The organism is Mesorhizobium sp. WSM4846 (genome assembly GCF_055811415.1).
The window spans coordinates 1-57,519 of the sequence record NZ_JBVVPZ010000036.1 but is presented as its reverse complement, the minus strand read 5'-3'; the positions used below and the strand labels follow the sequence as shown (position 1 = coordinate 57,519).

At 59.6% G+C, this 57,519-nt stretch carries 50 protein-coding genes and 5 pseudogenes (1 of these 55 only partly in view); 16 read left to right on the top strand and 39 right to left on the bottom strand.

Translation table 11 applies throughout. The features are described 5' to 3' along the window. From AC0L15_RS24965 to AC0L15_RS24955, 3 genes are all read left to right on the top strand, one after another. Window positions 1–428, top strand: partial view of a YybH family protein gene (locus tag AC0L15_RS24965; RefSeq protein WP_473497445.1) — the 3' portion only. 31 nt of this gene lie to the left of the window's left edge; the window shows 428 of its 459 coding nt (coding positions 32–459); the start codon falls outside the window, past its left edge; the stop codon is at window positions 426–428. Window positions 429–616: 188 nt separating this feature from the next. Beyond that, complete coding sequence (locus AC0L15_RS24960; RefSeq protein ID WP_473497443.1) at window positions 617–1,483, top strand: thermonuclease family protein; 867 nt, start codon at window positions 617–619, stop codon at window positions 1,481–1,483. A 539-nt stretch (window positions 1,484–2,022) separates the two neighbouring features. Further along, on the top strand, window positions 2,023–2,289 hold the full coding sequence (locus AC0L15_RS24955) for a DUF3892 domain-containing protein (RefSeq protein WP_473497441.1): 267 nt from the start codon (window positions 2,023–2,025) through the stop codon (window positions 2,287–2,289). A gap of 382 nt (window positions 2,290–2,671) precedes the next feature. Here the strand turns inward: AC0L15_RS24955 and AC0L15_RS24950 are convergent, their stop codons facing one another. Next, entirely contained in the window at window positions 2,672–2,881 is a 210-nt protein-coding gene (locus AC0L15_RS24950; RefSeq protein ID WP_473497439.1) for a hypothetical protein, read from the bottom strand. An 855-nt stretch (window positions 2,882–3,736) separates the two neighbouring features. Between AC0L15_RS24950 and AC0L15_RS24945 the strand changes: the two genes are divergently transcribed. The 3 genes and pseudogenes from AC0L15_RS24945 to AC0L15_RS24935 form a co-directional block, all read left to right on the top strand. Continuing rightward, entirely contained in the window at window positions 3,737–3,964 is a 228-nt protein-coding gene (locus AC0L15_RS24945) for a DNA methyltransferase (RefSeq protein ID WP_473497437.1), read from the top strand. Between the two features lie 559 nt (window positions 3,965–4,523). Beyond that, window positions 4,524–4,691, top strand: a complete 168-nt coding sequence (locus tag AC0L15_RS24940) for a recombinase family protein (protein ID WP_473497435.1) — start codon at window positions 4,524–4,526, stop codon at window positions 4,689–4,691. Between the two features lie 131 nt (window positions 4,692–4,822). Continuing rightward, window positions 4,823–5,116, top strand: a pseudogene (locus AC0L15_RS24935) (hypothetical protein); the annotation flags it as partial. Between the two features lie 368 nt (window positions 5,117–5,484). On the opposite strand, the gene AC0L15_RS24930 reads toward AC0L15_RS24935, so the two are convergent. The 13 genes from AC0L15_RS24930 to AC0L15_RS24870 form a co-directional block, all read right to left on the bottom strand. Beyond that, a complete protein-coding gene (locus AC0L15_RS24930) occupies window positions 5,485–7,758 on the bottom strand; it encodes a cytochrome c3 family protein (RefSeq protein WP_473497433.1) in 2,274 nt (757 codons plus the stop codon). Continuing rightward, on the bottom strand, window positions 7,751–8,278 hold the full coding sequence (locus AC0L15_RS24925) for a DUF2721 domain-containing protein (RefSeq protein WP_473497431.1): 528 nt from the start codon (window positions 8,276–8,278) through the stop codon (window positions 7,751–7,753). Before AC0L15_RS24925 ends, AC0L15_RS24930 begins: the two co-directional genes overlap by 8 nt. Continuing rightward, window positions 8,265–8,924: a hypothetical protein gene (locus AC0L15_RS24920; protein WP_473497429.1), complete on the bottom strand. Its 660-nt coding sequence runs from the start codon at window positions 8,922–8,924 to the stop codon at window positions 8,265–8,267. The genes AC0L15_RS24925 and AC0L15_RS24920 overlap by 14 nt, the downstream gene beginning before the upstream one ends. Next, complete coding sequence (locus AC0L15_RS24915) at window positions 8,903–9,130, bottom strand: hypothetical protein (RefSeq protein ID WP_473497427.1); 228 nt, start codon at window positions 9,128–9,130, stop codon at window positions 8,903–8,905. Before AC0L15_RS24915 ends, AC0L15_RS24920 begins: the two co-directional genes overlap by 22 nt. Before the next feature lie 235 nt (window positions 9,131–9,365). Continuing rightward, complete coding sequence (locus tag AC0L15_RS24910) at window positions 9,366–10,088, bottom strand: hypothetical protein (RefSeq protein ID WP_473497426.1); 723 nt, start codon at window positions 10,086–10,088, stop codon at window positions 9,366–9,368. A 54-nt stretch (window positions 10,089–10,142) separates the two neighbouring features. Then, window positions 10,143–11,150, bottom strand: a complete 1,008-nt coding sequence (locus AC0L15_RS24905; RefSeq protein WP_473497424.1) for an HAD family hydrolase — start codon at window positions 11,148–11,150, stop codon at window positions 10,143–10,145. 78 nt (window positions 11,151–11,228) lie between these two features. Further along, window positions 11,229–12,899, bottom strand: a complete 1,671-nt coding sequence (locus AC0L15_RS24900; protein ID WP_473497422.1) for an arylsulfatase — start codon at window positions 12,897–12,899, stop codon at window positions 11,229–11,231. A gap of 112 nt (window positions 12,900–13,011) precedes the next feature. Beyond that, complete coding sequence (locus tag AC0L15_RS24895; protein ID WP_473497420.1) at window positions 13,012–14,640, bottom strand: arylsulfatase; 1,629 nt, start codon at window positions 14,638–14,640, stop codon at window positions 13,012–13,014. Window positions 14,641–15,170: 530 nt separating this feature from the next. Beyond that, window positions 15,171–15,884 (bottom strand): LssY C-terminal domain-containing protein, encoded by a 714-nt coding sequence (locus AC0L15_RS24890; protein ID WP_473497419.1) that lies wholly within the window; start codon window positions 15,882–15,884, stop codon window positions 15,171–15,173. A gap of 354 nt (window positions 15,885–16,238) precedes the next feature. Then, window positions 16,239–16,838 carry an outer membrane beta-barrel protein gene (locus AC0L15_RS24885; protein WP_473497417.1) on the bottom strand — a complete coding sequence of 200 codons (600 nt, stop codon included), beginning with the start codon at window positions 16,836–16,838 and terminating at the stop codon, window positions 16,239–16,241. A gap of 1,120 nt (window positions 16,839–17,958) precedes the next feature. Further along, window positions 17,959–19,470 carry a DUF1254 domain-containing protein gene (locus AC0L15_RS24880; RefSeq protein WP_473497415.1) on the bottom strand — a complete coding sequence of 504 codons (1,512 nt, stop codon included), beginning with the start codon at window positions 19,468–19,470 and terminating at the stop codon, window positions 17,959–17,961. Between the two features lie 67 nt (window positions 19,471–19,537). Beyond that, on the bottom strand, window positions 19,538–20,968 hold the full coding sequence (locus tag AC0L15_RS24875) for a DUF1254 domain-containing protein (RefSeq protein WP_473497413.1): 1,431 nt from the start codon (window positions 20,966–20,968) through the stop codon (window positions 19,538–19,540). An 80-nt stretch (window positions 20,969–21,048) separates the two neighbouring features. Beyond that, window positions 21,049–21,870, bottom strand: a complete 822-nt coding sequence (locus AC0L15_RS24870) for a transporter (RefSeq protein WP_287322171.1) — start codon at window positions 21,868–21,870, stop codon at window positions 21,049–21,051. Window positions 21,871–22,528: 658 nt separating this feature from the next. On the opposite strand from AC0L15_RS24870, the gene AC0L15_RS24865 reads away from it, so the two are divergent. From AC0L15_RS24865 to AC0L15_RS24850, 4 genes and pseudogenes are all read left to right on the top strand, one after another. Continuing rightward, entirely contained in the window at window positions 22,529–22,801 is a 273-nt protein-coding gene (locus tag AC0L15_RS24865) for a hypothetical protein (RefSeq protein ID WP_287322170.1), read from the top strand. 26 nt (window positions 22,802–22,827) lie between these two features. After that, window positions 22,828–23,235 carry a hypothetical protein gene (locus AC0L15_RS24860; protein ID WP_473497411.1) on the top strand — a complete coding sequence of 136 codons (408 nt, stop codon included), beginning with the start codon at window positions 22,828–22,830 and terminating at the stop codon, window positions 23,233–23,235. Between the two features lie 612 nt (window positions 23,236–23,847). Beyond that, window positions 23,848–24,261 (top strand): annotated as a pseudogene (locus AC0L15_RS24855) (adenylate/guanylate cyclase domain-containing protein); the annotation flags it as partial. 162 nt (window positions 24,262–24,423) lie between these two features. Continuing rightward, entirely contained in the window at window positions 24,424–25,668 is a 1,245-nt protein-coding gene (locus AC0L15_RS24850) for a tetratricopeptide repeat protein (protein ID WP_473497457.1), read from the top strand. Window positions 25,669–26,021: 353 nt separating this feature from the next. Here AC0L15_RS24850 and AC0L15_RS24845 read toward each other — a convergent pair whose 3' ends face one another. The 3 genes and pseudogenes from AC0L15_RS24845 to AC0L15_RS24835 form a co-directional block, all read right to left on the bottom strand. Further along, window positions 26,022–27,032 (bottom strand): ABC transporter substrate-binding protein, encoded by a 1,011-nt coding sequence (locus AC0L15_RS24845; protein ID WP_473497409.1) that lies wholly within the window; start codon window positions 27,030–27,032, stop codon window positions 26,022–26,024. A 377-nt stretch (window positions 27,033–27,409) separates the two neighbouring features. Beyond that, window positions 27,410–28,005: pseudogene (locus tag AC0L15_RS24840) on the bottom strand (tyrosine-type recombinase/integrase). 598 nt (window positions 28,006–28,603) lie between these two features. Then, entirely contained in the window at window positions 28,604–32,011 is a 3,408-nt protein-coding gene (locus AC0L15_RS24835; protein ID WP_473497407.1) for an AAA family ATPase, read from the bottom strand. Between the two features lie 440 nt (window positions 32,012–32,451). Between AC0L15_RS24835 and AC0L15_RS24830 the strand changes: the two genes are divergently transcribed. Continuing rightward, on the top strand, window positions 32,452–32,796 hold the full coding sequence (locus tag AC0L15_RS24830) for a cupin domain-containing protein (protein ID WP_473497405.1): 345 nt from the start codon (window positions 32,452–32,454) through the stop codon (window positions 32,794–32,796). A gap of 564 nt (window positions 32,797–33,360) precedes the next feature. On the opposite strand, the gene xth is transcribed toward AC0L15_RS24830, so the two are convergent. Further along, window positions 33,361–34,137 (bottom strand): exodeoxyribonuclease III, encoded by a 777-nt coding sequence (xth, locus tag AC0L15_RS24825; protein WP_287322167.1) that lies wholly within the window; start codon window positions 34,135–34,137, stop codon window positions 33,361–33,363. A gap of 18 nt (window positions 34,138–34,155) precedes the next feature. Then, window positions 34,156–34,335 (bottom strand): DUF3606 domain-containing protein, encoded by a 180-nt coding sequence (locus AC0L15_RS24820; protein ID WP_287322166.1) that lies wholly within the window; start codon window positions 34,333–34,335, stop codon window positions 34,156–34,158. A 131-nt stretch (window positions 34,336–34,466) separates the two neighbouring features. Here AC0L15_RS24820 and ligD point away from each other — a divergent pair, with 131 nt between their 5' ends. Continuing rightward, window positions 34,467–36,404, top strand: coding sequence for a DNA ligase D (gene ligD, locus AC0L15_RS24815; RefSeq protein ID WP_473497403.1), 1,938 nt, complete (start codon window positions 34,467–34,469; stop codon window positions 36,402–36,404). A gap of 56 nt (window positions 36,405–36,460) precedes the next feature. Here the strand turns inward: ligD and AC0L15_RS24810 are convergent, their stop codons facing one another. The 4 genes from AC0L15_RS24810 to AC0L15_RS24795 all read right to left on the bottom strand — a co-directional run bounded on the left by AC0L15_RS24810 (window position 36,461) and on the right by AC0L15_RS24795 (window position 39,929). Continuing rightward, entirely contained in the window at window positions 36,461–36,898 is a 438-nt protein-coding gene (locus AC0L15_RS24810) for a VOC family protein (RefSeq protein ID WP_473497401.1), read from the bottom strand. A gap of 54 nt (window positions 36,899–36,952) precedes the next feature. Next, entirely contained in the window at window positions 36,953–37,195 is a 243-nt protein-coding gene (locus AC0L15_RS24805) for a DinB/UmuC family translesion DNA polymerase (protein ID WP_473497399.1), read from the bottom strand. Between the two features lie 172 nt (window positions 37,196–37,367). Further along, a complete protein-coding gene (locus AC0L15_RS24800) occupies window positions 37,368–37,673 on the bottom strand; it encodes a hypothetical protein (RefSeq protein ID WP_473497398.1) in 306 nt (101 codons plus the stop codon). Between the two features lie 1,317 nt (window positions 37,674–38,990). After that, a complete protein-coding gene (locus tag AC0L15_RS24795) occupies window positions 38,991–39,929 on the bottom strand; it encodes a DUF6615 family protein (RefSeq protein ID WP_473497396.1) in 939 nt (312 codons plus the stop codon). A gap of 624 nt (window positions 39,930–40,553) precedes the next feature. Between AC0L15_RS24795 and AC0L15_RS24790 the strand changes: the two are divergent. Continuing rightward, window positions 40,554–41,677: pseudogene (locus tag AC0L15_RS24790) on the top strand (metallophosphoesterase). Between the two features lie 109 nt (window positions 41,678–41,786). On the opposite strand, the gene AC0L15_RS24785 reads toward AC0L15_RS24790, so the two are convergent. The 4 genes from AC0L15_RS24785 to AC0L15_RS24770 form a co-directional block, all read right to left on the bottom strand. Further along, window positions 41,787–44,438, bottom strand: a complete 2,652-nt coding sequence (locus AC0L15_RS24785; protein WP_473497394.1) for an adenylate/guanylate cyclase domain-containing protein — start codon at window positions 44,436–44,438, stop codon at window positions 41,787–41,789. Beyond that, complete coding sequence (locus AC0L15_RS24780) at window positions 44,423–45,607, bottom strand: TfuA-like protein (protein WP_287225847.1); 1,185 nt, start codon at window positions 45,605–45,607, stop codon at window positions 44,423–44,425. Before AC0L15_RS24780 ends, AC0L15_RS24785 begins: the two co-directional genes overlap by 16 nt. Further along, entirely contained in the window at window positions 45,607–46,725 is a 1,119-nt protein-coding gene (locus tag AC0L15_RS24775) for a YcaO-like family protein (RefSeq protein WP_287137047.1), read from the bottom strand. The genes AC0L15_RS24780 and AC0L15_RS24775 overlap by 1 nt, the downstream gene beginning before the upstream one ends. Window positions 46,726–46,864: 139 nt before the next feature. Then, the gene (locus AC0L15_RS24770; RefSeq protein ID WP_031255812.1) at window positions 46,865–47,074 is read right to left on the bottom strand and encodes a hypothetical protein; all 210 of its coding nucleotides are present in this window, start codon (window positions 47,072–47,074) and stop codon (window positions 46,865–46,867) included. A gap of 359 nt (window positions 47,075–47,433) precedes the next feature. Between AC0L15_RS24770 and AC0L15_RS24765 the strand changes: the two genes are divergently transcribed. Further along, a complete protein-coding gene (locus tag AC0L15_RS24765; protein WP_287249739.1) occupies window positions 47,434–48,123 on the top strand; it encodes an iron-containing redox enzyme family protein in 690 nt (229 codons plus the stop codon). A 70-nt stretch (window positions 48,124–48,193) separates the two neighbouring features. Here the strand turns inward: AC0L15_RS24765 and AC0L15_RS24760 are convergent, their stop codons facing one another. From AC0L15_RS24760 to AC0L15_RS24740, 5 genes are all read right to left on the bottom strand, one after another. Next, entirely contained in the window at window positions 48,194–48,820 is a 627-nt protein-coding gene (locus AC0L15_RS24760; protein ID WP_473497391.1) for a ferredoxin reductase domain-containing protein, read from the bottom strand. A gap of 275 nt (window positions 48,821–49,095) precedes the next feature. Next, window positions 49,096–49,422: a hypothetical protein gene (locus AC0L15_RS24755; protein WP_287322158.1), complete on the bottom strand. Its 327-nt coding sequence runs from the start codon at window positions 49,420–49,422 to the stop codon at window positions 49,096–49,098. 198 nt (window positions 49,423–49,620) lie between these two features. Then, the gene (locus AC0L15_RS24750; RefSeq protein WP_473497390.1) at window positions 49,621–50,523 is read right to left on the bottom strand and encodes a recombinase family protein; all 903 of its coding nucleotides are present in this window, start codon (window positions 50,521–50,523) and stop codon (window positions 49,621–49,623) included. Between the two features lie 49 nt (window positions 50,524–50,572). Further along, window positions 50,573–50,881 carry a DUF2924 domain-containing protein gene (locus tag AC0L15_RS24745; RefSeq protein WP_473497389.1) on the bottom strand — a complete coding sequence of 103 codons (309 nt, stop codon included), beginning with the start codon at window positions 50,879–50,881 and terminating at the stop codon, window positions 50,573–50,575. A gap of 344 nt (window positions 50,882–51,225) precedes the next feature. Then, entirely contained in the window at window positions 51,226–51,630 is a 405-nt protein-coding gene (locus tag AC0L15_RS24740; RefSeq protein WP_473497387.1) for a hypothetical protein, read from the bottom strand. A gap of 1,208 nt (window positions 51,631–52,838) precedes the next feature. Between AC0L15_RS24740 and AC0L15_RS24735 the strand changes: the two genes are divergently transcribed. Beyond that, the gene (locus AC0L15_RS24735) at window positions 52,839–53,363 is read left to right on the top strand and encodes a helix-turn-helix transcriptional regulator (RefSeq protein ID WP_473497385.1); all 525 of its coding nucleotides are present in this window, start codon (window positions 52,839–52,841) and stop codon (window positions 53,361–53,363) included. 359 nt (window positions 53,364–53,722) lie between these two features. Here the strand turns inward: AC0L15_RS24735 and AC0L15_RS24730 are convergent, their stop codons facing one another. Continuing rightward, the gene (locus AC0L15_RS24730; RefSeq protein WP_473497383.1) at window positions 53,723–53,902 is read right to left on the bottom strand and encodes a hypothetical protein; all 180 of its coding nucleotides are present in this window, start codon (window positions 53,900–53,902) and stop codon (window positions 53,723–53,725) included. 109 nt (window positions 53,903–54,011) lie between these two features. Here AC0L15_RS24730 and AC0L15_RS24725 point away from each other — a divergent pair, with 109 nt between their 5' ends. Then, complete coding sequence (locus AC0L15_RS24725; protein ID WP_473497381.1) at window positions 54,012–54,173, top strand: hypothetical protein; 162 nt, start codon at window positions 54,012–54,014, stop codon at window positions 54,171–54,173. Between the two features lie 267 nt (window positions 54,174–54,440). On the opposite strand, the gene AC0L15_RS24720 is transcribed toward AC0L15_RS24725, so the two are convergent. The 6 genes and pseudogenes from AC0L15_RS24720 to AC0L15_RS24695 all read right to left on the bottom strand — a co-directional run. Beyond that, on the bottom strand, window positions 54,441–55,583 hold the full coding sequence (locus AC0L15_RS24720) for an AAA family ATPase (protein ID WP_473497379.1): 1,143 nt from the start codon (window positions 55,581–55,583) through the stop codon (window positions 54,441–54,443). Then, window positions 55,583–56,416, bottom strand: a complete 834-nt coding sequence (locus AC0L15_RS24715; RefSeq protein WP_473497377.1) for a DUF7146 domain-containing protein — start codon at window positions 56,414–56,416, stop codon at window positions 55,583–55,585. The genes AC0L15_RS24720 and AC0L15_RS24715 overlap by 1 nt, the downstream gene beginning before the upstream one ends. Next, window positions 56,397–56,657, bottom strand: a complete 261-nt coding sequence (locus tag AC0L15_RS24710) for a hypothetical protein (RefSeq protein WP_473497375.1) — start codon at window positions 56,655–56,657, stop codon at window positions 56,397–56,399. Before AC0L15_RS24710 ends, AC0L15_RS24715 begins: the two co-directional genes overlap by 20 nt. Further along, window positions 56,654–56,833: a hypothetical protein gene (locus AC0L15_RS24705; protein WP_473497373.1), complete on the bottom strand. Its 180-nt coding sequence runs from the start codon at window positions 56,831–56,833 to the stop codon at window positions 56,654–56,656. The genes AC0L15_RS24710 and AC0L15_RS24705 overlap by 4 nt, the downstream gene beginning before the upstream one ends. Further along, window positions 56,830–57,048, bottom strand: coding sequence for a helix-turn-helix transcriptional regulator (locus tag AC0L15_RS24700; protein ID WP_473497372.1), 219 nt, complete (start codon window positions 57,046–57,048; stop codon window positions 56,830–56,832). Before AC0L15_RS24700 ends, AC0L15_RS24705 begins: the two co-directional genes overlap by 4 nt. Window positions 57,049–57,279: 231 nt before the next feature. Next, window positions 57,280–57,519, bottom strand: a pseudogene (locus tag AC0L15_RS24695) (tyrosine-type recombinase/integrase); the annotation flags it as partial.

Below are 57,519 nucleotides of genomic sequence, written 5' to 3'. Positions count from 1 at the left end.
TCGCACTAGTTATCGGCGGTGGCGAACCTGCCGGTGCCCAGACAGCCCAATCAAGCATAGAAGCGAACAATGCGGACTTTGTTGCGAAGTTTGCCGCCAAGGATACGACAGGCCTGGCTCAACACTATACCGAAGACGCGGTAGCGTTTCCTCCCAATGAAGAGCGGATCGCCGGCCGCGAAAGCGTTCAGAAGATGTGGCAGAGCTGGATCGATGCAGGATTGACCGATCTGACCCTGAAAGCGGCGCAGGTCGAGGAGAGTGGCACTCTCGCGTATGAGGAGGGCACCTACTCTGTCAAGATTCCCGGCAGTGACGGCAAGATCAGTGAGGAAATCGGCAAATACATTGTCGTTTGGAAAAAGGGCGCCGACGGCGAATGGCGAATGCATCGGGATATTTGGAATACGAACCCTGCCAAGAAGTAGAGTTCCCCAATCAGCGCGGCGATTTGAGCCCCGCCAGCGCGCGTTCCGGCTGGCCGCGGTCCTACTAGCGGAGAAGATGCGCCTTGCGCGTCCTGGCGTCCGTGGCCCCATGCCACCGCGTCCATTCGGCCGGCTATATCTGGACTCTCGCCTGCTTTGGACGCATTCTCTCCTAGGGGAGAGAGGGCGTGGGCAAAGACCACCGTTATCAGGGCGCCAATCGGTCTGACCGCTGGCGAAGGCGCGCCGGCAGAAGAACGCCGTCACGGCGGCTGCCGCGACCCCTCTTGGGGCTGATCTTCCTCGGCGCCGGCACGCTTGCCGCCGCAGTCACCCAATTCGCGATCCAGAGCACCGCCGGCCAACAAAGCACCGCAGGCCTCCAGAGCACGATAACAAATTGGACAGAACCGCTGCCTGGGCCGATGCAGGGCCAGGCATCTGTCATCGACGGCGACACCGTCGAGATTGCCGGTCAGCGTGTCCGCTTCAATGGCATCGACGCACCCGAGAGCCGTCAGCACTGCGACGACGCCAAGGGCTTTGACTACCCATGCGGGCGCCGCGCCGCGCAAGCCTTAGACAAGTTCCTGGCAGCATCGCGTCCACTGCGGTGTAGCTTTGTCGACCGTGATCGGTACGGGCGTCTTGTCGGGAACTGCGATCGCGCCGACGGCCGAAGCGTTCAGAAATGGCTAGTTGAACAAGGCCTCGCATTGGACTGGCCTCGCTATTCGAACGGGGCATTCGCCGCCGAGCAAGTCTCAGCCAAGGCCGCGCATCGCGGAGTTTGGCAGGGCCGCTTCGATCAGCCATGGGACTGGCGGGATGCAAACGCCGACAAGGTCGAAACCGTGAGCGAGCAAACGACCGGCTTCGGCCTTCTTGGTGGCTGCAATATCAAGGGCAACATCTCAGCCGCCGGCAAGCGCATCTACCACACGCCTGGACAGAAGTTCTATGCCGATACGAAGATTGCCGAGGCAAAGGGCGAACGGTGGTTCTGCAGTGAGGCCGATGCGCGAGCGGCCGGCTGGCGAAAGGCGAAAAGATGAAAGGAAAGGCCACAACCGCTACAGATATGGCCGAAGCGGTAGGCATCGAACCCAAGGCATTTCGGCGAGCCCTCAGGGCTGAGCATTTCGATTGGCACAGCCGATATTCTGCCTGGGAGGTGGACGTCAAAAGCCCGCAGCATCTAGCGATGCAAAAGGTGCTAGTGGCTCTTCTGACCAACAAGTCTCCGAACTGATAAAATTGCCGCAAGGGATGCGGTGCGCCAATATGCCAGCAATGCTGACATAATTGCTTCACAGATTGTTGTTGTGAAGAAAAAAGGCTATCTGTTTACTTGCTAATCAAGTTCCGCATAGAAAAGAGGCAGGCGATGAGTCGTCGCCTGCCTCTGTCTTTAAGCGTACTCGCGGTAAATGTGGCGCCGAGTGGACGAACAAGACCGCGAGTCCGCTCCCTAGCAGGTCGGTAACTAGCGTCCTGAGGCTTTATTTGCAAGCCACAGGAGCTACGACCATGGATAAACATCCTCCCAAGGTGCCAGATGCGAATGCTCCACTTCGCTCGAAAGGAACATTCTATGTCAGACGTTCAGGTGACTTGTATCAATAAACTGCCTCGGCAGAACACCCATGAAGGTATTACCCACCTCGGGAATTCGACCGGGAAATGGACTAGAGCTCAAGTCATCCAATGGATAGAAGAAAAGACAAATACCTTCTACACATCGGTCGGCGGCAAGCGCGCCAATATCGGTGTGGTCATAGGGCAGAACGGTAAGTACGTCCGCACCTACGCCGACGGCCAGTGGAGTGACAATTTGCTCGCACTCCCCGAGTGCACGTGAGTTAGCTGACATCGGTCGTCGCCGGCTTAATTGCTGGCGGCGGCCCTTTTCATCGGACGTTCCGCTTCGCAAAATTGGCGCGGCAACCGACATGCGAAAGGACAAATGATGGCCGTTCGGACTATCGGCATTGATGAATTAGATGGGTTCCAGCTTGACGAATCTGGCCAGCTATATTGGCGTGGCCAGGCCGTTGTACTGCGACAGCGCATTACCTTAGGAACATGGGAGTTGGCCGTTGCCGCAGTTGCGTCTGCTGCAGCTGCAGTTGGTGCGATATTCCCAATAGGCGTCCATTTCCATTGGTACTGAACTACCTAAACCACCCCTCCACCGGATCATCATCGTCCACAGACCAATCCACGAGAATGATGGTTTGAGCCTATAAGCCGCCCTGTTGCAGGCATGTCACCTGTACTTGGTCACGGAATTCGCCAATAGCGCGGTCCTGCATCTCTTCGGTGCCGTACCGCGACTGGTTCCACGCCTCGATTGCCATTGCCCGGAGGGTCTTGCGCATTATCTCCACATCGCTCTTTGCCGCGATATCGAGAACCTTTTGAAGTGGAATCCCGTGCTGGCGGGCTTTCATTGTTTCCTCTGCGAACCTACCCATCATCTCGCAGGCCCTCATCTAGGGTCGATGGATGCACAGATGTCGTGATTGCAGTGAGGGCGATGATAAAGGCTACCAGTCTTGGCATGCTGACTTCTTCAGGAGGGTTGTGGAGTTCAGTTGATTTTGCGTGGGTACATTTGCATCCTTTTGAGTATCTTTCGATCCCAAACGTTGACCCGACCCCCATATTTTCAATTGGAAAAATGTGCGCATTGGGGCCGGACCGGTCAGTGGTCTAAACGGCGCTAGGTCTTTCGATACCCCCTGGGGGGCCTGGGGGGTGGCTTCAGGTTGCCGACCGTGGAGATGCGGACCGGTCGCCAAAGACGCTAACATCGCTATTACAGATTTTTGTACTCGCGCAGCGCGCGCGTGAGGCTTAGCGCGTATATGACCGCAACTGCGCAGCTAGTCTGCCCAAGCCGTCGTCTTTAGCAGCAGGCACAGCCTCAGCATCCACCAATCCGCGTAATGCGCTCTGCATCTTCGCGTAGGCGCCGTCCATAAACACCGCGGAGCCGACTCTTTCACCACAGCAACGCGCGCCGTCTTGCGCAAAGTCCCGCAACCCACCCGGCTTGGCGCGAGCGGCTTGGTGAGAGTGCCAACTTGGCTACCGGAGCCGTGCTCAACGATGACCGTGCCGACTGGCGTGAAGCCTGGGCTCTGTTTCGGCCATGTCGCCTATCTCTGGCATGGCGCCCTGCACGCCACCACAGTCGCGGCAAGTCTCGAGGCCAGCGGCTTTGCCGTGCGCGCCCAGATCATCTGGGACAAGACGCGGCTGGTCATCGGCCGCGGCGATTATCACTGGCAGCACGAGCCGGCTTGGTTGCCGTCAGAAAGGGCAAGAAAGGCCACTGGGCGGGAGATCGCAAGCAGACAACCGTCTGGGCCATTCCTCACAGGAAGTCCGACACGGGCCACGGCACGCAAAAGCCCGTTGAATGCATGCGCCGACCCATCGAGAACAATTCCTCGCCAGGCCAGGCAGTCTATGAGCCGTTCTGCGGCTCTGGAACCACCATCATCGCTGCCGAGATGACCGGCCGCTGATGTCACGCGATCGAACTGAACGCAGCCTATGTCGACGTCGCGGTGCTGCGCTGGCAGGCGTTTACCGGCAGCATGGCGATCCTGGAGGGCGATGGCCGCAGCTATGCCGAGGTAAAGCTTGAGCGGATCGGGACCAGGCCATGACCACCAAGACAGCCATCCTGCAGGCCATACGCCACAAATGTCTGGACTGCTGCGTCTATCAACCCGCCGAGGTTCGGGAGTGTCCCGTCAGCACGTGCGGTTTGTGGCTGTTCAGGTTCGGGATGGACCCCGACCCCAGCCGCACCCGCGGCTTCGCCAAATCCCCCGTGTACACGGACCCTTCGGGGCAAGACATGCCTATCTCGAAGGCGAGGCAGCACATTGGAAACGGAGAGAGCTGAGATGGCCCGCCCAGCCACCAGCCCGATGACTTCCACCGCCGCCAGGTTGAGGCGCTGGCCGGCTACGGTGTTCCGGAAGCGGACATTGCCGGCATGGTCGGTATCGATGCGAAGACTCTGCGCAAGCACTATAGACACGAACGATCCGGGAAGCTGACAGATTTGCCCAGACCGTGCTGCCCATCATCGCCTCCATCCAACGGTCCGGCATCACCAGCCTGCGTGGCCTGGCAATCGCTCTAAATAACCGCGGCGTTCGAACAGCGCGCAATGGCCAATGGCAGGTCTCTAACGTGCGTAACATTTTGGGGCGGCAAGCTTCTGCGAACTTGCTTTTATAGGCGGGAATTTGCTGACCAGCATTCTCGCGAGTGAACCATTAGGCCCGGCGGGAAGTTTCTCTGCGAATCGAACACCATTGACGGCACGACCGTGGAGGAATCGAAGCATCAGCCTGCGCTGCAGAAACAAGATGGCGAACTTTCCTTATGACCGGATGACTGTCGAACGATTTCGGGAGGAATTCCCGCGAGCGAGGTGGAGCGACGAGCGCAGGAGTTGGTTTGTACCAGGCAAGACGGCAGCCCGCCGGATCGACCGTTGGCTGGCGCGCGAGGCCGAATTGCAGGCGATCCACGGCGACAGCATGGGGCGCGACGCCTTCGCTTTCGATCCGATCTCCAGTCCCTATCTCGAGATTGCCAACGACCTGCGCATTCGGACACCCTATTCGAAGACCGTCCTTCGGGAACTACACGAAGTTCCCATCGACGCACTGGCGCGATCGGCGGGCGATGAAGATTTTGCCGCCAACCATGCCCGGATCTCTGAATCATCGAGCTGCTTTATGAGCGCCTGAATCTTCTCGAGGGCACCGTGTCCGCGGGCGGCTGAGCCGTCTGTGCCATCGAGGCGGCAAGCGGGGTCCCTAGCAAGGCGCACGCCACGAGTAGCATATGAAACAAGCGAGCCAGCATAGTGTTTCTCATCGATGCCTCGCACCGTAGCCGGACCGTCGAAATTGCCGCCCACGATCAAAATGTCACACGCTTTCCGACCTTTGCCTGATGCATCAAGAGATGCAATCGCGATAGACTGCCGCCATTGTAGCTGTTCAATGCGCAAAGCCCGCACCTACTTCCCGGTTTGAGCTGTGTCCCGCAACTGCCTGACCAGTTCTGCAATCTGCGGATCGTCCGGCCGCAAGAGGGTAAGAGCTTCGGCATGTTTGAGTGTTTCTTGATAGCGGCGAAGTTTAAGGCCGATCTGAATGGCCGCGCTGAGGAGGCCTGCGTCGGCAACCCCGCCTGCGACGGCTTCATCCAACGACGCGAATGCATCATCCGGGCGGCCAGCCGAGTCGAGCGCTATCGCAAGCGTTGTCCTGTATTGGGCATTGGCAGGGGCGAGCCGCACGGATCTCTCAAACTCTTTGATGGCGCCTGCGAGGTCTTGCGCGCGAACCAGCGCGAGGGCGTGACCATAGCGAAGCAGCGGGTCGCCTGGCGAAATCTTGATCGCCTCGGTATAGGTGTTTTCCGACTTCTCGTTCTGTCCAGTCGCTCGATAAAGTTCGGCCAGGTTGGCGTGCGCTCCGCCAAGGCTGCCGTCGAGCGAGATGGCGCGGCGAAGAGCAGCTTCGGCTTCATCCGCTTGACGCTGACCCATTAAGAAGAGGCCGTAGGCGTTCTGTGCTTCAGCGATGTCCGCATTGGCTTGCACATAGGCGCGCAAATCCTCCAGCGCGACGTCGAAACTGCGGCGCTGATCACCGAGCAGATCGGCCGTCGGCGCATTGCCGAGAGCCGTCACCGCGGCTACCCGGACAGCGCGCGTCTCGTCGGCAAGCAGATTTCCGACGGCATTCAGCCGCAGTTCAGGCGGCAGGTTGTCGGCAGCCTGTGCCGCCCCGAGCCGGACGAGCGGATCGGGGCTTGCTGCCGCGGCAGCCACATCTGCAAAAACGGCATCGCCGCCCAGGCGCCCCATCTCGACGATGGCGCTGCCTTTGACGATGCCTGCCTGTTCCCGGTCGGCGACGAGCGCACGCAAAGCTTCGATCGCTGCCGGATCGTTTTGGGCAGCACCTGCGAAGCCATGGGCTATCGTCGGGCGCTCGCGCCAGGCCGTGCCGTACCATTTGTCCATCGTTTCCGCTGCCCAAGCATTCGTCAAGGTTGCATGGCAGGTCGTGCAGGCGTTCGGAGTGCCATAGGAGATCGACAAATCGGGCCGTGGAATGACGAATGAATGGTCGCGCCGCGGGTCGACCTTCATATAGGTGCGCTCGGGCATATGGCAGTTCGCACAGAGGGCGCCCGCGGAGCCTGTTGGGTGATGTGTATGCGCGGGCGTTTCAAAATCTCCGCTCGGGTCGAAGGTTGCAAATCGCTCCGGCTTTGTCTCGGCATGGCATTGGGTACAGACGGCGTTGCCTTCTGCTTTGAGAGTTGCCTCGTGTTGCCTGTGACAGTCGAGGCACACGACCCCGGCTCTAGCCATCTTGCTCTGCTGGAACGAGCCGTACTCGAACACCTCGTCGAGGATTTGGCCATCTGGGAAGTATAGGTCCTGGCGGAGCAAGCTCGGCGAGAAATGATCGAGAAAAGCCTTTCCTGGCTCGTGACCGCCGAGAAGCTTCGTCCGTCGGGAGTGACAGCCCAGGCACACATCATGGTCGACCGGGGCGAGGCCGAAATTGGCGAGCGATTGAGAAGTATCGGCCTCGGCCCATTCCACATGTTTCGCGCCGCCACCGTGGCATGACTGGCAGCCTATGCTCGTCGCAACATACGTCGACTTGTACTCGCCCGTCTCCGGCCAAAAGTTCGCCTGCGGATCGGTGGAGTGACAGTCGATGCAGGTCCGGTTCCAGCGGTAGAAGGGTCCGGTCCAGTGGTAAGTCGTGCCGGGTTTCGCCGACTTGCCCGTGCCGAGCCAAAACCATTCCCCTCTGTTCGTGTCCCAGGCAATATCGAGCGCTTGCAGCCTGCCGCCGCCTATATCGAGGAGATACTGTTGCAACGGTTCGTAGGCGAAAGTGTATTTGACTTCGAACTCGGCCTGCTTGCCAACTGGTCCCTCGGTCCGGACGAAGTACCGCCCTCCACGCTTGAAGAACGTCGTCAGTCTGCCGTCATGCTCGAAGCTGGCATCGTCGAAATTTGCGCGCACGGTGCTGTCGTCTGCGACAGCCGTCGCCTTGGCGTGGTTCGATTTGGCGAAGGCGGCCGCCTGGTCGGCGTGGCAGGAGGCGCATCTTTTTTCATCGACGAACCCATTGTGGATGGAGATTTGCGGATCGATGGGAGGACTTGTTTCGACCGCCGAAGCGTGGCCAGAGATGGAAAACGTTGCGAAAAACGCCAGCGCCAACTGCAACAGAGCGCCCTTCCAAGCCTCAGCCATGATGATCGTGCTCGCTCAGGGCGATCCTGATGTCCTGGAGGAAGCGCAGCAGGGAGCCTATTAGCAGGACCAAGGCCACAACAAACAATATGCCCGCGCCAGGTTCGTGACGATAGCCCACTAGGCTTGCCACGAATCCGAATAGCAGCAGAACGGCGATGGCGATGCCGCTGGTGACGACGAGATGCAGCGATTGATTGAGAAGGATCTCCCGGCGCTTCAACCTTGAGACGTCCGCCTTGAGCCAGCCGCGTGCCACGTCATCGTCGGCGATCTGGTTCAGATTGCGTAACCGGTCGGTAACGCGCGTCATCCGGGCAATCAGGATGGACACCAACGCGGCAATCGCGGTTAGCAGGAATGACGGCGCCACCGCGTGCGAGATCATGGTCGAAAGCTGGTCCGCGTTAATCTGAGACATCTGCCACTTCTTTCCTGATACCGGAACCTGCCGTAGCCCCCACATCCGCGCGGGTCGCGGCGAGCCAAGCCGCCAGTTCACGCTGTTAGGGAACAGCATTCACGGCTCGCGCGGCGACGATAGCCAGGGTCAGCAAGGAAATGGCGCTTTCGAGCATAGTTAGCATTTTGGCCCGCCGGCTTAGCGGCAGGACATCTGTAGGGCTGAAGGCGGTCGCCGTGTTGTAGGCCAGAGAGAGGTAGTCAAAGAAGAATGGCCGCCAACCCGGTGAAGCAACGTCCGGCGTCGCCGCTTGCGGAAAGAGCCAGTCAGGCAGGTTGTCCCCACTCTTCCGCGCAGCGGGGCCGCCGCTATCAATCTGCCAATAAAGCAACGCGAAGGCTAGGACATTGGTAACCCAGATGGCGAGCGAGGACGACAACAGCGTGACCGCGCGCGTTTCTGGAGGGCCCAAGCTTAAGACACCGATCATGTCCGCAAGCTCAAGGGCGGTGTTGACGACATAGGCGCCGGCAAACACGAGGATCACTGCTCTCTCGGCGTGCAACCAAAAGTGGATATCCCCGATCGGAAAGGTGACGGCGGCCATCGGCACCAGGACCGCCAATGCGACCACATACGATACCCAGACCGGCATGATTTGGACATGACGCGGCAACACCGCAAGCAGCACCAGCACCGCGACAATGGCTAGGGCCGGGCCCCAGCGCGGTTCAGGTCGTGTTAGTGCTGCAGCATTCGCCATGCGTATTTTCTCGGCTCGAGGCAATTGCGGATCTCGTTGTTGCCGAGATCGAGTCCTCTGCAATGCTTTATGATGTCTGCGCCGCAGTCTTTGGCAAGTACCGTGATGGCATCGGCGTAGCTGATCGTTTGCGCCCGCCCAACGTTGGCGAGCGCAAGTGAAGCCATCAGGATCGCACCGCCGAGAACACCAACTTTGATTGCCATAGCGTACTCCCTTTGATTGTGTTCGTTCTAGTTCTTGGACTCTTAGTTTTGCGGAAAGATCTGCTTCCGGCAGCGGCCGCTTGTCCAACTTGCGTTAGCAGCAACAGTAGGGTGGCCGTGCGAAGCGATGCAGCGAAGCGAGGATGTATGTCGACCAAGGCTCCATCTGTGTGGCCGACTCTGCCGGCCACACAGGCATCATAGGCTCGCATCACAAACCATTGGCAACCTACGCTTAATAGCACGGCGGGTAAGGATAATATCCGCAGTAGGGCGGATATGCGTATGGGGCGGCGGCGGCACCGACGGCAGCGCCAACAGCGGCCCCGGCAACTGCGGCTCCCGCGACAGCGCCAGCACCATACCAAGCGCCGTGATAGACAGGGGCATGCCAGTAAGCGCCGCCGCCGTAGCCGCCCACATGGGCGAATCCACCGCCGCGCGGTCCACGAACCGCGAACGCATCAATGAAAAGAGCTGCCGGACCGCTCGCGCTGTTGAGACTGCCTTCCAGAACGGCAACGTCGAACGTCAGTGTGTTTCCCTCAAGTTTCGGAGCTTTGAGCGTGACGACGGCGTCGTTCACCTCCGAGCCGTCGCCCCCAAGAACAGAGACGGTCGCGTTCGGAGGGTCAATCGCGAAGTTATCCTTGCCCTCACCCCACTGCATAATGAATTGCTCGGTCGAAACATGGCCTGCGGCGCGCACGGGACGATCTGCAAAGACGATCGAGGTTTTCGAAACGCCCGTCAGGACAAGCTTGCCGCCTTCGAGCGTGGCGCCCTGCGCATTGAGGACGGCCAGGGACGGGATCGGACCGGTCGGAGTAGCCGCGCCGATGGTCTTCTCCAGCGGGACATGCGGCTTCTTGGTTGTATCCTGGGCGACGGCCCCGGTGGTTGCTAGGGCCAAACTGCCGGCGAAGGCTATCGTACCTGTGATGCGACTGATGTTCATAGAATTGTCCTCCCTTTGAGTTTAAGAAAATCCGGACGCACGTACACGCCGGCTCTAGTTTTCCGGAAAGATCTGCTTCCAGTCGGCCTTCATGTCGACGACCGTCCATTTGTTGATGGCTGCGGCATCGAGCGCCTTATCCAGATGCCCGAAGTCGCTCATTCGGTCGTAGGCATATTCGCGCTCAGCATCGGTGTGATGAACGATCAGGCCGAATCGAGGCCCGTCGGCGAGGGTCGTCCATTGCAGCATTTCGAGGTCGCCGTCCGAATTGCCGAACGCGGCGATGGGCCTGCGGCCGATATGGTCGTTGATCGCAACCGGCTTGCCGGCCTTGTCGTCGATGAAGTTGACCTCAGGCAGCCGAAACAGCGTCGGCGCGCCGTCCTTCATTTCGAACTGCGTCTTGATCGAGGAACCGACGACTTGCTCAGGCGGAATGCCATAGACCTTTTCGGTCCAAGGGCGCATGAGCTCGATGCCGCCGCCGGAGACGATGTAGGTCTTGAAGCCGTTGGCGCGCAGATAGGCGAGAAGTTCGAGCATCGGTTGGTAGACCAGCTCTGTATAAGGCTTCTTGAAGCGCGGATCGCGCGCGGTGGCGATCCACTCCGACGCGATCTTCTGGAACTCCTCGGTGGTCATGCCGGCATGCGTCGCCATGATGAGCTCCAGCAAGCCCTTTTGCCCGGCGGCTGCAAGCGCCTTCATGTCGCCTTCGAGCACCGCCTGAAACGGCTGGGTTGTCGCCCATTCCGGATGATTTGGCGCCTCAGCTTTGACCCGGTCGAGGGCGAAGGCAAGCTGGACGTACATCGGATGCTCGGTCCACAGCGTGCCGTCATTGTCGAACACCGCGATGCGTTCGGGCTCCGGCACAAAGTCGGGCGAGTCTTCCTTGCTGACCTTCTCGACGAACTGGACGATCGCGGCCTTCGGCGCCGTCTCGTTCCAGGAAGGCAACGGATCGGACTGAGCGAAGGCAACAGCGGGAGTCAGGGTAACCGCGAGGAGCATTGCGGCTGCGCGCGCGGCCGCTTGGAGATCACGTGGCGCAAACATTGGGTTTCTCCAGAGTTTCGAGGGGTGACGAAACCAGCGCAGAGGCCCGGCTGAGCCGGGCCTCTGCAGAGAGGTCGGTCAGTTGCCGGTTGGCATTGTTATGGTAACGCCGTCCTTCGCGAGTTGTTCGCGCGCCCACTGGAACCGCTCGTAGCTCGAGATCGTGACTGGTCCCGTATAGGTGAGGCTCTGCGGTTTGCGGGGTGGATATTCGGCATAGGTCTTCATCAGCCTGTTTACGCCCTCCGAGATCGTGACCATCGTCCACGTCCGCTCAGTAAAGTTGTTCATAAAGAGGTCGTAGCGCTCCTGCGGGTCCTGCCAGAGGTCGAAAACCTGAGGCACCGTGGCGACATACTTCTCAGCGCCCTTCCAGCCGAGATTTGTGTCAACGGCTAGCCCGCCGGTCGACGCGCCATCGTCGCCACGCAGGTTAAAGACGGCCTTGTAGTTGCCGACACGGGCGGCACCGGGCGAGAGCTCGTTCTCGGTGAAGTAGAACCATTCCTTGCGGGGAGATGGGCCGGCCCCGGTCAGGACCGGCGTCATATCCATGCTGTCGAAGACAATCGGCTTGTCCTCGCGGTCCTTGGTCGGCAACGGCACCTTGGCTGCCGACGCAAAGGTCGCCATCAGGTCGAGACCACCGATGATTTCATGATTTTTCGAGCCGGGCTTGGTCTTGCCCGGCCAGACAGCGATCGCGGGAACGCGATTGCCGCCCTCACGCACCGTGCCCTTTGTTCCACGGAACGGCGTGTAGCCAGCGTCCGGATAGACGTCCTGCCAGGCGCCGTTATCGGTCGTGTAGAAAACCAGCGTGTTTTTGTCCATGCCGGTCTCACGCAGCTTGTCCATGATACGGCCGATGCGGGTGTCGAGCTCGACGACCGAGTCGGCGTATTTCGACTTCGACAGCGATTTGTGCTCGAACTCCGGCGCCGGCATGTTCGGCTGGTGAACCTTCATGAAGTTCACGTTGATGAAGAACGGTTGGTCAGGCGCCTTGGCTGCATCGTCAAGGAACTCGATAGCCGCCTTCTCGACATAGCTGTCGAAGAAGGGAATACCGACAACACCTTCCTTGCCGTCGATCACTGGCGTGTCGACGTATTGGCCGTTGACTTTGAAGTCTTCCTTGGCCGTTTCGCCGGCATTGCCGGACAGCGCACCTTTGGTGACCTTCTGGAACATCGTTCGCAACGCAGGATCCATGTCGGGGAACCAGGTCGGATCGGCATAGGTGTAGGCGTTTAAATGATAGAGCCCGGCATATTTCATCACGTCGTAGCCCTGCGCATTGGGCAGCGCGTAGTCGGCCTCGCCGAGGTGCCATTTGCCGGTGAAGTAGGTTTTGTATCCGCCCTGCTTCAGCACCGAGGCCAGCGTCCATTCAGCCGCCGGCAGGCCGCCGCCCTGACCCTGGAAGGCCACAGTCGTCATGCCGCTGCGGTTCGGAATGCGGCCCGTCTGCATTGCCGCGCGGCCGGGCGTGCAGCTCGGCTGGGCGTAGAACGAAAAGAAAGTCATCCCCTCTGCCGCCAACTTGTCGATGCTCGGCGTCGGCATGCCGCGCCCTTCGCCGCCGCCATAGGGGCCAAGGTCGCCATAGCCCGTGTCGTCCGAAACGATGAACAGGATGTTGGGTCTTTGCGCGTCCTGCGCGAGCACGGGCGACGCAAGTCCGGCCCAAAGAACGACGGTAGTGGTCAAAGTTCCGATGCCGTACTTAAGAATTTTGCGACTCATGTTTACCTCCTCTGCTGAACTCGTGAATGCTTTTTCTTTGAAGTTGAGAGATGATGACGCAACGAACCCCGGCTGGCCGATCTCAATTTGCGATCGGCCAGCCAGACAAACTCTACTGACCTGCGCGTTGCTTGACCGCTGCCTCGATTTGCGCCTTCACAGCGTCGAGGTTGAAGCTTGCGCCCTTCTGTAGCGGAGGATATTCGATCGCGGTCTGAGCGAGGGCAGCTACCTGCTGTTGGACGAACACGAACCGCCAGAATTCATACACGAACCAGCCCATGAAAGAGCCCTGCGCGCCGTCCAAAGTCCCGTTTTCCGGATCGCCAAAGCGCTCGAAAGGGTCCAGGCGCAGATTTGTCAGGGTGGGCGCGTTGAGCTGGTTCTTGACGCCGATCCAACCGTGGGGCTGGTCAATGAAGCGATACTTGTAGTCGCCTATCCGCACCGCTCCGAGAGTGCTTTCGCCGAAATAAAAGACTTCCTGCCGGGCCGAGGGTCCTTTGCCGGTGACCAAGTCCAGCTGGTTGTAACTGTCGAGATGGTTTTTGTAGGTCTTGTCGCCGACAGTTTTGCCCTTCAGCAGTTCGTCTTTGACGTTCGGATTTCCGGCAGCGGCAACCAAAGTGGGGAACCAATCAAGGCCGGAGACGATGCCATTTTCGACCTTGCCCGCAGGCACTTTGCCGGGCCAGCGTATCATCGCGGGGGCGCGGAAGCCCCCTTCATAGACGGTGCCTTTTTGCCCTTTGAACGGGGTGTTGCCGCCATCGGGCCAGGTGAAGGTTTCGGTCCCATTGTCGGTGGTGAACACGACTATCGTGTTGTCGTCCACGCCCATGTCCTTCAGCTTTTGCATGGTCGCGCCGACGATGTCATCGAGCTGGGCCATGCCCGCTTCCTGAAGCGACCATCCATTCTCAGAATTGCGCAAAGCCTCGTATTTGGGCGATAGATGGGTCACGATATGCATGCGCGTTGGATTGAGCCACAGGAAGAACGGCTTGTTGTCCGCCTTCGCCTTGTCCAGGAACTTGAACGCGACGTCGCGGATTTCTTCATCCACGGTTTCCATCCGGTCCGGATAGAGAGTGCCGGCGTCCTCGATCTTCTGCTTGCCGATCTTACCCCAGCGCGGGTCTACCGTTGGATCGTCCGTTTCGGTCGCAAAGCTGTGGACCATGTTGCGGGGGCCGACCTTGTCCAGCAACTCCTGCGGGTAGCCCGGGTGCGACGGGTCTTCCATGGCGTCGAGGTGATAGAGATAGCCGAAGAACTCGTCGAAGCCGTGGACCGTGGGCAAGTACTCGTTGCGGTCGCCGAGATGGTTCTTGCCGAACTGCCCCGTGACATACCCCAAGTCCTTGAGCGCCGTCGCGATGGTCATTGCTTCCGCCGGCATGCCGACAGTCGCCCCGGCCTGGCCAACAGTGGTCAGGCCGGTTCGAATTGGAAGTTGGCCCATAACAAACGCTGCGCGACCAGCCGTGCAACTGGCCTCGGCGTAGTAGTCGGTGAACAGCGTGCCCTCGGCGGCGATCTTGTCGAGGTTCGGCGTGCGCCCGGCCATCATGCCGCGGTGATAGGCGCCGATGTTCCAGATGCCGACGTCGTCCGCCATAATGACCACGATGTTGGGTTTCTGCGCGTCTTGCGCATAGGCAACCGACGCCAGCCCGCCGCAAAGTGCGATGGCGGCGGCCCAAGTCGCGATGCCGTAAGAAGAGAATCCAAGTCGCATGTTCAGCTCCTCCTGCTGGGAAAATCTCGCCAATAGAATGCGCATAGTCTTTTTGATGGTGCCAGTATCAGTATGTAAGTTACGTAGTCGGACTGTTCTTGCCGAAGCTGTATCTGCCCATGGCCGAGGATTGACGCGCTTGTGGCAGGACGATCCCCAAGAGCCCGCAATGCCTTCCCGATCCACGTCCTCTGCCCACAGCGCGGACCCATTCCCTCGCGGAAGCAGTCCACGAGTACACGGGCAAGAGATTGGCGAGAATGACAGGACCGGCCGCCTTTGGCCGATACTGACTTGATGCTGGTGTGCTCGCCGGCCGACTACTTGACAAGATCGAGTTCGCTCGACCGCCTTGGGTGCCCCATTGCTCTGGCGAAAGGCATGTACATAACTGAGCTCGGCCAGGACCTGGCCCGCGCTCGGCCAACCTGGCGGCCCGGTGTTCCAGGACAATCCGAGTCGATGCCGCGCACCCGTGACACCCGAAGTTGAATGCGAAAAACGCGGATTCCGCTTCCGCTCTGGCGGGGCTAAATAGGGGAACGTCCTTTCAGCATACCAACGAGCGCCTTCCCGTCCGTATAATACGGATCCCCACCGCCGTTGCGGCCGTCTTTGGTGGCGCCTATTCCGGAAATCTCGTAACTGGAGGAAAGCTGTCCGGCTGCCGTCAGGTCGCTGATGACCAGATCGCGTTCCGCGTCGACATCGGGGCCTATGTGGTGGGTGATTTGGCCGGTGTCATGGCTAAGTCCGACGCCGCGATCGAAACTGGCCGAACCCAGCCAAAGCGGACGGCCATCGCTGCCCAATTTCCTGGTCAGCCAGAAACGGACATGATTGCGCTGGTCCGCGCTGTCTCCGACCGGTTTTTCGAAAGCCAGGTCTTGCTTCCTTCCCTCAAAAAGCAAGGCGCTGACAGGAGCATCCAGATCGGGTCGGTGGAGCACGACGCTGAGACCGATATCGATGGAAGAACGAAGCGTGATGGGGTCGGCGGGGTCCCAGTCGGCTGCCACGAATGCACGAATGACCTCTTCCTTTGTTCCGACGAGCCCGACGTTGATCGGATCGCCCGGGATATCCTGCTCGGTATGCGTGAGCATGCTGCCGAAGTCCGATACGCGTGAGGCATCTCGAAACACCCAGATTTCCGGCACGACAAAATAGGCGAGGAGCAAATAGATGATGGCCAGAGCTAGTACGACCGATGTGGCAGTCCGTGTTTTGGTTCGACGCGGCATGAACAATTCCATCCTTCGATGCGCAACGGTCTTCGATCAGCTCAATAGCAGGTGGCTAAAGTGTGTAACCGCAAGCCCGACGAGGGGGTGTTTATGTCGCCCGCAGCGAGATCGGAAGCCGCCAGTAGGGGGCTCCGTCCTGTTGGTCATTTTGCGATCCTTTGCCGCATTCCCAGCGAAGGTTTGCTTCACCTCCCGTGAACTTTGGCGGATTAATTGACGGGGCGGAACGTAACTAACTGTATTCTACTCGGAGAATTAAGCGCGGCAGGCCCACGAAGTCAGCAATCGACGTCTCTCCGATAGCGGATGGAGGGGTCACGCAGAAGCAGTTTGAGCTGGCACGTGTGCGCTCTAGAAAGAGCGCGAGTATCCGAGAGCGAAGCCGACGGTGTCGGGATGCCAATCCTTCCAATTGTATTGGATCTTGCTCGAGATCGAATTGTGATCATCCACCTTGAAGGTAACGCCGGTCGCAAGTTGCGGCGTCAAATAGTCGTCACTGGATTCGAACGCATCACGGTATCGAAAGGCAACCGCATTCCAGGTTACTTTCTCACTGAGCTTCAGGTCCGCTGCTGCGCGCAGCACGTAGTAGGCAATGTCACTGCCATCGCCGGATACCTGCAAACGATCGCCAATTCCCACGCTGCCGATCACCGAGAGGAAGTCGTTGAAGCGAAGACGGTAGCCCACCGTGGCTTCGAGGTTGGCGGTTGCCGAGTCGCTAAAGGCCTTATTGGAATATTGGGCCGAGGCACCCAAAATGACTCCGGTATCGAAGGTGTGTGAGGCACTGACTTCAAATTGGGTGCTCTGCGGTTCGCCCAGGTTTTGCTGATCGCGATCAGACGTAAGCGATACACCGATGGAACTGCTGTCGGCCATCGCGTCAGAAGTCACAACCACCATAGCTAGGGCGATCAAAAGCGGGATTACATGGGTTGTCGACACCGCGTCTGCTTGGGGTGCGCTCCTCACTGAAAATCCTAGCATACTACGTCCCCTTGCGCCTGCCGAACACTGATCCGTTCAGTGGTGGAACCCGTTTGTCGTCGTCTCGGGAAGGGAGACAATGCCGCATACCGACTTGTAGTCATGGTTCTGGGTCAGTCCCTTCAGGAGGCCCGCGATCCCTCAGATCCTTGGCCCGCACTTTGTCGAGTTTGCCGAAATCGGTCATGATGCTTACCAGGACGCTGCCCGTCCAACCGAATGTGAACAACCCCGACATCGCTATGATGGGTCCGACCAAACGCCATCGATCAGGCAAACTAATGCTGCCCTCGCCGAGCGTCGTATAGCCTCCAGGACGTAGTAGTAGCTGTCACGCATTGACGGAATTAATCCGGCCAAAAATATAGGGATGGCCCAGAGGAACGTTTCGGCGAAATGCAAGGCTGCCAGAGACCCGATCGTGATGGCAAGCAACAGGTTGAGGCGCCAATATGCCTGGTGTCATTCACCTGAACCCAAGACTCGCTGAAGCGCTGATTGATTGTCCGAATTCCCGCGCCGTGGACGAAAATTATGACAATCATTATCAACGTGCCGAACAATTTCCAAAACCGGCTTGGGAGCTGCCCCTTCGTCCATCGAGTTGTCTTTCTAGCCTAATGAATGCGAGTTCGATTGCTTGAAGGAAGCATTCTCGTGGGGATTTGGCCGTAGTTGCCAGTGCGGCCAGCCCGCGAAGCTATTTGACCAACCCAATATTGAGCAATTGAACCCGACGGTTGTCCGCTGCCTTCGGATTGGCGGGGTCGACCGGCATCTCTGATCCCACTCCGATTGAGAACAAGCGATTCGGTGCCACCGAAAAGGTCGTCCCCAGAATTCCGCCGCGCTTCTGCCTAGCAATAGTACATACCAAGCGCGCAGCGCCGTACCGTGCGCCGCGCTACGCCAGCCACGCTGAACGGCATGACCGGCCGCCCGCGGGAACATCAGCACCGGTCTTCCAGAGGCTGAACTGGATGCTTTGAGCGGCAATCACTTACCGCAGTCATTGAGCCTTCGCCTGAAGATCGAGCGAGCGGATGGAGAACCATCCGCTCGATTCGACTGTTTTCTTCTATTGCACCAGTTCGATCTCGCCCGGTCGCCAGGTCTTGTCGAACCACGGTTCCAACGGTCCGTAGAGGCGCAGGAGCATGAACCAGCCCTTGCCCGGAATCGTCTGCACCCAGTTGTTCTCCATTCCCTCGGGGGCCTTGGGTCCGAAGTAGACATCCACCGAACCATCCGAATTGGTCTTGACGCCCTTGCTCTGGCTGCTGACGCTCGGGGCCTGTTGGTCGGTCTGCACCATCGAGCGGGTCTGGTTGTCGTAGACGATGACCGACCAGAAATCCTTGACCGGGATATTTGGAGGCAGGCGCAACTTATAGTTCTTGCCGCCATCGAAGGGATTGCCTTTCGCATCCTGAACCGACCAGGGATATTGCGAGCCCTGGCCGACCATCTTCTCCTCCATCGCCGGTGTCACGGCAACGGCAAAGTAGTAAAAGAAAACGGCGCCATCCAGGTTGCTGACTCCGGGCGCTGACTCAAACTTGTAGCCGCCCAAAAACGGCAGGCGCCACGCACTGTCCGGATAGAAATACGCATCCTTCGGGCGAATCTTGAAGGCGATCGTCCGCGCCGTCACGGCGCCGATGTTGGCGGCGTCGGTAAGGATCTTCTTCATCCGCTCGTCGGGATTGAAGGGCTGGCCCTTGACGATGCCGATCGAGGCGAACAGGCCCAAGGTGGTGGGATCGGAACCGTCCGCCGGCTCTTCCTGGATGACCTGGTTCAACAGGCTCCAGAACGAGTAGTCGCCCGGTGAGACGAAGTTCGATGGAATTCCGGAGGCATTGATCGATTTCATCGGCGGCGGGTTGGCAGCTTCGGCCAATGGATAGATACGCAGGTTCTTCTTGACCGAATCGACCCCGGGTTGGGTGGAACCGTCAACAACGAAGGCGCGAAAGACGAGGTAGCTGCCGAAGGTGCTCGGCCGCAAAACGTGATACCCCGATGGTATGTCGCCCTTGAACCCAGGCGGCAACAGGAGGTACTTGCCGCCCTCGCCCTTGTCGGCCCCGGTGATGCCGATGTCGGCCACCCACTTGTACCAGAAGTCGTCGACCGTCCCGAGCACCTTCGGCGGAATCTCGGCCACCAACGGTCCCTTGCTCGTGTCGACCCACATGAAGTTGTAGATCGTGTTGTCGTTGAACGTCAGCGCGACGGTCTTCGAATCAGCCAGATTTTCCCAGATCACGTTGGTCTGATTATCTGGTCCGAACTTGCGGAGCGACTCGCGCATACCCGCCTGATTGACGATCGGAATCGCCAGCAGATAAGCCTGCAGCGCGCGCGAACGGTCCAGATTGTCGTAGATTTTGTCAACGGTATCGGCCGACGGGTAGCCGTAATTGAGATTCAGCGTCCCGATCGAGGACTCGATCTCGTCCGGCACGGCGACGCCCGATGCGAAAGGCGTTGTCATCTTGTAGGTCTGTGTATCGGCGGAGGCGGCGCCCAAGCCCATCAGTACCATCGCGGCGGTGGCGAAAAGCAGTCTCGTCGTTCGTATCATTTGCTCTCTCCTCGTCGACATCCGACGCCACGCATCAGCATGTCGGGATAATTCATGGTTGGAATGACTATTGCGCCACAACCGCTGGCGGCTGCCAGGTGCCTTCGCCAGCCGGCAGGATCGAGGGCGCATCGGTCTTCGGCCAGTACAGGCGCATCACGAGATAGATCGTGCCATTGGGCGCAGGCAGCCAATTCGCTTCCTTGTCAGCGCCGGGGCTGTCCTTCTGGATATAGAGGGTGAGCGAGCCATCCTCGTTCTTCTTCATGCCCGGCACCATCGGCGAGTTGATGAGGTAGCGGTTGATCGGGTTCTTGATCAGGAGCTGGCTCTTGCCGTCATACATCGTTACCGACCAGAAGGAGTTCACCGGCGGGAGTTGCCCGGCGGGAAAGGTGAGAGTGTAGTTGCGCTTGCTGCCGTCGAGCGGCTCCCCGGTCGCATCCGTTCTGGTGAAGGGGTACATGGCCTCTGCCGCATCGTTGCCATAGAGGCCTGCCTTTGCAGCTCCGGCCCGCAGCAACCAATCGCCATTGTAGAAGGCCTCGTCGCCAAGAAGCGAGCTGACGTTCCAGCCGTTGATGGGCTTGTTTCCGCTGGCCAGCCATTTGTTGATTTTATCGTCACCTTGCTTCATGCCTATCAGCATTTCCGCCCTATGTTCGAGCGATAGATCCTTCAACTCGAAGGTCTTGCCGGGACCGATGCCAATCTTCGCCAGTTTCGCACGAATCTCCTTGTCTCTTGGCGTCTCGGGGACGAATTGCAGGGCCGCATCGAGATACTGGAAGAAGTTGTCCTTGATCCCGGCAGTGGTGGCAGGAAGGAACTCGATCGTAGGCGCGGCGGGCGGGGCGGGCTGCTTGAGGAAGGCGGAAAGCGGCTGCGACTTGTAGCCGGCCTGCACCTTTTCCACGTTCGGCATATCTTCGACGTTGATAAGCTGGGTCCGAAAGTTGGCGAACACGAAGGGGGTGGTCGAGGAAAAGACCTGGTTGATGCCGACGGGCTTCTCGCCTTTCCAGTCGGGTCCGACAACGAGGTAGGAACCCGGATCGTTCCCCGTAGCGCGGCTGCCGATGTAGCCGAAGTTGTAGGTATTGCCATCAATCAACTGTACCGAATAATAGCGCCCCTTCTCCACCGCCGGCACGGAGATCACCATCGGCTCGGCACGCAGGTCCAGCCACAGTATGGAGTATGGCGTGTCGCTGTTCGGCGTGATGATTGCCGTGTCCTCCGGGGTGGCGACATGGTGCATATTGTCGATCTCATTGAACGGCGCCTTGAATTGGCTGGACTTCGGGTCGACGGCGAATTCATTCATCACGGCATAGTTCATCACCAGCGGCAGACCGTAGATGAAACCTTCCTCGGCGATGTCCTTGGCCTCAATGATGCCGGGGTAGCTCTGCGCCATCAGGAGGCTTGGCCTCGCAATCGCGGCGCCAGCGGCGATCACCGCGGCTGAGCGAAGTAGATCTCGCTTCGTCAACATTTGTTGTACTCCTTATATTATATTCTTCGATCGAATTCGCGCGTTTCATAAATTTCGCGCCGGCAGGCGGCGCGGTCTTCTCATTTCTTCGGGAACAGAAGTGTAATTCCGGTGCGAAAGCCCCACCCGTCCGGGCCGCTGTCGGGGCTTTCAGCCCAGTAGCGGACGCCGGCGAAGAGGCTGATTGGCTGCTTGTCGACGACGACCAGCTTCGCGATCTGGAAGTTGATTGGAACCGACCATTCCTCGGTCTCCCAATTGTAGGTGCTCTCGGTGTTCAGCGTGAACGTCCAGGCATCCTTCGTCGTGTAGGAAACGAAGGGCTGCAGGAAGGTCGAGCTGATGTCGCCGCGATCGCTGTCGCCGGCGAACGACCAGATGTGGTTCGCCAACGCGCCGATGGTCCATCCATGGCTCTGCTTCAGCACAACGGCGGTCGGGCCTGCGCCCCATTTGCCGCCGCCGAGCAAGTCATCGGTCGCGGCAGGAACCAGAAAGACCGGGCCGACGCCCCAGACGATGCCGGACTCGGTCGGTTGGGACGGCGAGAAGAACAGGCTCTGGGTTATGTCGCCGAGACCAGACTGCTCGCCCGACGGGCCGGCTATGTCATTTTGCCAGATCACCGGCACGATAGTGCGCGAGATCATGTTCCAGTCGGCATTCAACGAGACGGGGATGACCGGCTGGATGTTGACATAGGCTTTCTCGCCGTCGTTCGGGCCGTAGCCGCTGTCGTAGTTGAACTGGAACGGCACGCTGATCAGCGAGGCGATCGGGTTCGACAGCTTCTTGGCGAGTTCCTGCGTGTCGTCCTGGGCCGACGCCGCGTCGCTGAACAACAACGCTGGAAACACCAAGGCTGTAACTTGCAGAACCCGAGTAGCAGATCGAATATCCATTGCCCCTCCATATCGGTGGGAAACGACATCGGGTGTCACCAAACGCCCCGGGTTTGCCATGCTTCGCAGATGTTAAACTCGACTGCGGAAACCGTGGCTCTGCCGCCGTGAATGTCGCCAACCGTTGCTGCATAGAGTAGGGCAGCCCATACTCTCTTAGGGCAAGTAGCGGATGTGTAACTTACGTGGGCAACTGTAGTCCGAACGGCAGCAATTGTCCTGTCAGGACGATGCAACCTAACCATGTAAAGGTCGGCAACGGTGAAGGTTTCCAATGCGGGCCGATATCGATCCCAGCCCCAACCCTCGCACCGCGGCCCGCATCGAAAAATCTTCACCATTCGAGACGCTCGGCTGCTAGCCAGGAGCCGTCGCTCAGGAAGATCAAGATTGTGACTATCCTGAAGTAAGCAGGGGATGGGTACCTGACCGGATCGTAGTCCCTACAAGATCGTACACGCCTTGCAGATTGAGGCCTCGAAGATCTCGCGGACATCAAGCTGACTGCCATTATGGCTGACTGTCCTAGTCCCGCTTGCAATTCTATCTGTAGTATACAGTTAATTACGTTCCCTAACGCAAAGCAATCGGCCAAGGTGACGAGTTCCTGCATGGATCGCTGCATGGACGAAATTAAAAGCAACCGGGAGAAATTACCATGGACCTCAAGATGCTTTGCACGGGCGCGGTGGCGCTTTCGATGTTGACCGGCGCCGCACTTGCCGAGCACGGCGGCGCCCTCGACGAGCCGACGAAAATGACGCCCTTCTACACCGCTGCCGACATGAAGACCTTAAAGTCGGAAGCCGACTTCAAGGCCGCGTGGACGGCGTCGAAAGACGAGGATCGCGCCACGATAACGCAGGAATGCGGCGACATAGCCACTGCCCAGAAGCATGGCGACTTCTGCACGATGGTTGGCCACCAGTAAACGCAGCCGGTTTGGTGAAGTCGGAGATGGCAGGCAGCATTGCCTGCCATTTTTCCGTGACCGGACCTTCTCCCTCAGCGCTCATGAGATTACTGGCGGGCGCGTTTAATTTTACCAACCATCAGAGAGTTCACCAAAGGCCAATACCAAGCACGCTAAAAGCGGCACACAATCCCTGGCGGCAAGAGGAGGAGCATTTGATCAGCTCGGTTTGCGATTTGAGGGGGCGTTCTCCGTGGCGTCCAATACTCGTCGCGATGGCCATGGGATCATTGGCTGTCGCTAGTGCATCAGCGCAGCAATCGAAGCCAAACATCCTCTTCATTCTCGCCGACAATTTCGGATACGGCGACATCGGGTTTATGGCGGCGGAGAACTGCGCGGGTCACCAACGCCTTGCATCGACCAACTCGCTGCCGAGGGTCTGCGGCTGACGCAGTTCCTTGTCGAGCCATCATGCACGCCATCCCGTGCTACCAGACCAGGTCCGCCGACATTCCCCTCGATACTCTACCAACTGGCTGCCCGCCGATGGCCGAGATGGATGGATGGGAAGTTGCCGTTCGACTCAACAGCCAGAACGAGCAGGTTGCGCCAACTACGGACATCGCCAAGCCACTACTCGGACGTCGCTTTTTGGGGGCCCACAGCGGACTAGCAGCCTCCGGCTGCCGATCTTCAAGAGCGGACATTCAGTCCGGTGCCAGTATTGTCGTGACCTGACCCGAAGCCGCCCTTCATCAGCCTATTTTGCTGCCCGATAGCTGACCTTCGCGGCAACCAGCACTGATGACCCTAGTCGGACATTCCCAGCTCAAATTTGCTCCCGGAAAGCGGACCTTCACCGGAACCAGCGGATTTGACCCAAACGAGCCATTCCGGCAGGTAAGCTCGAATGTCTTGAATGTGGTAGAATACGAAATTGGTCAACCGTCGCCGCATCAGCCATCAATGAACGCGCGGAAAGTAGCGATTTGCTGAGTACTGGTGAGGTCAGTTTCTTATCGGAACAACCAATACTATGATCCGCCGGGGCCAGGCCAACAATGGACCGCAAGCTTGCCGCGATTCTAGCCGCAGATGTAGTGGGCTATTCGACTCTGATGGAGCGCGACGAGGCCGGCACGTTCGAGCGCCTTCGTGCCGGACGCAAGGATCTGTTTGAGCCGGAGATTGCCCGCCATCACGGCCAGATTTTCAAGCTTATGGGCGACGGGATGCTCGCCGAATTTGGCAGCGTGGTGGACGCCGTGGAATGCGCCGTCTCGCTGCAGCGCGGGCTGGCGGAACGGAACGCCGTCGTTCCCGAGGACCAGCGGATCCGGGTCAGGATCGGGATCAATCTCGGCGAGGTGATCGTCGAGGGCGAGGACCGATATGGCGAGGGCGTCAATGTCGCGGCCAGGCTCCAGCAGCTGGCAGACCCGGGCGGCATCTGTGTCTCGGCAAAGGTCGCCAGGGAGGTTGAGAAGAAGCTGGCTTTCGGCTTTGAGCCGCTGGGCGAGCAGAAGGTGAAGAATATCGCCGAACCGGTGCAGGCCTTCCGCGTCATCCTTGAGGGACAAGCCCCACGCCAACCAGCGCGGTCATCGCCTCCGCGCTGGGTTTGGGCAGGAGCAGCGGTGCTCGCCCTTATTCTGGTTTTGGCCGGGACGACCTGGCGGTTCTGGCCGTCGGCGACAGTGAGCGACATGCCGAGGATTGCGGTCCTTCCCTTCGATGACATGAGTGCCGGCGCGGATCAGGGATATCTCAGCGACGCCGTCGCCGAGGGGATCATCACCGAGCTTTCGCGGAGCAAGACTTACGCCGTCATCGCCCGGAACTCGAGTTTCAGGTACCGCGGCCAGCCGATCGACGCCAGGCAGATTGGAGATGAACTCGGCGTCGACTACCTGCTCGAAGGCAGCCAGCAGAAGATTGGAGACCGGTTGAAAGTCACCGCCCAGTTGCTGAATGCGCATGACGGATCGCATGTCTGGGCCAACTCCTACAACCGGGAGATTGACGATCTTTTCGTTGTCCAGGAGGAAATCATCCGCACACTTGCGGATCGGGTCGGGCGGAGGATCGAGCGCCCCCTTCCAAAGAGCGACGCCGCGCAGGTCAGCGCGCTCCACTATCACCTGATGGGAATTGCCGAGATCAGAAAAGATTTCTCCGCCGCTGGGAACGCGCTGCTAAGGCAGTTCAGCCTCAAGGCGATCGAAGCGGATCCGGACTCCCAGTTCGGCTATATCGGGCTGGCCTGGTCCTATCGCCATGACGCGGTTTTCTGGCACAAGCAGGAAAATAACCCTGACGAGGCGTTGAAGCGCGCCGCCGAATACTCCGACAAGGCCATCCTGCTCGCTCCTGATGACGCTGAAGCGCATCATGTCCGCGCCAGAATTCATGCGGAAGCCGGCGAGGTGGAGCAGGCCCTTGTCCGGTACGATCAGGCGATAGCCCTGAACCCAAGCAATTCGGATACCCTCGTCAACAGTGCGGGCGTGCTGCTGAATGTTGGCCGCACCGACGAAGCTATCGATCGGATCAAGCAGGCTATGGGCATCGATCCTTTCCACCCTGACTGGTTCCACTGGGACATGGGCTGGGCGCTCTACGAAAAGAACGATTGCCGGGCTGCGCTGACGGCGATGCGGAAAATGTCCAGAATCCCGAGCGGCGCACACCGAATGCTTGCGGGGATCCACGCTTGTCTGGGAAACAAGCGGGAGGCAAAGGAAGCGCTTGCGGTTTTCCTCAAAGACTCGCCAGGCGACTCCATCAGCAAACAACGCAAGCAGTGGGAGAAGAATTACACCGCCCCCGGAAGCCTCGAGCGCTGGATCGAACACATGCGGTTCGCGGGCTTGCCGGAGTGACAGCTGCCCGTGCACGGCCCGCAGAAGACCGACTAGGCAGCTAAGGGTGAATGCTGGTTGCCCTCAAATGCCAGGAGGATTCGGGGAAGGCAATTGGGTCCGGGAAAGTCGGCAATGAGTCCGACTTGCGCCATAGTGCGCTCGACCCCGAACTTCTGGAACTGGCGCGACCCGGCCGGCGCACGATTCAGCTACTCTGACGGCCGAAGTGAGCGTCAAAGGACTGACTCGGGTGGAATGCCGCTGTTAGTTTCGTCCGTGGGAACGAGCAAGGAGCGCCAGAAGCCGTCATTCGAAGGGGCGAGGCTGAACGTCCGATGAGCACCCAACAAGCGGACATTTCGGCTAGGCGTTCAAGTCTTCAGCTCCCGTTTCAGCTCGTTGAGGAAACGCCAATCCGTTCCGTTTGCTAGGATCTGCTGCGGGCTCGACTTGATCATGCCCGTCTCCTGCAGGCGCAACGCATAGAAGCGGAGCGAATCCTCGGCATCGTATTCTCGCCACTTGTCGTGCGGGTTCTCTTTCAGCGTTGCCAGAGCGGAGTCATAGTTGGGCAGAAAGCCTCGATCGACCAGCGCCTGCGCCGCCAGTTCCGGGCTCGAGGCGCAGAAGTCGGCGGCCTTGAGGATGGCGCGCAAGACACGCTTGGTCGCCACCGGGTACTTGGTCACATAGTCCGTGCTGCCGGCAACCATGCAGCAGAAGTATTGCGACCACGGGCGGTCGACGGCGATGTTGACGACCGTGTGGCCGGGAAAATTCTTCTGAGCGCGAAGCTTGTGCGATATCGACGTATCGGTGAGGAACGCATCGACTTTCCCATCGATAAAGTCTTGCATAGGATCTGCAGTTTCTACCCATCGGTTATCGTGGACGGGATCGAGCCCGACATAATTGGCCATGAGGCTCGTCAAGATTTGCGGGTGGCCACCCATATTCCATACTCCCACCCGCTTGCCCCGCATATCGGTAACGGCAGGGACGCTGTTGTTGGCGATCAGTTCGAAGCACCCAGTATGCACACCGGTCAGCACCTTGATCGGTACGCCGGCCTCGATAGACTTGATGTGCATCGACGGCATGTTCATATCGAAATCCGTGTCGCCGCGAGCAAGCCACTGAGAATTGTCGACGCTGGTGTCGCCTGTCACATAGCGGACATCGGTGATACCGTCGGCACGCATCAGTTCTCCGGCCAGGAAGACGGCTGCCCAGCAGTAGGCTTCCCACTTTCCCAGACGGACGGTGGTCGTTTCTGGGGGCGGTTCCCCTGCTGCATTGGACGGGCGAATGTTGAATAGCGCCGCACTGCCGGCCGCCGACAGGCCAGCGAGGAAGGTGCGACGATCTTGGATGACTTGCATCGGAACGCTCCTTTTCCGAATTGGCGAAAAGATTCCGGCCAGGATCGAGCAAAAGCGATCCGAGCACAGACGGACAACCTCGGTGAGCGCGCACAGTGGTCTAAGGCTATGGAGCGCGCCCTTTTTAGGCGGAGTCTTGCGCTCTCTCGCTGCATGAGTGGTCCCGGCCAGCGATGAGTAATCATACTCCTAATCGGCGCTGCCAGCGAGGACAAAGGTGTTCCGCTAGGCTAGAGGCGGGCACATGCCTACCAGCCGGAATCGGCAATCTAGGCGGTTCAAGGGCGGCTCCGCATTCCGGCCGCCCGACGCAATCCCCGCAAAGACCGAATTGGGTCACGGAGCGCCGCTTCGGGAACGCGACGCTCCGCGTCGCTCTATAATTCGACTTGTTCAGAAATAGCCAATGCGTCGTCCACTTCAATGCCGAGGTAGCGGACGGTGCTCTCAAGCTTAGTGTGCCCGAGGAGCAGCTGCACGGCCCGGATGTTGCCGGTCTTCTTGTAAATCTGCGAAGCTTTCGTGCGCCTCATGGAATGTGTTCCATACCGCTTCGGGTCGAGCCCGATGCTCAAAACCCATTTGTCGACAATCCTTCCATACTGCCTGGTCGACATGTGCGGTTTCGCCCGGACGCGACTTGGGAACAAATAATCCGTTTCGGTGAGACCACGACGGGTTATCCAGGCGCCAACGGCGGCCCGGGTCTGCTCTGTGATCTCGAATTGTACCGGACGCCCCGTCTTCTCTGGACGATCACTGCGCGGTCGCGGACAGCGCCCGAAAGCGCAACGTTGCCGACCGTGATGGTGACCAGGTCGCAACCTCGAAGCTTGCTATCGATGGCGAGATTGAAGAGTGCCAGATCCCGTTCCGCGCCGGACACCTGCAGTCGTGTTCGAATACTCCAGACCTCGCGCGGTTTGAGAGGAGGCTTCTGACCGACGATGTAGCCTCTGTTCCTGTTAGGCATAGTTCTTCTCCCATGCCACCCTCCGCAGCCGCAGCGCTCAACGCAAGCAGGCGAAAGTAACAATGGGCTGAGAGCCGAAAGGGCCGGGCTCCCGATCGATCAACGCAGCGGGCCAGTAAATAGGCAATCGCGCCAATGCCGGACGTTCCGCTGGCTTCAGTGAACGTCCCGGTTCGACTCGATTTCAGTCCTTCGTTCCTCGAATCCCGTCTACCGCGCAAGTGGCGGTCGCCGCCGCCATAGCTGCAGAGCGGGGTGGTGTGCCCCATCGCTATCGCATCGGCCTTAGTTCGGTGGAGGTGCCGATTCCGTAGCTTGGCGGATTTGCGTCGGGACGGTGGAAGAACTCTGCGATGTCCCTGAGCTACTTCCAGGTCGTTGGAGCGGCGAGATCGACCTTGTTCCCTTTGCTTCTTTCTCGTACTCGTTCGCCGATTCCTGCAGGTAGTTTGCCGGGCCCCATTCGGCTCAGAGGATGGTGAGTTCGGTCGCCGAAGCCGATCCACTCGCCATCAAGACGCCCGACCACCAGATCAAAGCACGATTGGGTATCATCCCTCCAGCGACGAACTCCGTGCCCGGCGCCGACAGCTCGCGCCTATCGGGCGTCCGCATGCACAAGCTTGTGCAGCAGGCCCCTCGCCTCCGTCAGGTCAGGCGTATCGAGCCCTTCGCTGAATACCGCGTAGGCGGGTGCGAGCAGGTCTCGCGCCTCGCTCTCACGCCCGCGACCGGCCCAAAGTCGGGCAAGGCGGAGCGCGGCCCTCAGCTCGGCTAGTCTAGCACCCTGCTCGCGGGCGGCGGTCAGCGCCTGCTGGAACGCGCTTTCGGCAGCATCGACCCGCGGGTCCAACCGGGACACTAGCTCTCCTCTCGCGCTCAACAGCTCGGGCAGCTGATACTTGGAACCGGATCGGGCAAGCGTGTCGAACGCCTTCTCCAGGAGCGCGAGCCCCTCGCTTGCGTCGCCGCGCTCGCCGCAGGCGCGGGCCAGGGCGCAGAGATAGTAGGCCATTCCCATGTCCGCGCCGGTCCCGGCGATCGTCGAAATCCCCTCCTGCATATACCGGATACCCTCGTCTAGCTGCCCTAGACCGGAAAGCGCCCAGCCGAAGAAGACATTGGCCTGCCCAAGCAGCAGCGGCATGTGGAACTCGGTGCACACATGGATTGCTTTGTCCGCCCAGCGTCGTCCCTCGCCGGGCTCGCGTCGCATGAGGTGAACGACGCTAAAGGCCATTTGCGCTTGGGCCACGGTGACCGGATGCGAGTCGCGCTCGGCCAGGGTAATCGCTTCGCGCGACCGCCGGATCGCTTTGTCCGGTTTGCCGCATATGCAAAGCATCTGTGCCGAGAACGACCTGCAGCAGACGCCTGGATCGTGTCCGGTATAGCCCCAGGCAAGGTGACGATGGCGCTCGTAATCGTAGGTGGCTATGCCTCGTTTGGCGTGCGCGGTGCTGGTCCGGTACTCGCCGAGATAGAAATTGACGCCCCAGAGCTGGTGGTGCGCCTCCAGCAAGTAAGCTGAGTCCCCGGAAGCCTGTGCGAGCTCCATGCCGAGTGTCTGGCACTGCATGGCGAGAGTTTCGGCGGCGCGCAGGTGGCCAGAGATGGTGCGGCAAGCGCTCTCGCCTCGGACGGCGGCGAAGAGCTGGGATTTGTCCCCAAGCTGTTCGGCAAGTTCGCGCGCAGTCGAAAACGCATGCAGGACCTCAGGATCGCCCCAACCTTTGGCGGGGATCAGGGCAGAGCCCATGGCGGTCCATAGCGAAAGCTCTTGCCTCAAACGCGTCTCGGAAGCGGGAAGGGATGCAGCAAGCTCGAGCCCTTTGGCGAAGTGCGCCGCGGCCTCGCGGTTGGCAGACCTGGCCATCGCCCGCTGGCCGGCCGTCAGCCACCACGGCACCGCCTCGGCAGCCAGGTTGGCCAGCGTGTAGTGCTGCGCCACCGTCTCCGGTTCGGTCTCGGCGATGTCGGCGAATTCGGCTTCCAGCGCGGCGGCGATCCTTGCATGGATCTGCTGGCGGCGCCTCTTCAGCAGGCTCTGATAAGCGGTGTCGCGCACCAGCGCGTGCTTAAACGTATAGGTCGCGTCCGGCGGCGCGCCGCTTCGGAACACCAGCTCGGCTTGTTCCAGCTGGATGAGCGCATCATCGAGCCGCGCCTGGTCAGTACCGCTCACCGCCGCGAGCAGCCGACGCCGGAAGGCACGGCCGATGCAGGCGCCAATCTGGGCCGTCTCCTTGATCGGCGACAGTCGGTCGAGCCGCGCCATCAGTGAATCCTGCAGCGTCGAGGGGATTGCAAGCGCAGGCAGCGGCCCGACGGCCAGGTAGCGATCGTCGACCTCGACCAGCAGCCCGGAATCGAGCACCGTCCGCGTCAATTCCTCGACGAACAGAGGCACGCCGTCGGTGTTGGTAAGGATACGGTGGGTAATGTCAGGCGGCAGGTTCTTGCCGCCCGCCACTCGCTTGATGATAGCTGTGCCGTGCTCCTGTTCAAGCCGTCCAAGCGACAACACGGCGGCGTGCGCCAGCCCTCTCCACTGAGGCTCGAACTCCGGTCGCGCCGTAACAACCAGCAAGGCAGGCAGGCCGGCGATTCGCTCAACCAGCGTCTCCAGCCATTCGGCCGTCGTCGGGTCGATCCAGTGCGCGTCTTCGGCCAACACGAGCACCGGAGCGTTCGCCGCGGGCGCCTCGACCAATCGCTCCAGCGCCACGAGCGTGCGCGCCCGGAGCGCCGGCGCCGGCAGCCTCGGTGATTGGTAGCGTCCACCTGGATCAATAGACAGCAGCATCGCCAAAAGTGGCAGCGTCTCGCCGACCTCCACGCCGGCCCGGCCGAGCAACGCCTCAATTTTGTTGAGCTTGATGTCGGCGCTGTCGTCACGCACAAATCCGGCCGCACGTTCGAGCTGCGCGATGAGCGGATGCAGCGCGCTGTTGGCGTGATAGGCCGAGCAGAAATAGCGCTGCTCGCTATGTGGCTCCGCGGCGAGCCTCTCCGCGAGCGCCGCTACCAGGCGCGACTTGCCGATGCCGGCCTCGCCGCTCAACAGCACGACTTGGCCCTTGCCCGATCTTGCCTGATGCCAGCGCTCGATCAGGAAGCTGAGCTCTTCCTCGCGGCCGACCAGCGGCGTCAACACGGCGTGCCGCGCTTCGAAACGGCCCTCGACGGCCGTTTCGCCGACGATGCGCCAGCACCGAACCGCGGCGGCGAAGCCCTTCAACTCACGTTCGCCGAGATTCACTGTGACGAACAGGCCCGCCACCAACCTCTGAGTAGCGTCGGCAACCACCACCGCGTCCGGCTCGGCGAGCGTCTGCAGACGCGCCGCGAGGTTGGGTGTGTCTCCGACCACCGCCTCTTCTTGCGCCGCTCCTTCGCCGACCAGGTCGCCGACGACCACCAGTCCCGTGGCGATGCCGACGCGCGCCGAGAGCCGCTTGCCGCCGGGCTCGGTCAGGCCGGCGGTGGTGAGAGCCGCCGCGAGACCTGCGCGTACCGCGCGCTCGGCGTCGTCCTCATGTGCCTGCGGCCAGCCGAAATAGGCGAGCACCCCGTCTCCCATCAGCTTAGCGACGCGTCCCTCGTAGCGCGCGATCTCGCGTGACACCGCCCGCTGGTAGGCGAGGATCACTTCGCGCGTGTCCTCCGGATCTAGCCGCTGCGACAGCTCGGTCGAGCCGACGAGGTCGACGAACATGACGGTGAGTTGCCTTCGCTCGGCCCGCGGCGCCACGGCGTCTTCGGCAGGCGTGGCCGGGGTCCATTGCTGCGCAAGCGGTGCACCTGATGCCGGCGTGCCCGCATCTGCCGCGAGCGCGGCGATGGCGCTGAGCAGCTTGCGCCGATGTCCGACGGACCTCACGCCGATCGCCGCCAAGTCATGGGCCGTGAGATCTGGAAGCACCGTTGCGTCGATGTCATTGTCGCGGAAGGCCGCTGCGTACTCGCCCAGCCCAAGACCCGTCAGCCATTCCGCGATATCCACGCCCCTTCTCCCGGACCGGCAGCGATGGAACAGAGCAGGCACTATATCCCAAAATGCCGCGAAGGTCGCAGCTGACTCGCACGCTTCGGGCTGCATTTAGTGAATGTCGGCTTTGGGGTCCCGTTGCAGACCTTCGCTTTGGTCCAGGCAACGACAGCAGCGGGTCATGGGCGTGAATTCGGCAGCGGTGAACGAACTTCCGCAAGGGGTCGCATCAGGTCGTAGCGCGAACGGCAGGTTTGGAGAAGCGACATGAAAGTCAGCAAATGGCGCAATCAAGGCGACCCGTGGGTCAGCCGCGTCATGCCGGCGAGAGCGTTAAAGGACCGGATAGGGTGAACTTCCGCGAGAACGGCTTGATTTGACACCCCTCTCGATCAGGTCTTGCATACCGAATCTCGTGTGCATGACGCACACGGCACGAAGCTAAGGAGGAAGCGATGAAAACGACTATTCGCACCCTCGCATTGGGTGTTGGTGTCGCGGTAGAGAGCGCTTGTTTCGCGACGTTCCCGACGACCGTGTTCGCACAGGACCACTCCCACGACGCTGTGGGCTTCGAAGGGACAGTTCTGTTGAAGACGACGGTAACAGCTACCGATCAACCGTTGACTCTCCCGCAGACTGATAAGCCGGAAATAACGTCAATGCTCTTAACAATTCAGCCGAACGGTCACAGCAATCTTCATAAACATCCAGTTCCGATCATCGCCTATGTATTGGAAGGAAGTTGGAAACTCGAGTGGAGGGCGTTTCAAGGACCTATAAGGCTGGGGAGGCTGTAGTGGAGCCGATGAACAGCCCCATGCAGGCCTTCAATCCTGGCAGCGCCCCCACGAAGCTCTTGGTCGTCATGATCGGAGAGGAAGGCAAACCCAACTCCATTGCCGTCGAATAGGCCATTCCAGAACGCGGTAGCTACACCCACCTCTTCTGGTAAGGACCGCGAACGGCCGGCTTCTCCGCTCCTCTGCCTCGATCAGGCGGCGAATAGGCGCGCGCACCTTTTTTCCTTCGATCTAAAGCACACTGACCCACCACCCGCAGAAGAGGCGTCGCACGTATCAGCCAACTCTCACCATGCCCAGGAGGCGTGGAACGACTGGATAGGGTCGATTCAGGCGGTACAGCGAACGACCGGTTTGGAGAAGCGCCAGGAACGGCAGCTCATGGCGCAACCGCGACCTCCGGCGTGGCCACCGGTAAGGCTGCTTTCAGGCGGTGGCAAAGCTAACCTCAACGGCCGACACTGGGGGCTTTGTTGCCATCGCAATGAAGGTTACCGATGGGTCATAGAGGAGCCCGCAGCCGTTCTCGTTCTTCAGCTTTCACGCATCCTCCGTTGGCAGCTATTGAAGCTCGATCCACGCTGGCGCATGATCGCTTGGCTTCTCCCACCCTCGCAACTCCACGTCCACCCCCGCTCCGCGGAGCTTGTGTAGCAGCGACGGACTCACCAGCAGATGGTCCATACGCAGGCCCGAACTCCTATCGTAGCCGCTCCCATACGAGAAATTCCAATAAGTGTAGATGCCCTTCTCCGGATGGATGTGCCGAACCGCATCGATCCATCCATCTTCAAGCATCTCGGCATAGGCTTGCCGGCTCTCCGGGAAGTAAACCGCATCGCCCAGCCAGCGTCGCGGCGCGACCGCATCGATCGGAGTGGGGACGACGTTGTAGTCTCCACACAGCACAGCCGGCGCTCCCGCTTTGAGCAGGTCTTGGCCGTAGCTGATCAGGCGGTCGAACCAGCGCAGCTTGTAATCGAACTTGGGGCCAGGCGCCGGATTCCCATTCGGGAGGTAGAGACAGCCGACAACGAGCGCGTTCACGTCGGCTTCGATGTAGCGGCTGTGGGTGTCATCAGGATCGCCGGGCAAGCCGCGCCGGCGTTCGACCGGGTCCGTCCCTCGACTTAGGATGGCCACTCCGTTGTAGGATTTCTGGCCATGCCAGATGGCGCCGTACCCTGCCTCGCGGATGGCCTCGATCGGAAACTTCTCATCGGACGTTTTCAGTTCCTGGAGGCAGACAATGTCGTAGTTGGTAGCCGCGAGCCACTTGAGGAGCACGGGCAGCCGACCATTGACGCCGTTCACATTGAAGGTAGCGATGCGAACCATCTGCCCTCGTGGCCGTAATCACTTCTTGCCCAACTTGTTCTCGACCTTCTTGCGACTGTTGCCGACCAATTTCACCGCAGACTTGACGTCAGTCTTGCTGGCCCCAGTCTTGCCCGCCTCGTACTTCACCTCATGGTCCTGCCCGCCAGCGACCTTTGCGCGATCCTGGCTGCGCCCGCGAGTTGTTTGAGTAGCCATTTCTTTCCTCCAAGGATTGCGTTCCAGTTTCCCAACAACGCACCCAGACACCTCCGGTTCAATTCATCGGGGCGCAGTGGAACCGAAACCCAGGGCAGAGTATTGATTCGCGCCATGTATTCGGGTCTCCAATGTCGGCCGTAGAGGCCTCTCGCCCCAAGAAGCGCACACGGCGCAGGGACTCAGAATCTACCCCTAAATACCCCCTTCCCCAGTTTCGTCCGTTCCAACTCTGCACGCTGACCGACGACATACCGGTTGGCCCCAATTGGCTCTTTGAAATGAAGTTCGACGGCTATCGCGCCCAGGTCGCCATCTCGGGATCCCAGGTCGTCGTCTACACCCGCAACGGCCACGACTGGACCCGCCAGTTCAAGGTGATCCTGCCGGCACTTCAGGCCCTGACCAAGGGCTCCGCGTTGATCGACGGCGAGATCGTGGCCATCGATAGCCAGGGCCGCACCAGCTTCTCCATGCTGAAATCCGGAATCGCCGCGGGCATGCCGCTCAAGTTCTACGCCTTTGATCTGCTGGAATTGAACGGCGAGGATCTGTCCGGCCGGCCCCTGCTCGAGCGCAAGAAACGGCTTACGGAACTTCTGGGCGAGAGGGACCTGGACGACAGCCTACAGTACTCCAGCCACATCGCGGACAATGGCAAGAAGGTCTTCGACACCATGTGCGCGGGCGGCCATGAGGGCATTATCGCGAAGCGCGCCGACAGTCGCTATGTCGGCGACCGCACCGCGAGCTGGCTCAAGATCAAGTGCACGAAACGACAGGAATTTGTCGTCGGCGGCTACCGCCCAAGCGACACTGGCCGTGGCATGGCCTCGCTGATCCTTGGGACGTATGAGAATGGCAAACTGATTTACCGCGGCCGCGTCGGCACCGGGTTCACCGAGGCGATGCGCAAATCCATTCTCGCGCAGTTGGAGAAGCGGCCTCTGGACAAACCCGCCGTCGCCTCCGTGCCCCGCGACATTGCGCGCCGCGCCCGCTGGGTAAAGCCCGAACTCGTTGCCGAGGTCACCTATTCCGAGGTAACACCGGACGGCAGTCTGCGTCACCCGAGCTTCGAAGGCATGCGCGAAGACAAGCGTGCCGACCAGGTGGTGATGGAAACGCCCTCGACTGTCGCGACCACCGCCACGGCTAATCTGGATCCCCATATGGGCAAGGAGATAGCCCGCGCGGTCGGCGTGAACCTGTCCCATCCCGACAAGGTCATGTATCTCGGCACAGAGGTGACAAAGGCGACTCTCGCCGCCTATTACGCGGCGGTCGCCGAGAAGATGCTGCCGCATATCCAGGATCGGCCGCTATCGCTGGTGCGCGACACGAACGGCGATCTGCAGCAGACCTTTTTTCAGAAGCACAAACTGCCAGGGATGCCCAGGGCCATCCATGACGGTCAGCTTGAGAAGATGTCCGGCAAGGAAAGCCGCATCCTCTGGGTCGACGACCCCGCTGGGCTGATCGCCGGCGTCCAGATGAACGTGCTCGAGTTCCACGTCTGGGGAAGCCTGCGCCAGCAGCCAAGCCTGCCGCACCGTATTATCTTCGACATCGATCCCGATGAGGGCCTGGGCTTTGGTGACGTCAAGCAGGCCGCGCTCGACATCCGCGGCGTTCTGGAGGCACTCGGTCTTCAATCCTGGCCGCTGCTGTCCGGGGGCAAGGGCGTGCATGTGGTCGTTCCACTCGTTCCCAAGGCCGACTGGGAAGCGGTCAAGAGCTTCTGTCAGGACTTCGCTGAGCTGCTGGCCCACACCGACCCCTCCCGCTTCGTCGCAAACATGAGCAAGGCGAGGCGCAAGGGCCGCATGTTCCTCGACTACCTCCGCAACGGCCAGGGCGCGACTGCAATCTGTCCCTGGTCGACCCGGGCTCGATCTGGTGCCAAGTGTGCAGTACCCGTGACCTGGGATGAGTTGCCCACCTTCAAAAGTGCGAGCGCATTTGACGTTTTCGCCGCTGGTGCGCGGGCTCAGCAGCCCGACGCCTGGGAAGGCTATTTCGACGTCGAACAGACGCTGACAGCCCGCATCCAAAAAGCAGTCCGATAGCGGCAGCCATTCCTGGTCTAACAACCGACCTTGTGTGAGGACGCGCTCGCTGATGCTCAGCTGAGTTCTTGGGCGAGTCCAATCAAAAGCCCTTCAGGCCCGCGGATGTAGCAGAACCGATACACGTCCTTGTACTGGACGACTTCGCCGACGAGCTGCGCGCCGCGATTGCGGAGCCTTTCAAGCGTCTCGTCGATGTCGTCCACGGCGAACATGACGCGGAGGTAGCCTAGAGCGTTGACCGGGGCGTTGCGGTGATCCGCGACGGCAGGCGGTCTGAGGAAGCGGGAGAGCTCGACCCGGCTGTGGCCGCCCGGCGTGCGCATCATGGCGACCTCGACCTGCTGATCGCCCAGTCCAGTGACACGTCCGGCCCATTCTCCTTCGATCGTGCCGCGCTCTTCGAGCTCAAGGCCGAGCTCGTGAAAGAAGTCAATCGTCTCCTCAAGGTCCTCGACGACGATCCCTACATTGTCCATCCGTTTGACCGCCATGTGTCCAATCTCCAAGGTTTCGTCTAGATCGTCAAAGACATCTGCCGGTTTGGTTCAGCGAGGGTTACGCTCAAATTCGAAAGCGTCACCCAAAGCAGCATGCCGGCGACGGCCGTGAGTTCGGCTTTCGCCCCCGACGGCGCCGACAACTGTGCGGCTCCGTGTGATCTGCTGAAAATCGGCGAACTTGACCTTAAGCGTCACGGTCCGGCCTTGGATCGATCGCTCCTCGCAATAGCGCCAGACCTTGCCGACCAATGGCGCGAGTTCCTTGCGAGCACCTTCGAGGTCAAACAAATCGCTCACGGTCCTCGGCTCTCACGGATTTGCGTTCGCGGTCGGCCCGCACCGGACGTTCATCGATGCCGCGGGCCATCCAGTAATAGTACCGGCCCGCCTTCCCGAATTTCTTCCTCGAGAAACGCCAGGCTCTGCGCAACGCAAGCGCGGCTGTTGCATCGCCGTAGCGTCAATCCGCTGAAGTCCTGCGGTGCTTTCTCAGCCGAGTGATCGCCGATTTGTCGACCGTAATCACCCCGCCGCAGTCAATCCGCACAGTGAGTTTGTTCGCTCCGCGATCAATGCGAGTGACGTCCCCAACAAGATCCACTCGGTCTCCGGCCCGGGCTTTGGGCGGCGGATCAATCGTATAGGGATGGTCATATGATGGAATGCTCACTCTGGCGCGGCCGCTAGGGAGAATCGTGATGACGGTACTTCCCAGCGCAACCTCATCGCCGACCTCAAATTCCCGAGGCATGTTAACGTGCAGCATGGTGTTCCTCCCACTGCTTCCAAATTAATGCCTGGCAACCAGGTTGGTTGCTTGCAATCCGCTTCGTACGGTTCCGCACAATTCCAAGCTTGAATGTGCCCTCCCATTGGCCCGGGATCGAAGGTTGTGTGCGCCAGTTTTGCACTGGAGGCTCGAGGCCGCTTGGCCCACTTCATGAGTTCCGCGGCGACCCCCTCGGGCATCATTCGGCCTGCTCCCTTCTACTGAAACCCACTGTTAACTTCGTTCGCGGGTGAGAGGATTCGGCCGAAGCTTGACAGTGTAGGGTACAGCTCGCTGCCAGCACGGAGGCGGAAATGAAATTGCTTGGGATTGCGCTCTTGTGCACGGGCATGATCAGCGTAGCAATGCCGGCCGTTCGCGCTGAGGATCAGCTTGTTCCGCCTAACCACGAAGAAGCGCCAGCGCCGGCAGTTCATTGCGAGGGCCAAAACTGCCTTCCACCAGCCGATGACCCTGTCGAGGAATGCAAGGGGCAAGATTGCACGCCGGCTCCGCTGGTTGACCCAGGTCCACAGATTGAACAGGTCGACTGAACAGCGTCAGCCGAACACCCCACCTACGGAGGTGATCGCAGATCCGTGGAGAAGGTTGGATTTCATGTCCTCTCCCTCTGCCAATGCACCCTGCCCCAACGATCTCTGGGTCGATTTGAGAGCGCAGCAATCCTGCAGAACTGCGGCTTCGCAAAGGAAAACTGACAACCACATCCCCGCATATTTCTGGTGAACGCTCGTTCTCTCGGCGGATATTCTCCAAATCTGTCAACCTCGCAGTTTTGGTTCTCCTCTATCCACTTGAACAATTTCAGATACTTGCAGTGTGTCAAACCCCAGCAGGTTGCGTGAACTCTCACTAGGCGAATGCATCGGATAAAAACTCTTTGGCGACAGCAGCTGATGAACGTTTCGCCCCTAGAGCGGTCATTGTCGCATTTTGGCCGGAACTGGGATGGCAGCTTTCAGGGATGGACCGGTCGATAGTGCGCTTTGGCAAGCCTCGCTCCGGCGCCGCTACGTCAGCCGCCTCGTGGCGTGCGGATTTCACCGCCGCCGGGAAGCCGTTCGCGCCATGCACTTCCGCTTTGGGCCGAAAGCTGCTTGTCCGCTATCGGGACGAAGTTACCAACAAGCAGCCATTCCGTTGACGACCAGAGGCGGGTAGCCGCCTGTTGAACGAACCGCAGCATCCGGGATTACCTGCAACAACCCTAAACGGCAGAATGGCGCTCGGTCGATACCACTGATGGCTTATCGCGCCGTCCGCTGTTGGGCAGATCAATGATGAAGCGATCAGTCAAACGCGCCCCGAAATCAACGCGACCATCTTTCGGACTCTTCGGTGATGATAGGCGTGCGATCGTCGCCGGTTCGGCCAGAGATGAAGGTGACTACCGGGCGTTCCACCGTCCGGTCCACTCTTATGGGGGGGACCGTCGGGAATGCGTCGTCCGAAGCGCCCGTCAGGAAGCATCTCCAACGGTTCTGACGGGATGCGCAGGATGATATCCTCGTCCTTCGGCCGCGCAGTTCCCTCGCCGCGCGCCGCCCAGCGCTCGCGAAGTGAGGCGGAGACCACGTCCGGTGGCGGCACGCCCGCTCCCTCCCAATCGCCGCCCGGGCATAGGATTGCCTCTAGACCGAACAGGTGCTCGCGAAGATGGCTTAGGCGCTTGTGGTGCTTGACTGACTTCGGCTTGGCTTTCGCCGCGTTGAGCTTAAGCTTCAACTCCTTCACGGCATCAGCGGCAAACGCAAGGTTCACTCCGCTCACCGTCGGTCCGACCCCCGCGAAGTAGGGGTCATCCGCAGCCGACTGGTGATTGTAAAACATGTACAGCGGCACCCAAGGCGGCGGTGCGTCAACGAGCGTCTCAAACTGGAACTTCGCCGAGCGCGGCGGCTTGTGCAACAATTCGTGGTAGGACCGGTGCGCGATGTTCACAGCCTTCTTGGAGTTGAAGGCGGCGCTTAGGCGCTTGGCTTGAATCCTCAATTGGAGTTCGCGACCGGTCGCTATGTGCCAGAAGCGCAGATCGAGGTCACCGCCCGTCACGGCCTCAATCGGATACTGAATGACCAGTTCGGGTCCGGCGAATGCCGCGAGTGCGCCCGTGAAGATGTCGGTCATCGTCTCCTCGCGGAACCGTCCCCGCTTGAGCTTCGCCTCTCGGTCTAGGAGACGGCCAATCAGCAGCGGCAGCGTCTTCGCAAGATCACACATCGTCGTCGGCATGAATCCTCTCGCTCCCTTCCCACCATGATCCGAGGCTGCATACGTTCTCGCCACCGCGTCCAGCCAGAAACGGCTTCACCGCCAAAAGCGATTGTAGAAGGTAAGGAATGAACGACCGCTTTCGGATGCAACGCAAACGCCCGCTGTACAGCCAACATGTGGGCGCATCGCTGCTCGGCAGCCTAGGGGCCGTTTGCCGACCGGCAGTTTCTGGCGTCCAAAAAAGCGATAGCGGACATTCGATCCGGTAGGTCCGAGGCCCCTGACTGACCCGATTGAGACGTAGAACGCTCCATCGCGGTATCGAGCCGATGCCCGGCCGGCTCGGTCGCGCCACTTCCGGTCACGACATTTCTCCAATCCGGACGATCGCGCTGAGCCCGGATCCACTCTCAAGGAGGTGGATACGGCGCAGATCAAGAGCGATCTCGGCGCCCTTCCGGAGGTCCGGCCGCCTGCAAGGACAGACTGCTGTATTTGAGTGGGCTTGAGGAAAGCTGCTGGATACACTGGGCACGAGTCGTCGCAGGCTCCCGTAGATGTGACCAAATGAGGGCTGGCACAAATTCACGTCGCTTCGCTTCAACCCAATGCGATTTAACTCGTAAGTCGGAACGATAAACAATGAACCAATGCGGCGACGGACATTATCCTCCATCCAGACGCGCCGTCGTGATGCAATTGCTCGGCCTTGGCGCAGCAGCCATGTTCCCCAATGCCTCGTTGGGCCAGGCTGCGCCACAACGGCCCCGAACCGACGCAACATTCATCTTTACCAGTGACGTGCATGCCTGCCGCATGGCCCAGCGGCCTGAACCCCAATTGCGCGAATGAGGGCAAGACCGACGCAAGCCTCCTCCGTCACATCGCTGTCATCAATCGCATTTCCGGCGAGAGTTGGCCAAGCCGAATTGACGGGGCCGCGACGCGACTTGCGGGTGCGGGGCACAAGATCGCGGAGCCGCTCGGCGTGATCATCGGCGGCGACATGACCGATGACGGGGGCGGTCAGGTCGCGACGCCCGGCGAGGGATCACAGCTTCGCCAGTTCCGCCAGCGCTACCAGCAGGGTATCGGTCCCGATCCGGTTTACACCGGTCTTGGAAATCACGACCTAGATTAAGACGGTCCACCGCCTCATGTCGATTGGTATCGGCGAGAACTGCGGGATTATGTCGAACTCAATCACCGCACGACGGTATTTTTCAAGCCGCCAGTACCGGTGTTAAATTACGATGTAGCGTCCGACAGTTACTCGTGGGACTGGGGCGGACTCCATCTTGTCCAGGCGCACCGCTTCGCGGGTGACACCACGAAAGGCGCAATCAGCGGGCTGCCCTGGCTCAAGAACGACCTCGCCATCTACGCTGCCGATGGCAGGCCAGTCGTGCTGTTCCAACATTACGGCTGGGACCAATTCTCGACGGAACGATGGGATCCCGTCAGGCGGACTTTCGACGACGACGGGTCCGGCGCGCCGCACTGGTGGAGCGATGCAGAGCGCCAGGCGCTGCAGTCGCTTCTCGCGCAATACAATGTCATCGGCATTTTTCCACGGCCATCAGCACGAAACCGCCATGATCTATCAGCACAGCGGATTGGATCTCTTCAAGCCGAAAGCCGCGTTCATGGGCGGCTTTGCCGTGGTGCATGTCACGGACGACTATTTGGACGTGGTATTCGCCGAAGCGGTCGGCGGCGATGGCGAGGTGAAGTTTACTAACGCCTTCAGCAAACGCCCCGGTTAGCCCTGTCCTAACGCGCTGTTCTGCTTGCAGACTGTCGTCTTGCGAGGGCGCCGTGCCTTGGGACCGATCACGCCGGCCAACCCGCCGAGATCAGCGTGTTCGAGGCCGACTAGCTGCACGACCGGGCGAGAGCTAGAATATCCTCCCACGAAGCGCTCGACCCCTTCGAAACACAGGATGCAAATTGCTCTTCACCAAGTGTTTCGCGGGTCACCGATATAATCTTCTGAAAATCGGCGTTGTCGGTCGGCTCGAACCGGGCTCCAAATCGCGTTAAACGCGCCTGGATGGCACCGATGATCCAGGCAGCTTCCTTGGCGGCTCCCTTTGCCAGGAATACCCCGCTGACAGCGGCAGTCGCCAGGTTGACAACCACCGGGTAGTCGTACCTCTCGCTGATGGCCAAGGCGTCGCGGGCCAACCTGGCTGCCTCTTTCCAGTCTCCTTGGTGCAGCCTGAAATGAGCCAGGTTCTGCAACAAATGACCTGGCCAGTAGGTATCCCCGAGACCTTCCAGCAGGGAAAGAGCTTCCTGATAGTATTTCTCGGCCGTCTTCTCGTCGCCTTCTGAACGGGCCCCTTCGCCGAAAGCGATCAACGCCACCACGGCCCCGTAGTCGTCGCCCAAGGCCCTGAAGAGTTCCAGCGACCCGCTTATCAGTTCGAGACCGGTTTCCAGATCTTCTCCCAACGTCACCTTGGCAATGCCCAAAATAATGCCGGAACTCGCTGCACCGGCTTGATTGCCAAGCTCCAGACAGAGCCTATGGCTTTCATTGGACAATTCGTGAGCCCTTGCAGGATCGCCCGACATGTAGCTGATCCAACCTGCTGCATCCAATATCTCGGCGAGCGGACCTGCCTCTCCTACGTGCCGAGCCTGCGCCACAGCTACTTTCGACCACCGCTTCGCTTCAGAGAATTGGCCACGGGAGATCCAGAACCACTTCAGCGCGCAAAATAGCTTGGCCGTCCCGTCCGCGTCTGACTGCTTCATCAGCCATTCAAGAGCAGCTCTTATGTTGCCGGTCTCCTGGAAAAGCCGTTCGACGCAATCCCGTTGATTGTGCCGCATCACGTTCGGAGCATCGTCCGCGACGAGGGCGGCAAAGTAGCGGGCATGCTGCGCCTGACAATCCTGCAACGAACCCGACTGGCTCAGGCCTTGGCTGGCGTACTCTCGAATGGTGTCGAGCAAGTGGAGCCTTTGCTTCCCGAGCGTCACATTCTGATACACCAGGTTCTTTGCTAGAAGAGACTCCAAGTGTTCGACGGCCTCATCACCGTTGCACCATGGAGCCATCACATATTCTGCCGCCGCCACGTCAAACCCACCCACAAAGACAGACAGCTTCCGGAACGCCTCGCGCTCGTCCTTCGTCAGAAGATCCTCACTCCATTGAATGGCCCCCCGCAAGGTGCGGTGGCGTGGGTCGACATCTCTCACCTTGTGCTTGAGGCTGTGCAGACCTCTGACAAGCCGCCGCGAGAGTGCGGCCGGATCCAGCACGCGTATGTGCGAAGCAGCGAGCTCGATCGCCAAGGGCAAACCGTCGAGGCGCCGACAGATTTGAACAATCTCACGGGCAACGTCGGGCGTTAGCCTAAACTCTGGACGTTCTCGCTGGGCCAGGTCGACGAAGAGCCGTACACAGGGGTTCTGCGAAACCTCGTCGAAAGGGGCCCTTTCATCGGGGAGAGGCAGCGGTCCCACGACAACTTCCGTCTCACCTCGAACGCCCAAGGTCTCCCGGCTGGTGACAATGAAAGCAAGATGGGGACATTCCTTCATCAACGACGTCACGGTCGGGGCACCGGCAATGACGTGCTCGAACGTGTCAAGAATCAACAACAAGTGCGCATCGCCGATCGAGTTGCGCAGGGACTCGATCGCAGAAAGTCCAGCTACTTCCTGTATGCCTAACGTCTGGCATATCGCAGACGGAATCAAATCTGCACTGTGGATGTTGCCGAGCTGGGCAAAGAATACGCCACGAGCGAAGGATTGTATCAGTGACCTGCCAACCACGAGCGAAAGAGACGTCTTTCCAGAACCGCCCGTGCCGGTGAGTGTGACCAATCTGCGCCCGCTTTCGAGGATAAGTCGCCGGACCTTCTCGACGTCCGCGTCCCTTCCGAAGAATGCCTCCGGCTCGAGAGCGAGATTCGTCCTGTTTGCACCCATCGACGAGATGGGCGCAAAATCGCTGGGCAGTCCTGGAACCACCAGGTCGAACAGCGCTTCCGGATAGCGCAGATCTTTCAGGCGGTGGAAGCCAAGGTCGCGGATGTGCATGCCCGGCTGAATTGCACTTTGAGAGATATCATCACGGACGGCATGCGAAATCACAATCTGCCCACCGTGCGCAACTGCACTTATTCGAGCCGCGCGATGTACTTCTATGCCCACGATCGCGGATTCATGCCGCTGCACCGTGCCAGCGTGCAAACCCATTCGCACTTTGGGCTCGCACCCCTTAGCCCATTTTTCCTTGCTGATTGCAATTTGGGCGTCGATCGCTGCCCGAACCCCCAGGTCCGCGCCGGGGAACAGCGCGAAGATGGAATCTCCGGCAACCCCGACTTCCTCTCCTCCATGCGACTCGATGGCGTTTCGGAGCAGCTCATGGTGCCGCGACAACATCAATGGATAGACATCGGCATATCTGTCAACGAGCCCTGTCGACCCCTCGATGTCCGTGAACAGCATGCAGACGCTTTCACTCTGCAAGCCGTCGTTGCTGGTTAGTTGCGTTCCCATTGTGGTTGGTGTTCCATAGGTTCCTGAGCACTTGCAGGCGGAAAGAGGATGCGTCTCAAGCTTTTCGTCAGGGCGTGCAGGTCCCGCTGCTTCGCCAAGTCCGGCGTCGACAATCTCCCACTGGTCGCCAGCTCGTTCCAACACGAGACTTGGTGGGCGCACGCAAGTTCCAGCTCGGCGTCTTGAAGGTCGCTCGCCTCAGGTGAAATCCCGAGTCGCCGTGCCTCCCTCACCGCTCGATTGAATACGTTGAACCCTGTAAGAGCGGCGTCGAAGTCGAAGGAAGTGCTGATCGCGGCCCAGAGCGTATTTGCCTGCTCGACCGTCAGCTTGCTGGTGATTTCTTGTGTTGAAAGTCCATGCAGATGCATGCGGTGAATGTATCCGGAAACCACGATCCACGCCACCAGATCATCTCGGATTGCATCTATTTTGGTGCCGTCGAGCGGGTCAGGCCCACGCTCGCGCCCTTCGTCCAACAATCCGAACAGTCCAGGCCCATATTTTGGCGGCTGTGGTCGCAAAGCCCCCGTCCGCAACCATTTTTCGAGCCTGCGAAACGCCAGCTTCGCGTCCTGCCGCTTTGCGTCGGCCCCCTTGAGAAACTCTTGCGTCGCCATGGGAGGTATGACCCCGGCATCCTTGAACGCCGCGCTCCATGTGCGATGAGAGTAATGCGTTGATTTGGCAGCTGCAACGATGGAAACACCGTCGGCTGTCGTCATCACGCCAAGGTTCACGGCTCGGCGCAATGCAACACGAATATTGATGAGCGGGTCTGTCAGCGACGGATAGGGCCTATCCTCCCTGAACGTGACGGCGACTTCATCCTCGGAGGATATCGCGCGCCGCCGGTATAGGCGGTAGACGATGCCAATCCCCAGCGCGCCAGCCGGGTAACAGTCTGCGGAACGCAGCGCGCCCATGCTCGAAGCTCCGATGACGACAGCTCCGTCTTTGATGACATCAATGACCTCGCGCGGGGGAACAGCGAGTGAGCCGCCAAAGACACCATCGATTATGAGAAAAATGGAATGCTTGAGGATACGGTAGCGATAGAGGTCACCGCGCCGGCAGGGCCGCGCCACCAGGGCGTCGGGCAGAACCGAGAGAACATCCTCTCGCGGCGCCGTTGGCCCAATGAAAACGATCGGCGGCAGCTCATGCATCACAAGAGGTGTCTCGCACATCTCCAGCCGACGCGATGGCGGTCCGCGACGAAGGCGGAGAGGCCAGGCACCCTGACCCTCACGACTGCAATGCCTAGATCGTCGCGTTTCATGTCCACGGCGATTGCTTGCCGGATGCCCACCGATCCCAGCCGATCGAGAATATAGTCAGTTTCGGATTCCAGATCGTCGAACGCCCTGCTTCGAAGCGCAGAGAACGGGACCATCGGCGCCTTGCAGAGCAGATGCCGTCTTGCCGAGAGCGTGAACGGCCGAGCCGTTGCGGACAGGCCGTTGAAAGTGTCTCTTGCGCCCTGAATGACGCCAACACGCGACTGGAATGCTTCGGTAACCGCTCGCCGAAGGGCCGTTTCTGTAACTGGGTCGGCTCCCCAGCCACCGAAGACATGCGTGATCGGGCCATGCTCGGTCAGGAAGGCGCGATCGACCAGCATGCAGCCGACGACCGGGATTTCCAGATCGCTGGTCAGGTCCTCAAGAACGACATCCATGCCGGCTTCGGTCGCGGACAAGACGAAGCGCTTACAGGACTCTGGAATCGAGTCCGGATCGATCCTCGCCTTGTGGGGTGGCACGCGCCCGTCATCCCCGAACAGATCGAAGAACTGATGCTGGCTCACAGCGTCTCGCTCTATCACTTCCAGGAGCGCATGGCGCAGCGCCTCCGCATAGGTAGCGGCTGCGGCCAGTCCGTTCGTATCGACATGATCCAATATTCCCTGCTTGGGCGGCGTCCTAGCGAGGTCGGCCGCGATCCAGATCGGCCGGGAACCGTATAGATCCCAGGCCTCGACCCATTCGAACTCCAGGTTCGCTTGGTAAGCGGTCCGCGGCGGCAAATCGAAATCCAGAGGATCAGCGACGTTGACACCGGATGCGCGAAGCTGCTCGAAGCTCGCACAGCGGGAGGGAGCAGCAATCCGCTCGGCCGCGACCCTTTCTACCGCCTCCATGATCGCGCTGATCCGCGCCGATCGCCGGTCCGGCCCCTTCCCCAAATGGGTCGTCAAGTCGCTTGCGAGCGGCGAAATCGCCGCGAACACCGGCGCGCCCACGCAGTCAAGGGGCGTGATATCCGCCAAGCGTGTTATTGGCAATCGGTCCAGTATCCCTTCAACCAACTCTTCAACGAAGCCAAGGTCGCAAACTCTTCCGCTTTGTGGCGAGAGTTTCCCGAAAGTCTCTGCCTTCGCGGCGGGCCAGGTGCTAAGCCGGGACGTCAGTGCCTCAGCCTTCTTACAAGCCGCAAACTGCGAAATGGTAATCTTTGTTGTGTAAGGTGAGATGAGACCCGGTGCTTTCCGCGATCTTTTTAAGAACCGTTATTTCATCAGGACTCAAGTTCGAAATCACATCGTGAACATTCGGCGGCAACATGTTCTCTTGGATGTCGGGGATTACCCCGCTGTCTTTCAAGCTTTGGAAATTCTTTGCAAAATCCGGCATCGGTTCCCCCTGAATCTCGCGATCTGGAAACAGTCTGTGAAGCAGCAATGCGAAGATATCGAGCGCTATTGTAATTGGTCTCCTGGAACTGTCCAGTCATTATTAGCAGGTCATAATACATCTGAATTGCCTAGCGCTGCGGAGGATTATCGTTCAGGGGCAGGTGTCGTCGTGGCCGACAGTAGTGACGCTGATGACGTCCGAAGTGACGAGTTGAATGTGCACCCGAGTTCCAGCAGAATGGGTCACATCTCAGAACGCCAAGGCGAATCGGAGGGAGTTTGCCGGGAGTTCGACGGCTTGGCCCCCTCGGCTCATGAGCGCTCAGTTCGTTATGTCCTCTCATGAAGGTTGTAAGTATGTCCATCGCCAACAGTGAAAGCGTCAGGACCAAAGTCGCTCTCTGTATCGGCCCGCTCGAGGCTGCGTTCGAGAAGCTGTGGAGCCACGATCCGCTGGAACAGGTCGTCCCACCCTACCTTGTCTTGCTTCACCAGCTGATGCGGGCCTCAGTCCCGTTGATGGGCCGTGGGGCTGAAGTCTGTGAAAAGCTGGCGGCAACGGATCCTTTGGCGAGAAGGTTGGGTGCTTATTATCTCGGCCATATCGAAGATGAGCGGGACCACGATGCTTGGGCGCTCGAGGATCTTGCTTCAGCAGGTTACGATGTGGACTCTGCGCTTTCGATTGTGCCCTCGCCCCAGTTGGCCAATCTCGTTGGCTCGCAATATTACTGGCTGAACCATCACCACCCGATCATGCTGATGGGATACATCACAGTTCTCGAAGCATTTCCTCCTTCCAAGCAGCGTGTCGATGAAATCCGAGATCGGTCGGGCGTTCCTGAAGCGGCATTCAGGACATTGAGAATTCATGGAGAGCTTGATCCGACACATAGTGCCGAGATCGACGACACATTGAATGAACTCCCGCTGGGCAAAATCCATCTCGAAATGATTGGCGTGAGCGTCCTTCATACTTGCGAGTGGCTCTCCAGGAGCGTCCAATCCTTGAGACCCGTCGAGTCTTTGGCGAGAAGGGTTCGCTGACATACAGCAACCGCGTTCGACAGGTCGCATAGCCGACCTGCTCGTTCGCTGTGTGCAAGGCGGAGCCAGCTCACCGTCTGCACAATTTGGTGATGTAGAGGTGACAATTGTGCGCCGCATCGAGCAGGATCTCTCCGGGCGCACAAAGATGCTCCACGCCAGACCGGGCGAAGCGGACGCGCGTTGGGCCAGCGACAGCCGATTGCGGAGGCATGGAATTGCCCACCGCGCCCCCGAAACTTTCCTCGTGATACTGCGAGAACGCGATGCCGATCTCCGCGAGACAGGCCCGAACCGTTCGCATAAAGGGCTCGGGGCCGCAGAGATATAACGTGCGCTGGTGAAGGTCGGGAGCCAGCCGCAGGAGCATGGGGCCGTCGATCCGACCCGTAGGGCCTTGCCATGCCGAACCTTCCTGGCTGCAGACGAAGCTTACATCAATATTGGAGAATCGCGCGGCGAGCGCCTCCAATTCGGAGCGGAAGACGATGTCGTCCGCAGTCCGGGCGCAGTGAATGAAACGAATGTCATGGCCAGATGCCCGGTCCGTTAGCGCCCGCAGCATCGACTTGACGGGACTGATGCCGCTGCCGCCCGAAAGAAAGAGCGGCTTCTCACATGGCAGGTCGTCGAAATTGAACCGTCCGACAGGCCGGAGATTATCGTGGAGCCAGTTTGAAACGAGGCCGCCCTTCACTCGCGTCGACGCGTGGGAGGATCACCCAAACTTGGTAGCAACGGCTGGCTTCGGTAGCTCCAGCCGTAGCTCGAATGTCTGCAACGGAGAAGCCTGATCAACGTCCGGAAATTGGCGCAACGACGATGTCCAGAGTAATCGCCGGCAACGTCTGCTATCGGGCAACAGCAAAGATCACCTCAATGGCCGACATGAGGCGCAAAGCGGACCCTAACAAAGCAGCGCATTTTGTGCGTTCCATTGCGCCGGTGCCGGCTTAAGTAGATCAGCAGTTGTCATCGTGGCGGGTTGGTGTCGTCGAGGACCGTCTCAACGATTGCCGGAGAAAGCAGCGTCAGTTGCAAGAGACGATTGACGTATGAGGCGCTGATTTTCTCTGCCTTGGCGATATCCTCGGCGCTCGCGTAGGCGCCCTGCTTCAGCGTCTGCTGCCAGCAATAGGCGCGGGCAATTGCTTTAACGAGTGTGTTGTCGACTAGTGGCCGAGCAGACGCCCATTTCTCCTGGCAAACCGGCGCGACGATCAGCTTGCGCCCTCCCCGCTTGCGAAGCGTCAGCATGGTGATGATGCTTCCGTTGCCGCTGACCTCTGCATCGGACATCGCGCGCTCCTGACATCCTGACGCTGGTTGAGATCGGCCGCAAGACCGGCCAGTCCCTCGGTGCGCAGGCGGATGGGAAAGGCTATCCATTGTCACGTCCACGCGTTCGACCAGCAACTGGACGATGCGCGTCTGTTCGGCCGGAAGAGCTCATCCCAGAGTGGATCCAACTGGACGAGGGCTTCACGGACCTCGGTTTCAGTGATGTCGGAGTCGTCCTTTCGCGTGGCCATCTAGGTCTTTACGATCATCTCGGGCGTTCGAAGCAGCGCCCGAAGCTGGTCGATGACCGCAGCCTCGATCTCGCCTGCCGGCACACGGCGGACCGGGCATGTCTCCGGTCCGAGCTTCTGCACGCTCGTGGTGACGTAGTACCTGTACAACCGCCCCTTCTTGCGGGTATGGACAGGTGTCATGGCGTAGCCGCTCGGAGCAAAGATCAGCCCCTTCAGCAAGGCTGGCGTCTGCCTTGCGGCTCTGTCCGGCCCGCTTGCTCGGGCTTTCCGCCACGATCGAGCGGACCTTGTCCCAGAGTTCGCGGCTGATGATCGCCTGATGCTCGCCAGGGAAGCTCGTACCCTTGTGGACGGCGTCACCGACGTAGACGCGATTGCTCAGCAGCTTGTAGAGCAGGCCCTTGTCGAAGGCCTTCCCGTTCCTGCGCCTGAGACCCTCCGCATTCAGTGTTCGCGCCAGGATGGTTGCCGAACCGATCTGCAGGAACCGTTCGAAGATCATGCGGACGGTGGCGGCATCTTCCTCGTGTACGAGCAGCTTCCGGTTATCGACACGATAGCCGAACGGCACATTGCCGCCCATCCACATGCCGCGCTTGCGCGATGCTGCGAACTTGTCACGGATGCGCTCGCCGATCACCTCGCGTTCGAACTGGGCGAAGGACAACAGGATGTTGAGCGTCAGCCGGCCCATCGAGATGGTAGTGTTAAAACTCTGGGTCACCGAGACGAAGGTGACGTCATTGGCGTCGAAGGCCTCGACCAGCCGTGAGAAGTCCATGAGCAAGCGTGACAGGCGGTCGATCTTATAGACCACGACCACGTCGACTAAGCCCACGTCCATGTCGGCCAGCAGGCGCTTCAAGGCAGGGCGTTCCAGCGTGGCGCCGGAGATGCCGCCATCGTCATACCGATCACCAGAACCCCCCAAGGGCCTTCTGGCTGGCCACAAAGGCCTCACAGGCCTCGCGTTGGGCATCGAAGCCCCTCCTCGCTGGACTTGCGCGTGTAGACCGCGCAGCGAAGCTTGCGGACGATGGTCTTTGCATCAGCAATGTTTGACTGGTATGGCCTGCCCTGCCAACTCTTCTCCCAATGCTTTCAGCCGTTCTACCGTCTCCGGCTTCAGGCCCACCGAAGGCGAGTTCCTGGATGCGATATGCAAGCCGGCTTTCTAGGAAACGCCTGCTGTAGGGCGGCGGCTCCCGGTCGAAACAGGTCACGCCACTGCGCCTTCAACTCCGGTGTCGGGATCGTCTTCAGCGCCGCCACAAGGGGCCAGCACGCTCGGATCGGTGTATCGATCAGGTGTGAGCGCCCTGCCCTCGCCGACCATGTTCGCCTTGGCGCGGTTCCGGCCAAGCCGGTCTTCATCATCGCCAACGCGGCGAGGGTCTTTCTGTCACGCTATTTAGGGGCGAAGCCGCCCACAGACACTAATATAGTTTTCTGAGGCGATTCATTCCAGCCGTGTAGAGCAGTCTTGATGGGGCCTATATATGTAGGCGGCTTCGGCGCGGCTACAACGGTCGCAAGAACATCGAGTCAGAGGGGGTGTTCGGCCGGGTTAGAGGTGTTGGCAGTTTTTCTTCTTGTATTCCGTGCGCGCCCATTTAGACATATTTTCCATGTGCTTATTAGCGCCATCCATATCCATCGCAAATACGGAGACTGCCCCAAGTATGTAATCTATGTTCGGCCCTGGATAGAGGAATTCCTTTGGTATACTAAGCAGTTCACTGTCGGCCACCATACCGGCGTTGGCCGCGGTTAAATATTGAGTACCCCAGACATAAGCGAGATTTCTTAGTCTTAGTCTGGCTTTTTCGGCTTCTCCACCTTCGATTAGGTTGGCATAATAGGAGCATCGAAAAGCAAGCCAACTCTTGTTCGCTAGTTCGACTGTCGCCGAATCTGCGTAGCAGTATTGCGGACTGAGAAGAAAAAGCGGCAGAAAGATTGTTAGTCGCATCAGTATCCCCCAAGCTCTCTATCATCATGCACCGCCTGGGGCACGTCGGCAACTTTCTAGCGACTCCTTCCCTTTTAGTCGTTTGATTAAATTAATCAAAGAATCGGGAAAAATGTCCGCGTGAGATGGCAGCGGGTGCGGCGAAACTCGATTCCGTTTAAGAATCGAGTGCCCCCGGTCAGCGGCTCAGCAATGGCCGTCTGCGACATATCCAACGATCAATCCATTTTGAGCCGTAACGGTTTCGCTGCACGACAATTGACCCGTTGTCGAATCCTGCTGCGTCCTCGACCAAGTCAACGTCTGAAGTCCGTCCGGTGCCTGATATGAAGCATTGGGGGCTCCGCCCATCCGGCCCATTGCCACAGCGATTGGTTGGCCGATTAAGTCGGTGCCGCCCTTCGCCTTCAGATAGGGAGACGAGACGCACCCGATTACACCGCATCTCGTGTTCGCACTGTCGGTGCTTCTGCAGGCCGGTAAGCTCAGCAATGCCGCGCAAATGATCGCAGCGCTCGAAATTGGTTTTATCATCCGTCCCTCCCATGCTGATTTCTAATGGTAGGCCACTCTAACTGGGTTTCGCCCCGTCCCGGCAGATTGTCATTGTTCGGCTTCACGTCCGGCCGCAGCGCGTAGAATTCTTTCCAAGATAGGCGTCTGCCTCGGTATGGCTGCGCGGATTCGTTGTAGGCGGTGGTGCTCGTTGAGCGGGGCGTGGTGGCGGTGGTGGTCATGGGGGATCTCCCATATTTATGGTCAGTTTTGAGATAAAAGAGCTGTACGAAGTTCTGATAATCTTCCCTTTCGTGGGAGGGCTGTGTGGTGTCGGAAACAGGTGAGCAGGAATACTATCGGCAGCTTGGCGGCATGAAGAAATCTTAAGAAATGCATTCCGAGATAAGTTTCCGGACGCGAGGCTAACGACAATCTTCAATTTGGTTCGTATAGAATCGCGTATTGTGGAAGCGTAGTTGAGAAATCCACTCGCTTCGGGCTGGTGACACTTTGGGCAGGGGTGGAAAATGACTCTGATCGATAGACACACTGAAGCTGCAGCTGGCAACCGATACATTGTGATGAGGTCCAAGTATGACCGTGAGGCGCATACGAAGGGGCCCTATTATGCCTATTCAGATCGTGCATCAGATCGACTGGGCGCAGGGGTCGGGGAGCCAAGAGCACGCAGCCTGGAATCCGTAACCGGCATGCTTGATCGCATCGGCTGCGGCTATCTCGTGCTGAACCGCGAGAGGAAAGTGGTCGAATGGAACGCCGCCGCTCAAACCACGCTGGAGCGCCAGGGCGAAGTGGCCGATACGGCCAGCGAGCTTTCGGTGGCCTTGAGGCGGCTGGTCGCGAATGTTCCGGCCCATTTCCTGCCGGGCTCACTATCGTGGGTAGTGATCCGCAGCAGCGGCGACAGGCCGGTGATATTGAACGAGAACGGGTTTATCGCTCCTGACGGAACGAGCATTGTGGCGTTGCTGGACCGCGAGAACAGGTCGGGTCCAAATGCTCAGACGCTGCAAAAGATGTTTGGCTTGACGACCGCGGAAACGCACCTCGCGTTGCGTTTGGCTCAGGGCGATGCGCCTTTGGAGATTGCCCGCAGTTGGCGCCTCAGCCGCACCACGATCCGCTCCCAGCTTGCCTCGCTGTTCGCCAAGACCGAAACGAAACGTCAGGCGGAACTGGTGGCTCTTCTTGGGCGCATTTCAGTCTTGCCATAAGGGCGTCGTTTGAATCCATCTCAGCAAACAGCCAATCCCGAAACGCTTTGACTTTCCGCTGGGCATGGCGCGGGGCGGGTAGACGACGAAGTATTTTGACGAGGCCTCGAGGGCGAGTTCAAATGACGTACAAGTGTGCCGGCGGCAGCCGGTAATTCCGCCCGTTCCCTCAGGCGGCTATTCCACAAAATCTAGGATGCTTGGGCGCCCCTTGGCGCGGTTCCGGCCAAGCCGGTCTTCATCATCGCCAACGCGGCGAGGGTCTTTCTTAGGGCTATATACGGTTGAGAGGCAAAAAAGACAGGTTTTGATTCTCCGAAAAATGTATCGCCCTTGGGCCGGAGATCGAAAGGCCCCCTTTAGTCGTCTTTCTTCAAGTCCTCGGCTTCGTCTTTGATCTTCGCCCAATCGTTGCCGTGCTTGCGGAGGAGGCCTCGCGCCTGATTGGGCGACAAGTCAGTGATTTCCGTCAGGTGTTCAACTTCTAGCTCTGCACCCTTCTTAACTCGACTAATGTCGCTCGTCTTTTTGACTGCCATTTGTCGTCTCCTTTGCCCACAGTCAGTGGCAACGAGTGTCGAACATTGAGGTTCCGCCCCCCGGAACAAACTGCCGTCCGCTTGGTTTTCTCCGTCGAAGGAGATCACCATGCTTCGATTCCTCATCCGCCTCGGTGCGCTGTACGCGGCATTCGCAATTGGTCGCGAGTTCGGCCGCACCGAGGCGGAGGTTATGCAGCAGCTGCCGCCTGTCGATGACGAGCATCGCCCGACGGCAAGCGACGAGGCGGAATTCGGAGAGCCGACTTAGGCGTTTGCTCATTGTCATTCGCAGGCTTCAAGTCCGGCCTGATCTTCCAGAATTCGTTCCAGCTAATACGACGAACTTGAACGGCGCCGTCGCCATCGTGATGGTGCGGGAAGTCATGCTGCTGTCCTCATTTTGCGCGACGGACAGACAGGACACTTCCCTATATCTGCGTCCTGTCTGTCTGCTCTCAATAAACCGGACAGACAGGACAGATGCTTGGTTGGGGACCTGTCTGTCCGGCTGTCGGGCCATTATTCTAGCGGTGACTTAAGTGTCTGGGCCGCTTGCCTTGCCAAACCAGATGGCGCCTTCTATTCCGTAGTCGCCCTTGACCACCCATTCCTTACGAAGCCAGTAGTCCAGCGCACGGTCAAAGCCCTTCTTCTTGGTATCGGCGGTTCCCATCTTCCTGGTACAGAACACATCCCGCAGAGCAGAGATTGCAGCAACCCTGACCCTTGGCCCGTCTGACCCGAAGGGCATGAGATAGTCGGTTGAATCCAAGAGAGCAGTGCGGATAATCCCCTCTAACAACCGGGCGTTCTCGGACGGCTTTCTTTCTTTCGGCTCGTCGCCAGCTGCCGTTTCATCGGCCACCATCTCGTCAATGATGGCAGCGGTCACATCTCCTATTTGAACTGAGGTGTAACGGACCTTCCCGATATTTCGCTGGCCGGGACCACTGCGGTTCTTCCCGACATAGATCGTATGCCACCCACCGTCTCCGTCGAGCAGCACAAGCTCAAGGGCTGTGACAGCCTCAAGCGTTTCGCCCTTCGTCGCCTTGTTGTTCTCGCGGTTGGTATGGTTGAGCACGGCGATGACGACGCCCTCGGCTTCCGCGACCTCTCGCAGGCCATTGAGGGCTGGCGATGTGTACTTGTCATCAAGTACCGACTGCCCGCCCAGTGCCGCCCGAAGTGTGTCGACCACCAGCATAACATGGCGTTCAGGATCCAGCGCCTTAGCCTGACGGACTATCTCCATTGCAATGGCCTTGGCCTTCTGCGGATTTGTCAGCGGAAAACCCTCGGCGGATTTCACGATTTTGATGCTCGTATTGCCGATGGCCTCAAGTCGATTGGCTACGTCGCCTCCATCTTCCGCCGCGATGTACGCAACGGTCGTTGGCTTCGTGTCTCGCCCAAGGAAAGGCTCGCCCCTATCCAGCGTGTCCGCGATGGCGACCATCAATGCCGTCTTGCCAGCACCAGGTCGACCACCCACGGCGATCAGCGTGCCAGTTCGGACGAGACCCTTAATGATCGCGTCGGCGGTTCCATGCTCCTGCGCCTTGAACTCTTCATAGGACAGGAGTCGAATGCCGTTGTTATCGTTGGCCGGTTTTGGCGGAACAGTCGCTTCCTCGAAGTTGCCGCCCGGCTCGGACTTCCAATTCATCTTCACCATTATGCCGCCTCCAGCATATCGGCGAAATCAGTTCCGACGTCGGAAGGCGCGGTAATCGTCACCTCACGTCCTGCCGCGTGCCAACGTCGGCCGCACTCATTGGCAGCCGTGAAGCCAGTACCGGAAGCATCGTTGTCGGCGAATATCGTCAAGGCCTCGACGCCATGTAGAACGGCGAGCCGCTCTATGTTGCCGGCCGACAAGCAAGCCCAAATTGGCGCGAAGCCCGTGGCGAGTGCGGTTTCTATGCCTTCCGCGATTGCAAGTCCGGTCGACACATCCTCATCTGGCGATAGGCGAACGACGGCGCCCTTGGCGCGGCCGAGCATACGGCGGTCGAGCTTGCGTCCTTCGGCGTCGAGGAACGTGCGGTGGACGCCACAGGGACGGCCCGTGGCCGTGTCCGTCATTAGCGCGACCATCATCTGCCTGCCGCGGTGGAAGCGCAGGACGTCACCGCTGTAGGCCAGCCTGCGGCCTGCCAGATAGCGTTCAGCCAATGTGCCTGAGATCGGAACGGACTCAGCCCAAAGACGCAGCGCCGATTCCGATTTCCTGTGTTCATCTAGGAGCACAGGCGACGGATTGCGGTTGTCGTTCGCAGGCCGCTGTCGGCCATCAGAAAGACCGAGGCGGTCCTTGACGTAATCGCGACACTCGCGCCAGTCGTCGCCGGCAAAACTGTGCGAAACGAAGGAGCCGTCATCTGCAAATGTGATGGAAAGGGAGCGGTCGCTCCGGGAATGGCCGGGGCCAGGACAAAGAATTCTGTTGCGGCTGGAAATGTCGCCGCCGAGGGCAAGGGCTGTGGCTTTAAGACTGGCGATGCACATGGACGGCGATTCCCTCGCGATAGGCGACGCTTGCGGCGCGCGAAATGGTGTCTGCAAGTGCTGGCGTGAATGTAGCGACGCGGGCACCGTGGGCGTTCGGCGCATACGTCAGGAATCGGCCGTCGTCGGTCTTGATCAAGCGCAGGCCGTACAGCCTGCAATCCACGGTCAGCGCCAAATCGAAGTGCGCAATTGTCCTCCCCACGCCGGGTGGCGCAGGTCGAATGTCTAGAATTTTCACTGTTGGTATTTCCCATTTGACGGTTTGCCGCGGTTTGGTTCCGCGGTGGGTTTTTGTAGTCGGTGGGTTAGGCAAGGCTTGGCTTTCCGCTGAGCCTTGCGCCAGGCAAGAGCCGCCTGGACTGCGGCAAGTTCGGCGTCGAGTTCGGGCAGCGTCATTTCGCTGAGGGGTTTCATGCGACTGCCCTCAACGAACGCGCAGCATCAATGCGTGCCTGAATCCAGTCGGTCACCTCCGAGCGCACAAACGCCACGCGCCGGTCCCCGAGTGGAATTGCCGACGGGAAGCGACCTTCAGAGCGATACCTATTCACCATGGTCCGGCTAAGGCTGGTCATTCTGGTGGCGTCATTAAGGCTGACTAGAGTTGGTGAGTTGTCATTGGCGTGCATAAACATCTCCCTCGCCGCAGTGCGGCGGTTCAAGAACCAATATGATTGATGAAGGGACGCCACACGGTGGCGGCAGGAGGGGGATTTTAGAAAGGTGCTCCGCGAAAAACGGTAGCCGGGTCAGGCAAGTTTTCGACTCATCTAAGACCGTATGGTTGTTATAGGCGTTTTCGCCTATCGTGTCAAGATGGTGGGGCTGCGAGGGATCGAAGCACTAGATGTTGATTGCAACTACTTGCCGCAGTAGGTGGCCCAATCTTCCATCAGCGCACGCCTCTTCTCTAACGCATCGCCACGCGCGTAGGCTCGTTCGACCGCATCACCGACTGCGTGAGCTAATGCCATCTCAGCAAGGTCACGCGGATGGTCAGACGCTTCCGTGGCCCAGTCCTTGAATGTCGAACGCATGCCATGGGCGGTGACAACCTTGGGCTTTCCGTCGGCGTCAAGTTGTTTAGGGTCGACCCACCC

Excerpts from the sequence above, each read along its gene's own strand:
- AC0L15_RS24865 (WP_287322170.1), top strand. The coding sequence starts at position 22,529 with ATGGACCTCAAGATGCTTTGCACGGGCGCGGTGGCGCTTTCGATGTTG.
- AC0L15_RS24955 (WP_473497441.1), top strand. The coding sequence starts at position 2,023 with ATGTCAGACGTTCAGGTGACTTGTATCAATAAACTGCCTCGGCAGAAC.
- AC0L15_RS24800 (WP_473497398.1), bottom strand. The coding sequence starts at position 37,673 with ATGCTGCACGTTAACATGCCTCGGGAATTTGAGGTCGGCGATGAGGTT.
- xth (WP_287322167.1), bottom strand. The coding sequence starts at position 34,137 with ATGGTTCGCATCGCTACCTTCAATGTGAACGGCGTCAATGGTCGGCTG.
- AC0L15_RS24785 (WP_473497394.1), bottom strand. The coding sequence starts at position 44,438 with ATGGGAACGCAACTAACCAGCAACGACGGCTTGCAGAGTGAAAGCGTC.
- AC0L15_RS24705 (WP_473497373.1), bottom strand. The coding sequence starts at position 56,833 with ATGAAACCCCTCAGCGAAATGACGCTGCCCGAACTCGACGCCGAACTT.
- AC0L15_RS24930 (WP_473497433.1), bottom strand. The coding sequence starts at position 7,758 with ATGGCTGAGGCTTGGAAGGGCGCTCTGTTGCAGTTGGCGCTGGCGTTT.
- AC0L15_RS24830 (WP_473497405.1), top strand. The coding sequence starts at position 32,452 with ATGAAAACGACTATTCGCACCCTCGCATTGGGTGTTGGTGTCGCGGTA.
- AC0L15_RS24875 (WP_473497413.1), bottom strand. The coding sequence starts at position 20,968 with ATGTTGACGAAGCGAGATCTACTTCGCTCAGCCGCGGTGATCGCCGCT.
- AC0L15_RS24715 (WP_473497377.1), bottom strand. The coding sequence starts at position 56,416 with ATGTGCATCGCCAGTCTTAAAGCCACAGCCCTTGCCCTCGGCGGCGAC.
- AC0L15_RS24780 (WP_287225847.1), bottom strand. The coding sequence starts at position 45,607 with ATGCATGAGCTGCCGCCGATCGTTTTCATTGGGCCAACGGCGCCGCGA.
- AC0L15_RS24820 (WP_287322166.1), bottom strand. The coding sequence starts at position 34,335 with ATGGCTACTCAAACAACTCGCGGGCGCAGCCAGGATCGCGCAAAGGTC.
- AC0L15_RS24700 (WP_473497372.1), bottom strand. The coding sequence starts at position 57,048 with ATGCACGCCAATGACAACTCACCAACTCTAGTCAGCCTTAATGACGCC.
- AC0L15_RS24910 (WP_473497426.1), bottom strand. The coding sequence starts at position 10,088 with ATGAACATCAGTCGCATCACAGGTACGATAGCCTTCGCCGGCAGTTTG.
- AC0L15_RS24845 (WP_473497409.1), bottom strand. The coding sequence starts at position 27,032 with ATGCAAGTCATCCAAGATCGTCGCACCTTCCTCGCTGGCCTGTCGGCG.
- AC0L15_RS24735 (WP_473497385.1), top strand. The coding sequence starts at position 52,839 with ATGCTTGATCGCATCGGCTGCGGCTATCTCGTGCTGAACCGCGAGAGG.
- AC0L15_RS24870 (WP_287322171.1), bottom strand. The coding sequence starts at position 21,870 with ATGGATATTCGATCTGCTACTCGGGTTCTGCAAGTTACAGCCTTGGTG.
- AC0L15_RS24740 (WP_473497387.1), bottom strand. The coding sequence starts at position 51,630 with ATGCGACTAACAATCTTTCTGCCGCTTTTTCTTCTCAGTCCGCAATAC.
- AC0L15_RS24765 (WP_287249739.1), top strand. The coding sequence starts at position 47,434 with ATGTCCATCGCCAACAGTGAAAGCGTCAGGACCAAAGTCGCTCTCTGT.
- AC0L15_RS24905 (WP_473497424.1), bottom strand. The coding sequence starts at position 11,150 with ATGTTTGCGCCACGTGATCTCCAAGCGGCCGCGCGCGCAGCCGCAATG.
- AC0L15_RS24795 (WP_473497396.1), bottom strand. The coding sequence starts at position 39,929 with ATGCCGACGACGATGTGTGATCTTGCGAAGACGCTGCCGCTGCTGATT.
- AC0L15_RS24890 (WP_473497419.1), bottom strand. The coding sequence starts at position 15,884 with ATGCCGCGTCGAACCAAAACACGGACTGCCACATCGGTCGTACTAGCT.
- AC0L15_RS24720 (WP_473497379.1), bottom strand. The coding sequence starts at position 55,583 with ATGGTGAAGATGAATTGGAAGTCCGAGCCGGGCGGCAACTTCGAGGAA.
- AC0L15_RS24880 (WP_473497415.1), bottom strand. The coding sequence starts at position 19,470 with ATGATACGAACGACGAGACTGCTTTTCGCCACCGCCGCGATGGTACTG.
- AC0L15_RS24860 (WP_473497411.1), top strand. The coding sequence starts at position 22,828 with ATGGCAGGCAGCATTGCCTGCCATTTTTCCGTGACCGGACCTTCTCCC.
- AC0L15_RS24755 (WP_287322158.1), bottom strand. The coding sequence starts at position 49,422 with ATGTCCGATGCAGAGGTCAGCGGCAACGGAAGCATCATCACCATGCTG.
- AC0L15_RS24925 (WP_473497431.1), bottom strand. The coding sequence starts at position 8,278 with ATGCTGTTCCCTAACAGCGTGAACTGGCGGCTTGGCTCGCCGCGACCC.
- AC0L15_RS24810 (WP_473497401.1), bottom strand. The coding sequence starts at position 36,898 with ATGGCGGTCAAACGGATGGACAATGTAGGGATCGTCGTCGAGGACCTT.
- AC0L15_RS24770 (WP_031255812.1), bottom strand. The coding sequence starts at position 47,074 with ATGCCGGATTTTGCAAAGAATTTCCAAAGCTTGAAAGACAGCGGGGTA.
- AC0L15_RS24950 (WP_473497439.1), bottom strand. The coding sequence starts at position 2,881 with ATGAAAGCCCGCCAGCACGGGATTCCACTTCAAAAGGTTCTCGATATC.
- AC0L15_RS24895 (WP_473497420.1), bottom strand. The coding sequence starts at position 14,640 with ATGCGACTTGGATTCTCTTCTTACGGCATCGCGACTTGGGCCGCCGCC.
- ligD (WP_473497403.1), top strand. The coding sequence starts at position 34,467 with ATGTCGGCCGTAGAGGCCTCTCGCCCCAAGAAGCGCACACGGCGCAGG.
- AC0L15_RS24900 (WP_473497422.1), bottom strand. The coding sequence starts at position 12,899 with ATGAGTCGCAAAATTCTTAAGTACGGCATCGGAACTTTGACCACTACC.
- AC0L15_RS24725 (WP_473497381.1), top strand. The coding sequence starts at position 54,012 with ATGCTTCGATTCCTCATCCGCCTCGGTGCGCTGTACGCGGCATTCGCA.
- AC0L15_RS24915 (WP_473497427.1), bottom strand. The coding sequence starts at position 9,130 with ATGGCAATCAAAGTTGGTGTTCTCGGCGGTGCGATCCTGATGGCTTCA.
- AC0L15_RS24730 (WP_473497383.1), bottom strand. The coding sequence starts at position 53,902 with ATGGCAGTCAAAAAGACGAGCGACATTAGTCGAGTTAAGAAGGGTGCA.
- AC0L15_RS24920 (WP_473497429.1), bottom strand. The coding sequence starts at position 8,924 with ATGGCGAATGCTGCAGCACTAACACGACCTGAACCGCGCTGGGGCCCG.